Below are 54,410 nucleotides of genomic sequence, written 5' to 3'. Positions count from 1 at the left end.
TAAACCTTTAGGCGATGGATTAAAAGAACTAGATGATTTTAATGGATCATTGTATATGAGTGATTTAGTTGAAGAGGCTAAAAAATGGGTTCCAGTTATGAAAAAAGAAAATCCAGATATTATATTAGCTGTTGTTCATTCTGGAGAGAAGAAAAAGGGCGATAAATTGCCTGAAAATAGAATACAAGAATTAGCACAAGAAGTTAATGGGATAGATGCCATAGTTGCAGGACACACTCATAAAGATTTTGATCAACATAATTACAAGAACAAATCTGGCGAAACAGTTATAGTAACTCAGCCTGGAAAATATGGAGAAGCCATTTCTAAAATTAATTTTCAATTAGAAAAAAATAATAATAAATGGAATATAGTTGAAAAATCCAGTAAAGTAACTAATTTTGAAAAAAGTCAAGAAGATAAAAATTTTGATATGCTTTTTAGAAAACTGGTAAATACAACTTTATACTTTGAAAAGAATCCAAAAGATAAATCTTATAAAAATCTTAATTTAAGTAAATTGACTCCGTTTAAATGGGACAAAGCCTATGTGTTTGATACGAATACTTCTCCTGAAACAATATATAAAACAATAGGTTATAAGTGGAAAGATATAAAGAAAGCTGAAAGTGAAGATATGGTTCAGATGATATTTATGAATAATAAAAAGGTTGTCTGTCAGCTATATGGTTATGAACAATTACTGTGGGCAGATTTTAATTTTGATAAATCTGAGTTTAAAAATGGGTTTGTAACTATATATCCTAATATTAATGATAAATTTGAAGTTACACTAGATAAAGTGTGGTCTTTTATGAAGTTAAAGCATATAAAATAAAACAACTTATATATTAAAAGTACATTGATATATAGGAGATACCTTATACAAGGAGGATTTTAAATGAGCCTTGAAAACAAAGATTATCGTATAGATTATGTTACTAATGGAGATTTAGATCAGTTTGTTAATATATATAATTCTAACGTAGACTTTCTTATTAATCATATTGGAGTTTCTAAAATTGATTTACAATGGATTACTAAAGAGTTTAAGGAAATGCAACGTATTAATTTTAATTGTTGTAAAGTTGTTGATAAAAATAATGACTCCGTTATCGGTCTATTAGATTTCAAACTTGGAGAAATATCTTATCTATCTATACTTATGCTCCATAAAGATTACAAGTCAAAAGGTATTGGAAAACAAGTTTATAATTTATTTGAACAATATTTACAATCATCAAATTCCAAATCTATTAGAATTGATATAGTAAATAATTATAATAAAAATATTTATGAATTTTGGACTAATCTAGGATTTGAAAAAGTTAAAGATATTGAACTAGAGTGGTCTGGGAAAAAACTGTCTGCTACATACATGTTAAAAAATATTTAATAAACTAGTGGTCTTTATTTGAGATAAATTCAATGCTCTTAGAACCCAAATAAATGGATTCTAAGAGCATTTTTACTACTAACCTTTAAATAAGTTTTTGAAGATTAGTTTTTTATTAATGACCTTTATGTTTTTCTTTTTTCTTTATTTGTTTTAATTCATACATTCTATCCCGTTCTTCTTCTTTTCTTTCTTTTCTTTTCTTAATTCGTTCAACTTTGGCTGCTTCATGTTGAATTTTGATAGCATTTTGAGCTTTTGTTCCTATACCTTTTTCATTTTGTATTTTTTTTACTTCTCTTTGTAATCTCTTGTAATTGACTTTCTTTTGAGTTGATACTATTTCAGCCTCAGTTTTTTTAAATGAAATCTCATTATAATTCTTTAATATAAGTTCATATAATTGAGATTCTGTAGGTTCTGCTCCTAAGACTATTTTTGCAACATTATATTCTTTTTCACATTCCTCTTCAAAAATACCAATCCAAAATGGATTTTGAAATAATACTGTTAATTTGCAACTACTTTGTTTCATAAATAATTCCTCCTGTAATTTTATTACAAAAGAATGGACAACCCAGGAGGGCAGGTTACTGCTATTTTACAAATAGGTTCGGACTACCAACCGAAACTGTGTTTTTATCTCTCTAGTCTATTATATCATTTTATTATATTGTAGATATAAATTGCATGTGTAAAAGTTATATCACTTAAATTTTACTCCCAAATAAACCTATCTCAATCCAATTTCAATATTTTTTATTAGAACTTTTATATAATTTTAACTAGTCTTTAAAAATTTAATAAGGATAATACAAAATATATTTTAATCTGGAATTATACAATAAGGTTTCATACTTTGAGATTTCAGTTTGAATGGAGGAAATTTAGAAATGAGTAAACATACATGGAATATAATAGATTGGATTATAGGAGGATTTGGACTTATATTTATAATATCCGAACCTTCAAATTTTTTTGAACCCAATCTATATGAACCAAGTCTATATAGTAGCCCCTATAATATTCCTCAAAGGATAGTAGGTATATTTTTGATATATTGCTTTTTATCAATAATATACTGGGTAATAAAGAAAAAAATAAATATGGTAGTTCATTACAGTTTAATAATAGCCATATATGTAGCAATTACTGTACTATATGTTATTGCAGTTCAATCAGGTGTATAAAAAATATAATAATAATTTTAATGTTATTATGTTTAATCTTTTTCAATTTACTTTCAATAAAATCGAAAAAGGGGGTAGATTTTATATGGTTCCTAATAAATTAAATTTAAACTTAAGTGCTTCAAAATATATGAAAGATGCAGGTATATACTTTGCTATATTATAGTAATTTATCATATGCTTTATATGGTGTTATAATATTTATATTTAAGAATAATATATTAAAACTTGTAAAAGATCCTAAAAAAAATGATAGAAAAATCATTAATACTCTTAGTGTTAATTATATATTAATAGGGTTAATTTCAAGCATAATTTATATTGATGGAATATATTTATTAATTATTGTATTAGCCTTTCCTTGGGTTTTGATTAAATATTATAAGTCATAGGCATCTTAATTTATTAAGATGTCTTTTTTACATAAATCTAATGCCTTTAGAATATAAATTAATGGATTCTAAAGGCATTTTTACTCTTTAAACAAGTTTTTAAAGATTAGTTGATTATAATCAAAATCGTTAACAGTAATGTAAGACATATAGTTGCTAAAGATGCGCATATATTAATAACTTTATTCAGTTTTAAATCTGATTTAAATATTTTAATAAGTATAAAGTAAATTAAAATTCCTATAGCTCCACCTAGCGTATTATTAATTAAATCTGTTATATCAGATGCTCCTAATCCAAATATAAATTGTGTTATTTCAAATAACAAACTTACTCCAAATATAGTAAGTATTTTTTTTATAAAACTCCAATCCCACTTTAACATACTTATATAACAACCTAAAGGTATAAATGCAATTACGTTCTCTATTAACTCTCTGGTATCAAGCTTGCTATTTACTATTACAGAACTTCCATAAGGTACTAAGTTAATACTTCTTTCCCCCGAAACTGCTAAACCCATTTTAAATACTATTGCAAAGGTCAGTATAAACAAATATATTATCAATAAAATACTCGTTACCTTATAGCTGTTATTTTTTTTACTTATTTCCATTTATCTCCCCCCTAAATGCTTTATCTAAATTTAATGTTAGGTTATATAAAATAAAAAAACTAGTAAAAACTCTCATAATATTAAATTTATCATATTAATTCATGAAATATTAGTTATAACCTCCAATAAAATTATAGCCAAAAACAATAAATTATTATTGATTTTCAATATTATTTCAACTAATATAAATATATATTCTTACGACAGGAGGTATATATATTTATATTTTAATATGATTATTATAGTAGATTTGAATTTAGAAATTTGGCTTATATTTATTCTTAGTATAATGTTTTTGAGTGTAAGTATGATTTTATTAGCATCAAAGTTTTTTATATAAAATAAATTTGAAGAGGTATTTTTAATGAAAAATAAAACATATTCAACTAATTTTTTAAAGTTAATTATATTTTTAAGTGGAGTTTTTGTAGTTAGTTTATATATTTTGATAATGTCAATATTTATTAAGGAGATTTCAAAAAATTACGAATTTACAGCTTTATATCCCACTTCTTTATGTTTTACTGTAAGTTTAATTCCATTTTATTTTGCTCTTTACAGAACACTAAATATTTTAAGTTATATAGATAAAAATAACGCATTTTCTAATTTATCAGTTAAAGCATTAAAAAGTATAAAAAATTGTGCTATATCAATTAGTATTATACATACAGCCAATTTACCGTTTTTATATTTTTGGGCAGATAAAGCTGATGCCCCAGGAATAATAATAATTGGCTTAGTCCTAGTATTTGTACCAATTATTATCGCAACATTTTCAGAAATTCTTAAAAGGCTTTTAAAACAAGCCATAGATATAAAAGACGATAACGACCTTACAATTTAGGGAGAGGTGACTAATGTCAATTATAATAAATTTAGATGTAATGATGGCAAAGAGAAAGATGTCACTCAAAGATTTAGCAGAGAAAGTTGAGATAACTAATGCTAATTTATCTATACTTAAAACAGGTAAGGCAAAAGCAATAAGATTTTCTACATTAAATGAAATTTGTAAAGTCTTAAGTTGTCAACCTGGTGACATCCTTGAGTATAGAGATGATGAGAGCTAATTAGAGTAACTAGTAGCTAAATTTTCGTTTAGGGACTAAGTTACATATTTGGAATAAAGTTAAAGCCCTTAGAATCCAAATAAGTGAATTCTAAGGGCTTTTTTACTAGCTATCTTTAAATATGCTTTTAAAGATTAGTTTAAACTCCTCTTTTAAAAACAGCTAAACCTTCCAACCAATGTATGTGGACTAATTCCCAACCTTCTTTACCCAAGGGATTGAAAAGTTCTTCTAGTGCTTCTATTCTATTTTTACTTGCTGATTTTTTAGTAATACCATCTTTACCATATATCTGTATAAATTTATATTCGAATTGTTTCATTTTCTATCTCCTTTTTAATCAATATTATAGCAAAATCAAGACGGCTAAATACTAATTATTACTATTAGTCTTAATTTTTCACTTTAAAGACTAGTTATCTATTTGAGATAAAGTTAATACCCTGAGAATCCAAATAAATGGATTCTAATAGCATTTTTACTAGACATCCTTAAATATGTTTTTAAGATCTAGATATATATTAACTTTATTTTTTATTATATAGATCATATTCTTAGTGTTTAATTTCGACAATTACTCGACATGGAAGACCTGTCATCTTATCATCTTCTAACCACATTGTATAAACATCAAATTCAGATGATGTTATACTTGATAAGTTACATAAGTTCTCGATAACATAAATTCCATTATGTTCACATAAAATGTCTGCCGGTTCGTGCTCTTTACCACGTCTAATCCCAGAGCAATCAATTCCAATAAAATGAATTTTTTGTTTTGCTAAATACTCTATAAGTTTATCGGAAAGTTGTGGATGATTTTTAAAATATTCAGAGCTTCCGTATTCATAATTGTCAGTTCTTCCAGTATGGAATATTACAAACGCTTCTTTTGGTATAATATATTTTTCAATATCTTCAATCTCAATTTCTCTTTTTTCCGCAATGTCTCTTACATCAATGTATACACCTTTACTTCTGAAATAGTTCATTGGGATTTCAGTCTTTTCATAGGTGTCTAAATGGGTTCCAATATGTCCACTTAATACAAATGGTTGTGTACTTTCACTTAGCCATTTTTCTTTTTTTTCATTACTTACTCTTGTTGTTATATCTATTATCATTTTTAACACTCCTTAATTAGTTGATCAAGGTACTCATTAAAAGAATCTAAAAATGTGCTGATTATTTTTTTATCGCTCTCTTTTATTGTCATTAAAAATGTGTTGTCACGTTCTTCCCACTTTTTATGTGCGATTTCATGTTCTTTGTAAATGAGAACTCCTTCTTGATTTAATACTAAATATTTTTCTTTTTTATTATTTTCTTTTTGGATAACTTCAATTAGTTTTTTTTGCTGAAGTTTTTTTACTATCTTGCTAATTGCACCTAATGTCATATTCATGTGATTACTTAGTTCCGTTAAATTTGGTTCATTTAAATCATGTATAGTAACTAAACAATGCAGTTCGGAATAACCTATCTTTGAATAGAGATCATCATTTATTAGTTTACTAAGTACATCTTGCTTTTCATATATTTGTTGAAACTTTTTTAAGATTTTTGAATCCATACTTAACTTCCTTTCCATGGAAATAATATTGTTTCTATGGAAACAATAACAGTGAATCTGTTTTTTGTCAATAAATTTTAAGAAAGAAATAAAGATTTAATTTTGTTTAACGTTGTAAATACTAAAATAGAATTCTTAACTATAAACTAATCTCTAAATTTCCGTTTATGTATTAGTTCCATATTTCAGATAGAGTTAATGCCCTTAGAATACAAACAAATGGATTTTAAGGGCCTTTTTACCACTAACCTTTAAACAAGTTTTAAGGAATAATATTTTTCAAGAACGCTTACAAAAATATCTGTTTTAATGGTCACATATGGACATATTATTAAAAATGGGGGACTTTATGAAGAAAAGCCCAGTTGTAATTGCAATTTCAGCTGTATCAGGTGGTGGTAAAACTACAACTATAAATGAATTAAGCAAGAAATTGACTTCACAGTTTTTATAGATACACCCTTAGATATTACAATGGCTAGGCATATATTAAGATATATGCCTAGCCATCCGACTTACTAAAAAATGATATGAATTGCTATCTATCAGAGGCTAGAGTTTCTTATTCAGAGCATATAAAAATAATAAAGCCTAACTCAGATTTAGTTGTAGATGGTAGTTTGAGCACCGATAAAATTATAGCTCAAATTTTAGAAGGAATATCAAAAATTTAGTATTTAAAAAGCATATGATTTGATGAAAATATTTAAATCACGAGCCAAACTGTACAATAAATAAAAAACACCGATTCAGGTACAGTTTTTTATATTAAAACAACAAATCTTAAAATTTCTTATGTACTTGATATAAAGTTAATGACCTTAGAGTCCAAATAAATGGATTCTAAGGTCATTTTTACTAGTACTCTTTAAACAAGTTTTTTAAGGATTAGTTGCTTATAATCAAAATCGTTAACAGTAATACAAGACATATAGTTGCTAAAGATGCTAATATATTAATAACTTTATTCAGTTTCAAATCTGATTTAAATATTTTAATAAGTATAAAGTAAATTAAAATCCCTATAGCTCCACCTAGCGTGTTATTAATTAAATCTGTTATATCAGATGCTCCTAAGCCAAATATAAATTGTGTTATTTCAAATAACAAACTTACTCCAAATATAGGAAGTATCTTTTTTGTAAAACTCCAATCCCACTTTAACATACCTATATAACAACCTAAAGGTATAAATGCAATTACGTTCTCTATTAACTCTCTGGTATAAAGCTTGCCATTTACTATTACAGAACTTCCATAAGGTACTAAGTTAATACTTCTTTCCCCCGAAACTGCTACACCCATTTTAAATACTATTAAAAAGGTTAGTATAAACAAATATATTATCAATAAAATACTCGTTACCTTATAGCTATTGTTTTTTCTACTTATTTCCATTTAACTGACCCCTAAATACTTTATATAAATTTAATAGTAAGTTATATAAAATAAAAAAACTAGTAAAACTCTCATACTATTAAAAAATTTATTTAAATTAGCTGTACTAATATAAATAGATAGTCTTAAAATTTCTTAGCAATGATCACAAAAGTATCTATTATTGTGATCACACTTAAATTAAAAGTTCTGATATGATTTAATTAGAAAATGTTTCAAGATGAATTGTAAAAATGCTAGGGGGATAATTATGTTTAAGATTATAGAAATACATGATATTGAGGTTAAGTCTAATGTTGCTGATTGCATATTAAGAAAACTTCCTGAGTGGTTTGATATTGAAGAGTCTATAGTTGAATATGTAGAAGGTGTAAAAGATACTAAATTTTATGTAGCTTATGACGTAGAAAAACCTATTGGATTTATAAGTATAAAGCATAATAATGAGTACACATCAGAAATATATGTTATAGGAGTATTAAAAGAATATCAAGGTAAGCATGTAGGAAAATCATTAGTTGATGTTGCAAATAATACATTAGCCAACATAGGTACTAAATTTCTTCAAGTTAAAACACTAGGACCATCAAATCCAAATAAGTACTATGCAGATACAAGAAAGTTCTATAAAAATGTTGGTTTTTACCCATTGGAAGAAATAAAAGAACTTTGGGATGAAATAAATATATGTTTAATAATGATAAAAAATATTTAATTAAAAAGTAGTGATAAATAAAAAAACTGTTCAATAAAACATATGATTTTATGTGCAGTTTTTTATATTAAAATAACAAGTCTTAAAATTTCACTTATAGTTATCTTAAGATAAGGTCAATGCCCTTAGAATCTAAATTAATGGATTCTAAGGGCATTTTTACTACAAATCTTTAACCAATTTTAGAAATTGTTATAAACTAATTTATTTTACATTTTAGGTATCAATTCAAAATCAAATGTGATATATTTGTACTATAAAGATATAAATATATCACATTTAGAGGGGATTTATTATGAAAAAAACAATACACAAACATTCATATTTCCTAGGATTTCTAGGTTTTTTAGGATTTTCAGGGTTAAATAATGACCCTATATTCTTTTTAAATTTTGCTTTCTTTGGTTGTTTTGCTTATTTTTGGTGGTTTAAACTAGGATCAACTGAAGATGAACGATTAATTGCAGATAGATATAAAGCAGGTTCAATTTCTTTTAGGATATGTTTTTCAATAGCATTTTTATTAAGTCTTTTTATTGGTCAATTTTCTTTAGACTTTGAATTACTTTATAAAATTCAATTAATTATACTATCACTTACTTTTGCAATATCTGTAAATTTATGGGCATATTTAACTTACAAATTTGATTTAGAGGACTAAAAAATATTATGACAAATTATATAAGTAATTTAAAAAAATATCGACAATTAAAAGAACTAACACAGGAAGAGTTAGCTATTAAAGTTAATGTTAGAAGAGAAACCATAGCCCGTTTAGAAAATGCTAAATATAATCCTTCACTTGAACTAGCTGTGAGAATATCTAGGGAATTAGATACCCCAATTGAGAGTCTATTCATTTTTGAACTTTAATAAATCTTAAAATTTCACTTTAAGGACTAGTTATGTATTTAGAACAACGTTAATGTCCTTAAAATCTAAATAAATGGATTTTAAGGGCATTATTACTAGATACCTTTAAATGTGTTTTTAGTTTTTTTATAAAAATTATTTTCTATTTCTCAAAACATCAACAATACTGTTTATTCCAATTATTAATATTAGAGATATTAAAAATATTAATATATTCGCCAAAAACATATTTCTAACTATATTTTCAACTAAATTTTTAACTATTATAACTATAGCTAAATAAATTAAAGTTGTTTTAATTTTACCTATTTTCATAAATACCCATCCTTACATTTAATTAAATAATAGCCCAAATTACTCCTTGTGCCGCATATCCAGCACTATCAGCCATCCACTTAGGCATATAATTATCTAAATAATTACTAACTGAATCTTTTACACCATCTAAAGGACCCATTAATATATATGTATTGAAGAAAGTTACAAATTGCCCCTCTGAAACCTTAGAAGCAACTTTAGGAACAGCTCTTACCATAGCTTTATATATTTGCCTTGGTAACTTAGTTGTTATATATTTTTTACCCATTTTTTTACCTAGCTTTTTAGCTATAGATATAGCAAATCCAACGGTTCTCTTTTCTCTTACAGATCCATCTATTTGATGTGCTTCATCCATTATTTGTTGTGCAGTTTCAATTATTATATTATCCATAGTTTCACTATCTATAGCTACATATTCAGAATCAATTGCTACTGTGTCATTACTTTTTTCCACAGCTAAAACAGTGTTTAATATTGGTGTAGCTACTGAAACTCCTATTAATGTTAATGCTAGTACTTTGCTTGCTCTTTTTTTAAAACTCATTTTTAATTTCGCCCTTATTTATCACATAATTACTCATCTCATCATACATTTTTTTCCATATATTTCAATGTATATTGACTGAATAGTCATTTCTTCGGTCTAAACGGTAACTTAAGTAATAAATCTAACTAATTTTAATGCCTAACAAGTCGTTTAGGTAATAGTTATAAGTTAATGCCCTTAGAATCCAACTCTTTAAACAAGTTTTTAAGGATTAGTTATTTACTTTAAATTTTAGTCATACTATAAAAACCAATGTGATATATATGTAATATATAGATATAAATAAGTCACATTAATTAAGGGAGATTTTTGTATGTATGAGTATAAATTTATAGAAGTGCCATTAAAGAAAGGTTTTAAAGTTAAATCTGGAGATACTTTTGAAGCATGTAAGTCTATTATTCATGATGAATCTAAAAATGGATGGAGATTAAAGCAAATTGTCATTCCTGCAAATGAAAATACAGGATTTTCAGCTCCAGGTGTAGCAGCTCCATATTGCTATCAAATTATTTTTGAAAAAAAGAAATAAATTAGATACTTCATTTACGTTTTGTAATTCAATTATAAATACAACTTTATTTTTACATAAAATAAGGATTATAAAATCTTTCTCAAATTTTATAATCCTTTTAAATTATGATATTTTAAAATAATATAATGGCCATAATAAAAGCTACAATTGCAGTAATTAATCCAACACCTAATGCCATTGCCCATTGCTGATACGGTCTTTTACCATACTCAATATATTTCTCATTACCCTCTAGCGTTCTTCCCTCTAAAAATGCGTTTAACTCTTTGTAGGTTTTTACATCATTATTCTTTTTATGTCTCTCAACTTTACTCGCATAATACATTGATACTAACCATATTAAAATAAATATTAAAAATCCCATATTTTTCCCCAAAATCTTCATAAGTGGAACACCTAATATAATATCTGCTATAAGAAGTATAGTAAAAATCTTACCATCCTTTTCAAATTTAGAAATCTCTTCTTTTTTTATTTCCTTTTTCATTTCTTCAAGGTCTCCTTTAACTAATATATCAAGAGATACATTAAAAAGAGAACTTAATAACAATAAGCTTTTCATATCTGGATAATTTTTATCATTCTCCCAATTTGAAATAGTTTGGCGAGATACAAATATCCTCTCAGCTAATGCCTCTTGTGAAAGCTTTCTATCTGTTCTATATTTCTTTATTTGTTTTCCAATCTCCATCTAATTACCTCCTGTACCATTATCCTATAACCTTAAATTAATTTTAGCTATCAAACGTCTTTGATATTACCTATTTTTAGTATGTAAAAAGCTTTTGACACCTCTCAAAGTGTGTAATTATAAGATTCTAATAGCATTAACTTTGTTATTCTTAAAATAGTTTTTTAGAAAACAATAAGTACTATTTTCTATCTATACTTTTCATAAAGAGCATGCATTTCTACTAAACCTATTAAAAATAAAAGTATGTTTCTAAAAACTTTAGATATATACAAAACCTCCTAAGTTTAACTCTAATAATTTTGTTAAAAAAATTATTAATATCATAACATAGATTATACCCTTTAATTTTAAAATGAGATAAAATCGATAAATTAGGAACTGAGATCTAAATTCGTTTAACAAGCCTTAAAATCTATTTATTTGGATTCTAATGACTTTTTTTACTACTGATCTTTAAACAAGTTTTTAGAAACTAGTTGAAATTTTCAAAATTAAAAACCATTATTAAATTAAATAAATATTTTTAAAAGAGGTGAATATATGTTTGAAAATATAGAATTAAAATCACCGAGCATTATCTATAAAGAAAGTTTTTTAGAAAATATAAATGACTATAAAACGAGTGGTGATCTAGAGTATTTTAATATATATATAAAAGCATTAGATAACTTCGACCAATACGTAGAAAAATTAAATAATAATGCACAAGGAATTGATTTACCAGAAGGTTATGTTCCATGCTCTACTTTTTGGTTAGTAGCTGAAAATAATACATTATTAGGAGTAATCAGAATTAGACATAAAGAAATACCTTTTGATGGGCATATTGGATACGATATTTCTCAAAAGTATCGAGGTAATGGGTATGGTACTAAAATATTAGAGTTAGCTTTACCTTTTGCAAAACAAATTGGTATTGAGAAAGCTATATTAAATTGTGAATCTAGTAATATACGTTCTGAGAAAGTTATAAGAGCTAACAATGGAATTCTCTTTAGGTCTACAGAAAGAAACGGTAAATTTTATAATCAATTTGTAATTAAATTATAAGTATCCTTAAAATTTCCGTTTAGGGACTAAGTTATTATTTCATATAAAGTTAATGCCATTAAAATCCATTTATTTGGATTTTAATGGCATTTTTACTAGTACTCTTTAAACAAGTTTTTAAAGTATTGTTTGAACTTACACATTTTGTTGTATGTAAAATTATTCCAATTTTATGTTAAAATAGTTTTTGAGTTTATTAAATAATATATGAGAGGTGAAGTTATGGATATTTTATATACTCTAGGAAGTTTTATAAGTTTTTTAGGTGTAATTTTTCTATTTATAGGTTTTAAAAATAATTTTGCTCGTTTGAATTCAACTCAAAAAACAGGAATTATCCTAACTGTCATAGGAGTTGCCATTCCTTTTTTCATTGGCTTTATTAATGGATTTTTAGCAAATGCATAATTCTATTTATTAAAAAATTACTGTATCATAAATTTAATAAGTCTTTAAATTTTAGTTTAGAGACTAGTTATGTATTTTGAATAAAGTTAATGCCCTTAAAATCGAAATAGATGGATTCTAAGGGCATTTTTACTAGTACTCTTTAAACAAGTTTTTAGAGTATTGTTATGTCTCAATCTTATTGAATAAATTTGTACCTTTTTTTGTTAGTTCCAATTACCTCTACAAAAATAAATATAAGTAATATACTCCCTACTGATATTGCTATCTCGAATGGTAACTTAAAAATAAATTTATCTAATGTCATAATTAGCCCCGAAATAATTAAACTTATACCGATTAAAAAATATGCTTTAGAAAATAACTTTATATACCCATCCTTATCTTTCACTCTTTCAGGGCTATCAAATGCATACTTTTTTATATTTTTAGTTTTAATCAATCGATTTCCTCTATCTATAAGCCAAAGACCTGCTAATATATTTAGCATTTATTTCCCTCCATTTTTATAATAGTATTGGTACTATTATATCAAATTGTTTAAATAAAGATTTTAACAATGCCTAAAATTTCGGTTTAGGGAATAATTATATCAAAAATGAGTGTACTTGTTTAAATTACTTAATTATAGCAATTACACTCATTTCTACGTTCTTAAAACTTTATTTTTTAAAGTTAGCCTTAAATTAATATTTTTAGATTCTGAAAGTTCATTAACTTTATTTATTTAATAATTTATAAGAATTTTTCTAGTTTCTTTTAAACTATTAAGTTTGTTACCTAGCTAACTAACATACTTACTCATCTTTACTTTTTAATAAATAGTTTTTCTTAAAAGCAAAGTGCTTTGTCATTGAAACTGTCCCATGAAATGAAATTAAAAACACTAGTAAAAAGGTAGCCTCCCAATCAAGAAGAGTCCCTAAAATAATTATAATAAATAATAAAACACAAGATTTTATACAACTCTTGTATTGAAAATCATAGTAACTACTATCTATTACTTTTAATGAATCCTCCCACAACATACCTTGTGTTATCCAGTAAGATACTTGATTTCTTTTATAGCATCTATAATTATAAATCAAGTATATAGGAACAAAAACTGAGCTTACTATAATATACGTACTCATAAATTCCCCCTTCAAATTTAATCCATTATTAAAAATCTATAGATTTTATAGTGTATCTTATATCTCCGTATTTATTTAATCCAGGACTTACCCATTTAGAGAACTCTTTTCTAAGCTCATTTGATTGATAATCTATCCTATCAACTTCAACTATTAAATCATACTTTCCTGCAGTAAAAAGTCTATTCCCTTTAGAGTATTGTCCAAACACAGCTTTCCCATCTTTTATATCGCTAGTATAAGCAGATGAATAACCTAATTCATCATTTTTTATACGAACAGTTACTTCTACTCCATCTGGTAAGTTAGATTCCAAATATACTGATAATCCAGTATTTTCTTTAACTACATCAACACTTATATCAACTTTGTACTCCTTGGAACCTTTAAATGCATCTCCTGTTAACTCTGGATCTAATTTATACTCTCCAAATAAAAATTGTAAAACAGAATCATACCCTACATCTCTTGAGTAAGGTTTCTCATTATACATCAAATTATATTTAGCATTACTAGTAAACATTGCATTGTCCACTGATACAGACTTATTCGTACCTTCTCTGTAATAAGTGTATGTTGTTACTTGTCCAATAGATTTTTTACCAATTGTATTTATAGCAAATATAATCACTACCTTATCATCATTTTCCTTAGATTTAACTTCAATTCTACTAAATCCGTCTGAATCTAGTTTAGATTTATCTTCTGTAAAAGAGTATTTCTTAGACTCTAGTTTTTCTTTAATACTATCAAAAGTATCATAATCAACATTGACATCAAAGAAAGTATCTTTAAATAGACTGGATTTGTTCTCCAGTTCTTGTAAATGCTTATTTTTAGACTTTAAATTTTCTATTTCTAAATTTCTTTTATTTTTACGCTCTACTGCTTCTTTTTTTAGATTATCATATTCTTTTTGATCTTTTTCTTTCATTTGCTGATTATAAGTAATCTCATCTTTTTCTTCTTTGTATTTATCAATTTTATAACTGGATATAGCAATTATAAGTGCTGTTATTCCAACGATTGTAGCAATCTTAGTTATAAAGTTTAAACTTTTGAAAAACTCTAAAAATGCTTTTATATGTTTCATATACTTTAGCCATCCCCCCATTAATGATATAGATAATCAAATTAGTTTAACCATAGGCTTATGTTCATATCTCTATCCCCTACACTTAAGTACAAAAGGATTTAACTTTTATTAGTTAAATCCTTTTAGTATTTGTAAAAATTCCTGTTTCTGATTATCACTTTTAAATGCACGATTAGGTATAATTAAATATAGTATATTGTTGTTCCCGAATATATAAATTGTATTATTTTTTTCTATAATCTTATTAAGATCCTTAGGATAAATTTCAATTACAGTATTTTTATCCCTACATACAAGTTTTTCGTTATTTAACGTACAAATTTTTTCTTTTATTTCAGATTTAATAATCTTTCTGGAAAAAGCACTAATACATAAATTTTCTATATTATCTGCAACTATAATACCTATACATATAATTACAAGCTGTATGCAATAATAGCCTATCAAGTCAGGATTTTTAATTATTTGAATGATTATCTCCAAGGCAAAAACTATTAATACGATACACAATATTTTTACCAATAAATACACATGGTGAAATAAATTTTTATCTAATTTATTTATTAATTTATACGCTAACTTATAATCTTTTACATTATTGGTATATTTAATTTCTATGTTCATTCCCCCTTATTACAAACCCGTATATTTAATTTTTAAGAATTGAACTCTTTTACTGTTTTTACAAATTCATTTTTTTGAGAAATATCTTTAAAAGCACTATTGGGAATTATTAAAAGAATTGTTTTATTTACGCTAACTATATAAACTGTATCATTTTCTTCAATAACTTTATAAATCTCTTCAGGTAATATTGTTTTTGTTATAACATCATACTTATATACAAGTTTATCTTTTTCAAGAATACATGTAATTTCTCTAATTTTAGATTTAACCCTTCTCTGAAAGTGCTTACTACTAAAAATAAGATTTTCCCTCTTAAACGCAATTAATAGAGCTACAAATATAATTATGAAATAAATATAGTAATAACGTATTAAATAAGGATATGATATTATATCTAAAGTTAGTTTTACTCCCCAAAATATAGACATAGCAAACAAAACTATGAAAAACATACAATATCCTATATAAGAACGTTTATCTATTTTTGAAACTACTTTATATGATAATTTATAATCTTCTAATGTATTAGTATATTTAATTTGTATATTAATCCCTCCTAAATAATTGTTTATTTAATTATAGCAGAACTTACAGCCAAAAATATTCACGATAACATATGTTTTAAAGACACCTAACTATTTAATTTTATAGAATAGTTTATATTATAAGATTAAAAAGTTATATATTTCTAACATTAATACTTGAAAAATCTTTTCCCAAGTGATATATTTATAACATATCAAGTTATAAATATATCACTTTTAAAGGGGGACGACTATATGTCTAATAGTCAATTTACTATCAAAGCACAACTTATTTTGGATATTTTCACAATGATTTTTATTTTACTAAGTTCAATATTTGACCTTTATTTTGACTCACAATATTCAAATTATGTGACATTAGCATGGAATGTATGGATAGTTATTATGTTAATTTCACATCTTAAAGTCAGGGGGATTAATGATGAATTATCTGAAACTATATTATCAAAAGTAAATAAAATGAGTATAGATTTTATGCTTGTATCAATAGCCTTAATTGGTATGGCTGCTACAACTCCTAATACTTCTTATATATTTAAATCTGTTAATATTCTTGGATTAGTAATTATAACAACTTTGCTATTACTTACAATTTTTAGGTTATTATCATATATATACTATGATAGAAAGGGACTTTATAATTAAATGCCTATTTTAAAAACAAATATTAAAGAGTATAGAGAAAAAGCTCTTATTAAACAAAATGAATTAGCTAAATTGGTTGGAGTAAGACGTGAGACTATAGTTCATTTAGAGAATGGTCGATATAATCCATCTCTTAAGTTAGCTATGGATATCGCAAAAGTCTTTAATACTTCAGTTGAGAGTTTATTTGAATTTGTTGATGAAGAAGAATAACTAAACTTAAATAAAAAAGGAATTGTATAACAATTTGTTATACAATTCCTTTTTAAATTTGTAATACAGTTTATATATAGTTTGTTTAACAATTTATGTTTAAATAATTGAAATCACTGTATTTATCTTTTATTTTCTAGTTCCTTCTTTTTCTATCTTTTCTAAAGCTTTTGCAGGTACATCCTCTTTATTAACTGTAGTTTCTCCAAGAGAAATTGTTTTACTAGCACTTATCTTAATGTAAGCTCCTGGTGCATAATAATCCTTTGCAGTACCTTGTTTAGCAAAACTAAAATCTCTTTTATTTCCTTCTTTATCATATCCAACTAGTTTATACATTTTTCCTTTTACTTCTTTTTTACCTTCACTATTTACTAACCAAGAATCTTTGTTTACTTCATCTGTTGGTACTTGTGTATAATAAGTTTCTGATGCCACATATCTATTATTATAATATCCTTTTGCCCAAAGTGCTCCACCTACAATTATTGATACGGCTATTAAAATTCCTAATGTTTTTTTCATATTCTGCCTCCTAAAATTCAAGTTCTTTTTTTCTAAATATAATCATTGAAACTATTACTGGAATTACCATGTATAGTATAATTTCTATTATTGAAGTTATGTTAAAACTTCCTTTTGTCATATAGTTTAGCTTTTCCATAGCTAATAATGTTGTAAACATATGCTCAGTTAAATTCCCTACTAAATCTACTACAAACTGTTGAGAAAGTATAAGATTCAATATCATCCCTACTGTTCCTGATCCTAGCAATACAAATGATATTGTTCCATACATTGCATTTTGATAATGATAAACTAATATTGTAGATATACCTACATATACAATAATCTTTAGTATTCCTGTTAATGCTCCAAGAGTCAGTTCTAAAAACTGTTCGTGCGTAAGAGTAAGTCCTAAAATCTTTGGTACAACTGTTACAATCACCCCTAACAATACACCTGAAATTACTGATAATATTACCGTCTCTATTGCTTTTGTTAATATAATTTTATTTCTATCAATACCATATCCTATAGCTATTTGCATTGCTTTACTTTTAAAATCATCTGAGTATATTGATAAAAATATTGGTATTCCTACTACTAAAGGATAGAATCCTAAAAATAAATCTGTTTTTGAAAGATATCCTCCTCCATCTAAATTTGGAGTATATATTATAAATACCATCGTAAGGAATAATCCTAAAAAAGTTGCTAATGTGTATATCAAAGATTTCTTACGACTCATTCTATTTAAATCTGCTATTAAATAATTTAACATTTCTTCGCCCCCTCTACTAATTCAAAGTAGTAATCTTCTAACGTCTTTGTAGATGATTTTTCTTGTAAAATTTCTATTTTGTTTTCCTTTAAAATTTTCTTTGTTCTCTCAATATCACTTACTTTAATCTCTATAGTATCTGCTTCACTTTCCAAATTGTTTTTATCTATTTCTTTAAGTATTTTTCCTTCATGAACAATACCAAATCGATTTGCAGTATGTTCTAATTCTCCAAGAATATGAGAAGATACTATTATTGTCATTTTGTACTCTTCATTTAACTTCTTTATTAAGTTTCTAATATCAGCTATCCCCTGTGGATCTAATCCATTTGTAGGCTCGTCTAATATTAGTATTTCTGGGTTACCAAGTATCGCATTTGCTATTCCTAATCTTTGCTTCATTCCCATAGAAAAGTTTTTATATTTTGCTTTTGTTTCATGTAAGTTTACTATTTTTAATACTCTATCAATTTCTCCTTTATCCTTGATTCCTTTTAATTGTCTATAATAGTTTAGGTTTTCTCTAGCATCTAAATAATCAAAGAAGTTTTTCCCTATGAAAAACCCTATTTTTTTCCTATTTGCAAGCAATTCATTTTTATCTTTACTACCTTTTATTGATAATTCTCCACTACTAAATTCTGATAATCCTAATATAACTTTAAAAATTGTTGTCTTACCTGCTCCATTTTTTCCTACAAGCCCATAGATTTCACCACTATTTACACTTAAACTCAAGTTTTTAGTTACATGAAATTTGCCATAATATTTATTAATATTTTTTAACTTTATCATATTCTCTCCTTTTCTTTATCCGTTCTTTATTTAACTCTATTTTATACATCCATTCTTAACTAGAAATAAATCCAACCTTAAATAAACCTTACTTTTTTTATTTATATAAAAATCAGTAAAGATCCCGAGACAACCTATAAGAAACTTCTTTTATAGCTCATATAAATAAAAATAAGGCAAGTTATATCAGATATAACTTGCCTTATTTTTATCTATATAGTTTTAATTAGCATTCCTAACTTTTTCTAATCAAATCTTTCAACACTACCCTTATATGTAAATTCTGTATGCTTACATTGAGGACATACGTGTATATTAAATATTAAATGCTCTTCAACATCAAACAAAGTTTTAAATAATCCCCTATCATTTTCCCTAGACTCAAATCTATACTCCTTTAAAAACTTCATTTCACTATTACACCTTAAACAATTCATAAATTCCCCTCCAAATATAATTCTTCTTATAATAATTATATTATTTTCCCTTAACTTATTCTATCTATTTAACATGTCTACTATTTCTTTAGCACAATCTAAAGCTCCATCTTCTAATGCAATATTCTTTGATAACATTTCAGCTCTTTCAATTATATCCTTGTTTAAAACATAATTAATTCCTTCCGCCAGTTTATCTGCTGTAAGGTCTTTTTTGTAAATAGGCTTAGCCCCAACCCCCAAATCAAAAGCCCTATGTGCCCAAGCAAATTGGTCATTTGAAAATGGTATAATCACACTCGGTACTCCTGCTCTAAATCCCGCAGCTGTAGTTCCTGCTCCTCCATGATGACAAACCACCGATACTTTTTCAAATAGCCATGTATGAGGTATTCCATCTACAGAAATAATATTGTCGGGTAAATTATCTACTTTACCCATACCAGAGATAATCCCCCTTTTGCCACATTTTTTTAGTGCATCTATTATGATTCTAACTATTTTATCTTTTTCATCACTATCAAATACACTTCCAAAGCCTATATATACTGGTTTTTCTCCATTATTGATAAATGCTTCAAGCTCTTTAGATGGTTTATACTCTTTATTTTCTTCTACAAACCAATACCCACTTTGATAAATATTTTTATCCCAATCTTTTGGTCTAGGAAATACAAAATTACTACATGAAATCATAGCTATATGATCTTTTGATATTTTTTCATAAGGACTTTTAAAGTTTTTAGGTACTCTCCCAAAACGCTCTTTCCAATGCTGCTTAACAGTGTTACTTGAAGCAAGCCAAAGCATTCCTTGAATCATTTTATAACTTATTTTTTTATTAATCTTTGTGGGCCTAGCTTTTCCATAGGTTACTACAGAAAGATACTCCTCTGTTTTATTCATAGGAAATGGCGTAGCAAGTACTGATGGTATATTCATCTCCTGTGCTGCAAAATAACCTATAACACACCCTGGATGATAAACTATTAATTCACTTCCTTCTAAAGAATCGTATGTTTGTTTTGCTATTTGTGCGCCATACTTTTTCATTTTATTAAATGTTAAAATCATTTTTAATGGATTATCTGCTGATCCTGCTTGTTTTAGCATTTTTGGATCTACACCTAACTCCTCATAGTCTACTTCTATTGGTACATAATCTATTCCATATCCTCTAACAAAGTTTTCAAATTGTGAAAACCCCGATATCTTTACTTCTTCACCTAAAATTTTTAATCTTTGTGCCAATGCTACATATGGTTGAAAGTCACCTCTTGAACCTGCACATATTATTGTAATCATATTTTTAATCACTCCTATTGTTCAATCCAACACCATGTTGTATATTTAAATTATAAAAAAACATAAGTTAACCATCAACCGACAATCTTCAGATTAATGTCGGATTTACAGAGGTGCAAAATGAAAAATAATATAGAGCGTATATCTAAAACTAAACAAGATTTAATAGATGCTTTTTGGTGTTTATATTGTGAAAAAAGAATAGAAAAAATAACTATAAAAGAAATAACTGTTAAGGCAGGCTACAACCGTAGCACATTCTATGAATATTTTTCTGACATCTATGATGTTCTTGATCAAATAGAAAACTCAATTATTCCTAATATACATGAGCTACCACCTACATCTATTCTTAGTGAAAACAGTGAAATCCCATTAGATACTTTTTTAAATTTGTATGAACAAAATGAAAAATATTACTCTGTTTTACTTGGAGATAATGGAGATCCTTCTTTTGCAAGTAAATTAAAAAATGCTATCAAACCCCTACTAAAAAAAGCTTTAACTCCGCAGGTAAAGCTCAATGATGTAGAATTTGATTTTATATTAGAATATATACTATCATCTATGATTTCTCTTATGAGTTATTGGTTTAAAAATGATAAAATTTTACCTGTAGAAAAGTTAATTTTTCTTATGAATGAAATTATGGAAAATGGAGTTATTTCTGCACTGAAAAAATAATTATATCTCTGTCATTAATTAAAATAACAACTTTCAGAGTTTAATGTTAACTTCATATTTTTAAATGTTAGAAATATGAAGTTAACACATTAAATTAGAGGTTTAATATATTTTTACAAATACAAAAAGGAATTGAATAACAATTTGTTATTCAATTCCTTTTTGTATTTGTATTTAAATGTGTTAAATAATTTGTTTTATCATTTGTATCTTAACACTTGAAATATCTATATTTTAGTAATTTTTTTACCAAAACATATCCATTTCCCTTTTATGATTTATATCTTCTTTTTCTTCTAATTTATATTCAACAATCTTATTGTCTAAAGTTCCTTTAAAAAACTTATATGAAGTTGCTTTAATAGTTTCAACATCATCTTTATCAAGTGTTATCATAACTGCATCTTCAAATGCCTTTTCCATATATTTATTCTTAAAATCAATATCTTTAAAGTCCATTTTAACTCTTCTCAAAGTCCCTTTAGTAAATATACTTTCATCTGGAATAAAAATCTCCATCTTATTCTCTTTTGTATCAGATATAATTTCTGGCTCAATAATTACCTTGTCATTTAAGATGATTTCTTCTTTATTTTCACAACTATTTTCATCATAAGTAATCGCAACTTCTTCTAGCTCTATACCAGGAATTTCTTTTATAATTTCATCCTTTGTAAAGTACTTACGCTTGTCTAAATCTTTAATGTAAAAATCAATAGAATCAACTTTTCGTCCTACTTTATTTTCTTTTATCTCTATTTCAAAATATCCAGTCTCATTAAGCTCTTTTATCGCTGGAAGTATTACTCTTCTCTTAAAATCATTGTATTTACTATATTTATCCTCTAGCATTAATAGTTCTTTAATTTCATCCAATTTATAGTTTATAGTATCTTTTGTCCCACTCCAAAGTCTTAATAAATCATAAAATCGTTGAGCATAAGAATTATTTAGAGATAGCCAAATCTGCACATTAACAGGTGTATATCCCATTTTTAAGTATTCTTTTAATAAGTTATGTATTTTCTCTGAGGCTTCAATATTGAATATCCCTAATTCGTCGTCATACTCATACCCATTTATAAATCCATATGCTCCCCATAAATTACCTTTTTTATTTTTCTTTTCTTCCTTGAAGTATATAGGTTTCTTTCTTAGATCTTCTAATACTTCTAAAACCCCTTTAACTGTGTTTTTTTGCTTGAATTTAATTATGTCTTTAAATTCAGAGTGACTAATTGAGCAAGTTAACACTCCATCTGATTTTTTTTGAAGTTTATACAACATAGATAAAAATACTCTATTTTCAATTAAACTTAAGCTATACCTAGCTTTCACCAGCATATTGTTTTTCATCAATATACGATTGCTTTCTAATTCTTCTATCAGATTCACGTTTACTCTCCCCCCTTTTTAAACTAATTCTAGTTATAGAGTAACAAATGGTTTTAACTGCGTCAATATTTTTAATTTTGTCGTTTTTATACTCCCTAATAAGTCGTAGTTAAGCCCTGATTTGTCGTCTTTACTCCCTAATAAGTCGTAGTTATGTCCCTGATTTGTCGCTTTAAATCCCTAATACGTCGTAATAAATCCCTAATTTGTCGCTTTTTAACTTCTTATCACTAGTGTTTTCAATGGGTTGAGCTATGCCTAAATACTATTAAATACTATAAATACTTTTTTAAATACTAAGTAAAGACTAGTAAAGGTCATTTTTCTGTTCTAATCTATCCTATTAAAAATAAATCCCTGATTTGTCGCTTTTAAAAATACAGATGGAATGTATTAATTTTTTCCTACTACTAAAGTTATTTGATAATAAAACATAATAACTTTACAAAATAACCAAATTGTTATTGCATTTTCATTTTTAAACTTCCCACTTGTCTTATTAATAAATAAATCCCTAATTTGTCGCTTTTAAAAAATATAAATATATCTTTATTTAATTAAAATTTAGGAATTTTTGTTGCGTTACTTAACCTCAGTTCAAGTTATATTTCATATTTGTCCTATTTCAATAAAACAAATCCCTAATTTGTCGCTTTTAAAATTCAATTCATATATGTCGTAAACATACACTCATAAACGTGGGGCATTACACAAAAAAGACAGATTTCTCTGCCTTTTCATATTTATATAATCATTTAACTACAATTGTCTATTAGATTTAATTCATCTACCAAAATGTATCCATTTCTCTCTTATGATCTAGATCCTCTTTTTCTTCTAGCTTATATTCAACAATCTTATTATCCAAAGTTCCTTTGAAAAATTTGTATGAGGTTGCTTTAATAGTCTCAACATCATCTCTATCAAGTGTTATCATAACTGCATCATCGAAAGCTCTTTCCATATATTCATTCTTAAAATCAATATCTTTAAAATCTTTCTTAAAACTTCTTAAAGTCCCCTTAGTAAATATAGTTTCATCAGGAACAAAGTGATCAAGTTTTTTAGGTTTTTCTTTCAAAAGACTATCTTCTGTAGTGTCACACGCATCATCACTAGAAGTAAGTGTAACGTCTTCAAGTACGATACTAGGAATTTCTTTTATAATTTCATCTTTATTGAAATATTTTCTCTTATCCAAATCTTTAACGTAAAAATCAATAGATTCAACTTTTCTACCTACTTTGTTTTCTTTTATCTCTATTTCAAAATATCCAGTCTCATTAAGCTCTTTTATTGCAGGAAGTATAACCCTTCTCTTAAAATCTCCATATAAATTATATTTCTCATCTATTTGCAGAAGGTCTTTTAACTCCGATACTTCATAGTTTATAACTTGTTTAGTTCCACTCCAAACCCTTAGTAAATCATACAACCTTTGAGCATAGTAATTATTCATTCCAAGTTTAACAATTAAATTAATCGGTGTGTGGCCTTCCCTTTTGTCATAATAATTTTGGATTAAAGTATATATTTCTTCTGTAGCCTTTACTATAAAAGTATCTCTATCTTCATCATAAGTTGAACCATTTATAAGCCCGAATCTATGCCATTTATATTTATCCTTATCTTTTATCTTTTCAGCAATTAAGATTTCCTTTAATCTAAGTGATTCCAATAAATCACTTACTCCTTTTATAGTTTTATCTTTCTCTTTGCCTATTAAATTTCTAAGTTCATTCCTATGAATTTCACAACTTAAAATACCGTCTTTTTCCTTTTGAAATTTATATAATAAAAGTTCAAACACTCTATTTTGAACCAATGTTAAGTTGTACTTAGCTTTAACCAAAGAATTGTGTTTCATTAACACTTTTATATCTTCATCCGTTCCAAAATGACTCCTTAGCTCTTCTCTATCCATTTTCCACCTCTTATGTTTTGATTATATTATAAATAATACTATAATCACTTAACTATGACAATTATTTTAAAATTGTCATAGTTAGACTTCCTAAATGTCATAATTAACTTCCCATTTGTCATACTAAGTTTCCCAAATGTCATAGTTGAACTTCCTATTTGTCATATTAAACTTCCCAAATGTCATAGTTCGCTTCCCATTTGTCATATTTAGAGTCCTCAACTTAAGCAATTCCAATACTTACGTATATGTCTAAATACTATAAATACTATTAAATACTTTCTTAAATACTAGTAAAGACTAGTAAAGGTCACTTTTCTATTCTGTTCTGTTTTTGCATAGAGTAAAATAAGCATTAAACAAAAGGGTCCATTATTAACAAATCTGTATTATATCTCAAATGCTGAAGATCGAGCCAAAATGAAAACTAAAAAAGAATATCATCTTGTTGCTAAGACATACTTATTGCTATCAATAGCTCTTTTACTTGTAGCACTTGGAGAAATATTTAAAATACAATGGACTTTTACAGCTGCAATTATAGTGATAATTCTTACTGTTATTTATACGTTTGTTGTTTCAGCAAAAAATACGATTAAAAAGTAGATATATACAAAATAATTAAAAATTACGTTTAAAAGGCGATTATTTTGTATAAGCTAACTAGATTATGTATTTTAGATAAAATGCCCTTAGAATCCAAATAAATGGATTTTAAGGGCATTCCTGCATAAGTATTCCATCTTATTTTTTTATATACTCCATAATGAAAAATTCACCTGTACCCAGATAAGTTTCTTGATGTTTTCTATCAATCACTTTAAAACCTTGAGATTCATAGCATTTAATAGCCCTTTTATTCCAACTTCGAACTTCTAATACAATTGGTTTACTAGGATATCTTCTTTTACATTCATCTAAAGCCATACTAACTATTTGTTTGCCTATTCCAATCCCACAATATTCTGGCTTAACACCTATACCAAAGAATACAGATTCTCCCTCATCTAGTAAATTTACAAATCCAACAAGATTATTCTTACTGTCTGCATATCCAATGAAATTTTCTCTTTTCTCTTTTTTACATAATGATATTTGTTTTTTAATAATCTCATCCCATGAAGGCAAATTGTATATACTATAATCCCCTTCGTATTTCCATGTAGTTATTTCTTTAGCTAATTCTTCAGTAAACTTAACTGGATTTAAATTCATAGAAATCCCCCTAATGTAATTTTCAATAAATTGTATACTACCAATTAGCAAAAATCCATATTGGATATGAATTTTAAAACTTAATAGCATCTCTCAAAAATGTAAGAAATGTTTAAGCTTAGTGTCAGGCTATTTTAAGATGAACCAGGTATAATGAGTTTATCAAATAAAACAGATCAAGAGGAGGAGTTACACATGACAATATTATTAGGAAGTTTAATCATAGCTCCATTTATATTAGCTGTAGGGGCTGCATTAGTAAGTAGTGAGTTAGAAGTTGCAAATCAACAATAAATTTTGTATTGAAAGAACTATAGAAAAACATATTTAATTAGAGTTTTAAAATAATTAATTTTTATATAGATAAATATTTTGTTAACTAGCTATGTAACAATGTTTAAAGTTAAATTAGTACGTGAAAATCAATAAAAATTCAATTTTAATAAAGAGTTTGTTAACTAGCTAATTAACATAGTGTATATAAAAAGAGCTCCATAATCTAAAAATAGATTAAAGAGCTCTTTTTATTACTATTTTGTTAAAAATCTAAAATTTTATTTAGGTTATAATAATACATTTAAATTAAAAAAAAATCAAATTGATTATTTTTTTAGTAAGAGTAATTTTCATAAGCATAAAAAAAGACACATATTTTTATGTGTCTAATATCAAATCCTAAATAATTGTTTTTTAAAACTTTCAAATTCTGTTTTGATTTTATTTAAATCTATATTCTCTCCGACATCTTCTATAAAATTTAAATCTAAAAGTAAATTTATATTATTATCTAAAACCTCTCTTGTCCATCCTTTAGGCTCCATAAGCTCATATATGTATTTTGTATCAATACCATCTTCAAAATTTGAAATAAGGGCATATAAAATCCTGCTATCGACATCCAGTATGTTTACCAAACTATCATGCACCATCACAATATTGTTAATGTTTTTATAGATTAAATCTATTCTTATATTTTTAACTACCATATAATCACCCTTTTTTTAATATTAATACCTAAAAAATTAACTTTAATTCATAAACTTTCTTATAATCTCAATTTATTTAATTTAAAATTCTCTAAGATCTTTTCTAGTTTTATTAAATAATTGACTTAAATTTCTTTTCCTAAACATGTTTAACTGAATAATTATTATATCAAAATTATATATCTATATATAGAATTTAACTTATCTAGTATGTGCGTTTTTGCTCGTTCTCATAAAGAATAGTAGATCTATTAGACTTTTGTGATAAGGTATGAAAATTTCTTCATCAATCATAGATAATATTTCTTCTTTTGAGACCCATTTGACTGATTGAACTTCCTCATACTGTAGTTTTAATTTTGAGATATCTATATCTTTTTGAATTAAATATATATCATCAAATCCTTTATCAAAGTTTATTGTAAGAGATGGCCTTATTCCATCTAAAGATAACTTGTACCCAATCTCCTCATAAACTTCACGTTCTGCTGCCAATTGGCTTGTATCTCCTGATATAGCACTACCGCCAACAGTAATGTCCCACATGTTTGGCCATCCATCTTTAAATGGTTGCCTTTGTTGAATTAGCATTTTGCCTTCTAAATTAAAAATACATACATGAACTACTAGATGATAAGTGTTTTCTTTAAATTGGTTACCCCTTACCATTGTTTCACCAGTTTTAATTCTGTCTTTATCATATAAATCACAGATTTCCATATGTTCACCTCTCAGAATAGATACACTTGTACCTAAATATGTTTTAAAGAATGTCCAAAAAATCTTTTATGGGCATTTATATTTAAATTATATATGCATTTTGAAACTCCTTTTCTTTGGTTAATTTAACTTAAGTTAAATTAATTAAGTTAAATTAAAAAACTGCACATGTAATTTTAATTTCATGTACAGTCGTTTATTTCAATTCAGAATTATAATTTCTTAGATAAATACAGGTTTAGATCATCATCATTTTTACAATCACAATATTGTTCTAAAACTTTATCATTGTACCAAACACCACTTCCATCGGGAATATACCCTCTCTTTACGTACAATCTTTGAGCAGAACCATATCCATAATGGAGTCCAACACCTAAGCATATTTCATTAGAATATTCTTTAACTTGATTTTCCATATACTCAAGTATAGCTGTTCCAACTCCTCTACGTTGATATTTTTCAAGTACATTGAAATCATAAATGATTGGAATATTTTTATTTGCGAAGGGACCATTTTCAGCATTTTGAAGAAGGGTTGCATACCCTAATACTTGATTATCACAAGCAGCAACAAAAACTTTACGTTTTCCAGATTGTTGTTCACTATAGTGCTGATCAAATAATGAAACAGGCTTGTTCCATCCCTGAGATTTAAAAGCTTTATAAAACTCTAACGAATCTGAGTCAATCATATTTCTAATTAATATATCCAAAACAAATCCCCCTAACTATGTAGACTTATGTAATTAAAAATTAACTACGATAATTATTAATTACATAAGCACTTTCAAATCCCTTTTCTTTGATACCTCTATTACATCGCATCTTGAATATATGATAATGAAATTGTCATTGCATCAATTATTTTTTTAAGACGAGTATATGTTCCTGATCCTTCTTTGGCATTAAGCATAGCTTTTTTGCTTTTATTGATAATAGATGTTATTTGAGTTACTGCTTTTAAAAGTTCATCTTGTGTATAATCATTATTTTGATTTGTAATTAAACACTGCGAAATAGATAAAGCTTTTATACGATTTCTAGAAAGAGATAGTTGTGGCGAACCTTCTTTGAATTTAGGTTGTATTTTTTCACAGTTACTAATAGTAGATTTTATAATTTTTAAAGTATCTTCTATTTGTTGGTCAGTATATTTATTCATTAGATTTCTCCTTGTTTATGTTTTATTTATGATAATAAATTATAAAGCATAAATGCACTTAAAAACTTTTTTCAGGAAAATTTTTTTGCCTATATAATTCTCAAATATCTTTTGGGACTTAATCATTTGTCTAAATTACACTTAAGTTAAATTAACTTTTAAAAGGAGGAATGAAAATGCCAGATATGAAATTAGCTCCAAACGCTTCAGAAGTTGCTCAAATGTCAGCTTTAAGAATCAAATATGATTGTGGTTTAGGTGAAAATGGAAGAACAATAGTTAAAACTAGAAGTTTTTCAAACATTAAACACGATGCAAAAGTTGTTGATGTTTACAATGTAGCTGAGATATTAAACGGTCTACAAAAGCATGACGTACTATCTGTAGTAAAAATAGACAACACAGAATTAACACTAGCAAATTAAAATTCGATCGCTTGAGCGACTACGTCTGAGAAGCACTTCATGTCGCCAACGACGTTGTCCGTTGCTCAAATAAAATAAGAAAGGGGATTAAAAAATGAGAAATATAGAAACTAGATTATTAATGGTTTTCTCTACAACTCTTGGAAGAAAAGTAAGCTTATTTGTATCAGATCCTAAAGAAGATATAACTGAAGCAGAAATAAAAGAGGCTATGGAACAAATAGTTGCTAAAAATGTATTTGCGCCTAGATTCGGAGAAGAACTTGAAACAGCTTTAGAAGCAAAAGTAGTTCAAACTGCAACTACTGGATATGACTTAGTTATATAGTAAACACATGGAACGTCTCTTTGAACTTATGAGGGGCGTTCTAATCAATTTTAAAGTTTAATTGGAGGAATAACTCGATGGAACTGGATTTAATGACTCTAGTGTCAAATTTAGGGTTCCCTGCTATCGTTACAATGTACTTGTTAATTAGGATAGAAGGTAAGCTTGAAAATTTGAGTACTAGTATAAATTCATTAAGTAGTAATATATATGAATTGAATAATAAGAAATAAAAAGAGTATCAATTGAATTGACTTCAAAAGATACTCTTTTTTTCTATAAATTTTTAATAAGTTTTTTAAAACTAGTTGAAATTTTATAAAAAAGTATACATCCTTAAACTAAGGGGGTGAATTGATTTGGGAAATGCAGCACTAGCTATGTCTTTTGCACTATTTTTTTTATCTAGTATATTTTTTATTTTTAAGGATAGGGCATCAATTTTGATACAAGGGTATTATTTTATTTCTAAAGATCAAAGAGATTCATATGATGAATTTAAATTAAGCAAAGATTACGGAATTATACTTTTTAAATATGGATTAATACTTCTGATTGGGGCAATAGGATATATATTTATTGCTAAACCAATATTATGGATAGCATTTACTATTTGGGTTATATATGTTGCAAAAACTGTTGTTACTTTCAATTTTGATAATTATAAATGTAACAAGGCTTAAAATCTGTATCAATGAGTTATATTACATTAGAATAAAGGTAAAGACCGTATAATCTATTTTGGAATATACGGTCTTTATGTATGTTTAAGTACATTTTCAAAGGGTCGTTTTATTAAAGTACTTACACTCATATCTAGTATTATTTAAATACTTTTCTCCTAAATTAACTATTTCAAATTTATTCTTTTTATAAAATCCAACTGCATCATCGTCTGTTTCAGCAATTAAAATCTTAGGTTCAAGTTCAAAAAGTACATAATTCAATAGAGCTTTGCCTATTCCACGCTTTTGATGATCTTTTTTTATAGTTATATCAAGTATTACAATTTCATCTTTATTTGTAGTATCTAAAACTATTAAGCCTAAAATAACATCGTCATAAGCATATCCATATGAAACTATTCCGTTGGTGTCTTCATAGTAATTTGCTCTTTTTATCAACTTTTCTTTTGTGGGTTCAAATACACTTTCTTTAAGAATTTCTAGATTTGAATCATTACTTAAGCTACCACTTATATCAACTATTTTATACATAGTTATCATCCCCTTTAATAGAGCCTTTTAGATATATTAATTTCCCAAATTATAAAAAATATCTTTTGATTTATCTTCGTTCCATATATATTCAATAAACTCGGAAATCTCATATGCTTTATCTTTTCCAAATTGATCCGATACAAAGCCTAAAGCCATATCCATTCCAGCGGATACCCCTGAAGAGGTATAAAATTTACCATCCACTACCCATCTAGCTTTATCTATCCAAATTACATTTTCATTTGTTTGTTTAACCCATTCAAGGGCTTTTTTATTAGATGTTGCTTTTATGTTATTAAGAACTCCACATTTTGCTAGCAGCGCAGAACCTGTACATATAGATAGGCAAAACTGAGAATCTTCAGCTAAATGTTTTAACATATTTAAAAAATCTGTATCATTAACTAAATCTCTTACACCAATTCCTCCAGGAATAATGAGTATTCCATTTTTATCTATAGATTTAACGTCTTCTGTAATAACTTTAAACCCTTGGTAACTATGTACAACTGCACCATCTTTTGAGATATAATTTATCTTGAAATCTTTTATTTGGGATAGTACTTCTACTGGTCCAAAAGCATCTAGAGTTTCGAACTTATCAAATAGTAAAACATTTACTTCCATACCGATTACCTCCTATATTTTTTAACATGCATATTTTAATATTAATATTTTGAGCTAGAATATTCTACTAAAAGTAAATAACATTAAAATTAAAATATCTGGATCTCAATTTAAAAATTAAAATTTTATATTGATTAATCATAAATAGTCCTATATAGTACTATTGTGATTATAATTTACACATGGAGGTTTTAAATTGAATAATAAAGGCGGTTTTTTAATAAATAAAGTAAACTTCTTATCTGGAAGAATTTTTAATAAATTAATGAAAGATCATAAAAACTTAGATATTAACCATGCTCAAGGTAAAATTTTATTTGTAATTAGTAGATATAACGAACTTTCTATAAATGATTTATGTAAAGAACTTTCGCTTAGCAAATCAACTTTAACAAGTATGCTAGATCGTTTAGAAGATAAAGGTTATATATTAAAGAGATCATCTGAAAAAGATAAGCGAATTACTTTAATTTCTAATACTAAAAAAGCAGATGAAAGTATCCATATATTCAATGATGTAATAACTAAAATGAATGCCAAGTTTTATGATGGATTTGAGGAAGAAGATATAAAAAGGTTTGAAAATTATTTAGAAAAAATATATTTTAATCTAGAAAAATAAGTTAAATAGGAGAAGATAAAATGACAAAGGTAGTAGTATTTATGGGGAGTCCAAGAAAAAAAGGTAATGTAGATACAATACTTGATGAGATAATAAGAGGCGTGAATGATAATGGAGCTGAGGTAAAAAAGTATTACCTAAATGATATGAATATCAAAGGATGTCAAGGGTGCTTATATTGCAGAAAAACTCCTAATTGTGCTCTAAAAGATGATATGGTAGAAGTATATGAGGATATAAAAAGTGCTGAATATGTTATCATTGGTTCTCCGGTATATATATGTCAAGTGTCAGCTCAAACTAAGTTACTTTTAGATAGACTTTACTCTCTAACAGAAATAAATAAGGCTAAGCACACGCCGAGATTTGGTGAAAAAAAGTTAATAATGGTTTATACTCAAGCAGCTCCAATTCCATTTTTATTTAAAAAGTATTTTAGATATACTGCAAAACATTTAAAGGGAATGGGGTTAAATCACTACAAGACTATAATAGCTACAAAAGCATTTGAAAAAGATTCAACTAAACATAATTCTAAAATTCTAAAGAAAGCTTACAATCTTGGGGTTAAAATTTCTTTATAGTTTTTTTGCTATAACGTATTTTAGTTACTTTAAAAATATATCTGTGGAGTTAATAATTATAGTAGGATTAGTTACATATTTATTGACACCTAAATTGATTTTAAATATAAAAGATAGACTGAAATTGTAATGTTAGTAGTTTATTTTTTATTGAAATTCCAATGATATTTAGGATATGTTTTCATCTGAATTACACATAGACAAACAAATGGTTAAACGAATTATATAACAAATACTAATTTGATTTGTTATATAATTTGTTTAACCATTTTAGGTTTAGTATATATTTTAAATATAGAGATTTTATTTAACATTTACTTATAATTAAAACTCAAATATGAACAACGCATCTATAGGAGTATTTAACTCTTTTGAAATCCTAACAGCTAATTCAAGTGAAGGATTATACTTAGAATTTTCTAAACGAGCTATAGTTTCTCTTCTTACATTAACTCTCTTAGCCAACTCTTCTTGAGTTAACTCATTAAATTGACGATATTTTTTCAAATTACTAATGAAGATTGCCATAAATCTTAATTTCCTGTATCAAATTTATAAGTTAAAAATCCCCATAAATTTACTGATATTGCAAAAGTAAGCGATAGTATTAATATTTGTAATTTATAAAGTGATAATAAATCTGATGTATATAGTCTAATTGCATAACTTGATACGATCGCTATAACAAATCCTGTGTAAAGTGCTATAGTTCCAGCTCTATGCTTATTAGCAATCAATCTTTCATCTTCACAATCTCCTAGCTTACTCCACCAAATATGAGAAAGTTGTGCAAAGAACATAAACCATAAAAGACCTAAGGGGTCACTATCTATGTGTTTTATGCCTAATAATCCGAAGAATGCAAATAAAACTGAATACTTGTTTAATTTTTTCATAAATATCCCTCCATCAACGTGATATATTTATATCTTTATATTACATATATATCACAGAGGTTTTTATATTATGACTAAAAATAAAACGGACTTATAATATTCTCAGTTGTGGGTATGTAGTTATTTTAAAATGTTTAGATAGAACTCCAAGAGAAACTTTAATATTATATATAATATAGTCAAAGCCTAAGATTGTTATAGGGTGTAACGTAACATACTAAATTTGAAAGGGGGATATTATGAAAAAAATATTGTCTATAATGTTGCCAAGTATTTTAATACTTGCAATAACTTTATGGGGGAGGGCTGATAAAAACATATTAGTTGGATTGTTTTTACTATTTCCAATTATATTTATCATACAAGGAATAATGTATTCTAATCTTAAAAATGAATTGATTATAGGATTTCTTTTATCTTCAATAGCATTTATTATTCTTATAAATTTATGGTTTAATATGGGAAGTTGTATTGAATTATTAATAACATATAATATTTTAGGTATAATAAGTTTTTTAGTTAAGAAGAAAGTATCTTCTAGAAACAGTTAATATAATTTAGACTTATTTGATGAACAACATTAACATACTGAGAATGAGGACTTGGCATTTATCATGAAATTGGCGAATAGAGATGAGAACTATAATTGGTTTAGTTGTATATATATCGATACGAAAATCAATTTAAATGTAAAAATAGGTTAGAACAATAGGGGGGATAAAATGGTAATAGTTTCTTTGCTAATGGTTTTATTTATTATAGGGTGTATATATTATTTACAAGAATTTCTATCCAAGAAAAAAAGTAAAGTACCAGGGCTTATTTTACCTGGGGTAGCTTTTTTAAATTCACTTGTATGTTTACTTCAGGCAACAACATTTAAGATAGGATTAACAGCTTTTATTTCTACTAGCATTCCAACAATTTTACTTTTAGGAATTTACTTAAGTTGTAGAAAGAAAGTAAGAGTGTAGCTAGTATATAAATATAGTAATTGCAATAAAAATATATAGATAACTAAACAAATATAATTACAAATATAATAACTAATTGTTAAACAAATTGTACTTGTAATTATTATTATAATTGTTAAACAATTTTATTTAAAAACTGTATAACAAATACAAATACCCCCTCTTAGAATCTAGAGAATAGTATTTTAAGGGGGTTTTACTATATATTTTAATCCAGAATAAATACATATTAATCCAATTTATACTTTTTTAAAATTTAAAATGTTAATATAAGTTATTACATTTAAATTTTAAAGGAGGCTTCTTTATGAAAAAAATTTCTAAAAATCTTAAGTTAAAGTTAGGTATAATAGGATTTATATTAGTAGATTTATATTTAATCATTTCTTCTGAAAACAATTCAAGAATTGCATTATGTTTGATATCACTATTTATTTTTATTAGAATTGTATTTGCTTCAAAAAACAAATGTAATTAATTTATACTAGTCTTAAAATTTCAAGTTAGGGATTAGTTTTATATAAGGGGGTTAATAAATGAAAAAACACATAATAAGTATTTTAATTTTACTTATATATGGGACTCCATTTGTATTTATATCAATGTATTTGGATTACACACAAAGATCAATGCTAGGATATTTACTTATGATTTCAGCCTATATATTTTTATCATGTATAAATAGATTTAATAATAACAAATTTATTATTTTTTTAGGAAACATCATATCATTTGTATTATCATATTCATTAGCTAATATAATACCAAGTGATGGATGGGATGGGTATTTTAAACCATTTTGGCATAATGATTTTGTAATTTTTATAACTATATTAAGTATATTACTACAACTATTTTTAAAAATCTTAGTAAAGAAAAAAACTAAATCTAAAGAAACTTCAAAATAAATTTAAGTAATAGTTAGAATTTAAAGTCCATATAATCTAAATAAGTGGATGTAAAGGGCTTTTTTACTGCATAAAATAAAAAACTATGGACAACATACTTAAATAGGCATATTATATTAATAAATAAACATATAAGAGGTGATTAGGTATAATGAACAGATAATTTTATTCAATTATTTAAAAAGTTTATAAATCTTAAAAAGTATTTTTAGATACTTTTATTTTTGAGCTTATAAACTGTCTTAAATTAAGAATAAGATTAATTCATTGAAACCTTAAATCAAACTTCTTTATGAAATTGTTTTATGAGAGTATTAAAATAAAAATTTATATTATAGTTCTTATTTTTTAACTTTCAGCTATATAACTTATATTTATATAGTTTCAATAAAATGATTTGTGTTTCATATTTAAAATCAATCTTTCTTAATTTAAGTGTAATTTACTTTAAATTTAAGGAAGTTTTTTTATGCAAAAAACTTTCGCAAGGAGGAATATATATGGCACAAATAAACGTAGTCAATTTGACTTTTAGTTACGATACACACGTAGATGATATTTTCAAGAATGCATCTTTTTCTATAGATACAAATTGGAAAATAGGACTTATAGGAAGGAATGGAAGGGGTAAAACCACGCTTTTAAATCTATTTATGAAGAAATTTAAATACTCAGGGACTATATCTTCTCCCGTAGACTTTGAGTACTTTCCATTTCATATAGAAAATAAAGATAGAACTTCTCTTGAAGTAATTAGAAACACAATAGCTCCATTTACAACTTGGGAGGAATTAATGAATGAGTATGTAAATGACGAAGAAAAGTTAGATCAGTATGGAGATATTTTAGAAAAATACATTGAAAATGATGGATATATAATAAATGAGTTAATAGAAAAAGAAATAAGAAAGATGAAATTAGAAGTTGAAATACTTCAAAGAAACTTCTCTACTTTAAGCTTTGGAGAACAAACAAAGTTACTTCTTGTTGGCTTGTTTTTAAGGAAAAACCACTTTTTATTAATTGATGAACCAACAAATCATTTAGACATAGAAGGCAGAGAGGTCATATCAAATTATCTAGCATCAAAATCTGGGTTTATATTAATTTCTCACGATAGATCCTTTTTAGATAAGATAGTTGATCACGTGTTGTCTATAAACAAGGCAAATATAGAAGTTCAAAGAGGTAACTTCTCAACTTGGCAACTTAACAAGGATAGACAAGATGAGTTTGAAAAGCTTGAAAATGAAAAACTTAAAAAAGATATTAAAAGACTTCAAGAGGCAGCAAAGCAAAAAGCTAGTTGGTCAGATAAAACAGAAGCATCAAAGATTGGAAATGGACCCACTGACAGAGGATTTATTGGGCATAAGGCTGCTAAGATAATGAAAAGGGCTAAATCTATTGAGAAAAGACAAAATAATGCTATTGAAGAAAAATCTAAGCTACTTAAAAACTTAGAGAATTATGATGATCTCATATTAAAAACTAGTGAAGATATGGAAGAGAAAATATTGACACTAAACAATTTAAGTATTAGATATGATGATAAAGTATTGTTTAAAGATGTTAATCTAAAAATAAAGCCAGGAGATAGAGTTTGGTTAAAAGGTAGTAATGGATCTGGCAAATCAAGTCTTATAAAACTAATTCTTGGTGAAGATATTTCTTATGATGGTGATATTTATAAGTGCAAAAACATTTCATATGTTTCTCAAGATACATCTTATCTTGAAGGAAATGTTGATGAACTAGCAAGAAAGTATAGTGTAGATTTAAATCATTTAAAATCAAATCTTTATAAAATGGGATTTGAAAGTATTCAGTTTGAAAAAGATGTAAGCACTTGGAGCGAAGGCCAAAAGAAAAAGCTTTTGATTGCTAAGAGTCTTTGTGATCGTGCTAGTTTTTACATTTGGGATGAACCTTTAAACTTTATTGATGTTATAAGTCGTATGCAAATAGAGGATTTGATTTTATCAGTTCAGCCTACTATGTTATTTGTAGAACATGATGAGTTCTTTGGGGAAAGAATTTCAACTAAAGTACTTGAACTTGAATAATAAAAAAAATTAAACAAATGGTGTAACAAATTCAATTTTAAATTGTTTTATAATTTGTTACACCATTTTATTTTAAAATTTTTACATAAATAAAAATAAACTTATCGCCATAACTAGCATTCCAAAAACTAAACCATAGATAGAATAATGTCCGTCATCATATTCTTTGGCTAAAGGTAATAATTCATCAATAGAAATAAATACCATTATGCCTGCAACAGATGCAAATAATATACCGAATACGGTGTTATTCATAATTGGCATTAAAACAATATAACCAACTAATGCTCCTACAGGTTCTGCTAATCCAGAAATAAATGAATATAAAAAGGCTTTTTTTCTACTATCCGTTGCATAATAAATTGGAACAGATACAGAAATTCCTTCGGGAATATTATGGATAGCTATTGCAACAACTATGGGTATAGCTATAGTTGAATCTTGAAGTGCAGCAATAAAAGTTGCTAGACCTTCAGGGAAATTATGAATAGCTATTGCTAATGCTGTAAAAATTCCAGTTCTCATTAATTTCATTTTAGCTTTTGGTGTATTTAAACTATTTGAAGAGATTTGATCTAATTCTTCAACATCTCTTACTTCATGAGGGTTAGTATCCTTTGGTATAAATTTATCTATTAAGGCTATAACTAAAATCCCTCCAAAGAAACCTAGTATGGTAGCGCCAGTTCCCATTTTATCTCCAAATGATAATGATAAAGAGTCTTTAGCCTTAACAAATATTTCAATCATTGAAACATATATCATAACCCCTGCTGAAAAACCTAGGCTACAAGACAAGAATTTTTTATTAGTATTCTTAGAAAAAAAGGCAATGAAACTTCCGATTCCAGTTGATAATCCTGCAATTAATGTAAGTAAAAAAGCAAATCCAACGTTATCCATAAGCCCTCCTTAGATTGAAAATGATTTATAAATGATAATTATTATCATTTATAAAATTATAGCATGATAATACTATAAAGTATATTAAAAATTTCAGTATGTAAAATAAAACTCTATTTGATTAACAATCTGTTTTACCATCTAAGAAACTATTTATTATTTTTATGTTTTAGGTAAATTAGCTAAAGAGTTAAGTGAACAGTCTGAGATCATTGATGATAAAATATCTATGTATAAAAAAATGTATGGTAATGATATGTTCAAGATGGCGGAGAAAGAGGTAATTTTAAAAAAGGTATATGATAATCGAAATAATCCACTAATCAATGAGATAAAGAGTACTTTTAATGAAATTATAGAACTTGAATCCAAATTAAAAGATAAATTAAATAAAGATTAAGAACCAAAAAATAGTATTATTAATAAAAAGCTATCTATTATTATTAATCTGTGCTATAATAATATTTGTAGCAATACACAAATAAATTAAAGAGACCTAGAAATAGGTTCATAGGAGTTTTTTAATGATGAATGGAACAGTAAAATGGTTTAACAATGAAAAAGGATTTGGTTTTATATCAGTAGAAGGTGGAGAAGACGTATTCGTACATTTCTCAGCTATACAAACTGATGGATTCAAATCATTAGAAGAAGGTCAAAAAGTAAACTTTAATGTAGTTGAAGGTGCTAGAGGTCCTCAAGCAGAGAATGTAACTATATTATAATATATATATGTTCGGAAAAAAGACACATCGTGTGTCTTTTTTTTATGCAAAATTACAATAAGATATAATCTAGCTAGTATAAATATTATTAAAGTCTATAAACTTCATATAAATGGATTTTATAGGCTTTTGGTATTACGGTTTAGACAAGCTACTCTTACGAAATGGAGCATTATATAATAAAGTCTATCTTTGCATTTATATTACTTTTATATTATTGATAAAAAATTAATGTAGGACCTAAGTAGCGCTTCGTATTACTTTTTAGACGGATCAGAAAAATTTCTAGGGTTAAACCATAAAAAATATAAACCAATTGCTAAAATTAGAATACCTGACATTTCTCCTGCACTAAATAAAAGTATTAGCCCAAATAAAAGAAAAACTACACCAAGACATTTTAATAATATATTAATTATCTTTAATTTTTTAGAACTCATAGTTTCCCAAGCAGTATCACTAAAATAATTTACTTTTTTAGTTTTTGCATATTCTTCTCTTTCTCTATCTTTCTTTTCTTTTACTTTTCTTTTGCTTTCTTGAACATTCATTTTATAATCTTTATTTACTTGTTCAATCCCCTCTTTTAATTGAATTTTTGCATCGTTAAGTTCTTCTCTTATTTCAGCTTTATTTTTACTCATTTACAAAATCTCCCTATTTATATATTCAATATAAATAATACCAATAATATATAAAAAGTACAAATATAGTTAATTTCAATTAAGTAATATATAATTGAATTAATAAGTATATTATTTAATAGATTTGTAAATAGAGATTTTTGGAAGAAATGAATTAAAGAATAGAGATGAATAGGGGGAAAAAATGAATATTATATCTGTTAAAAAGCAGCCAGAATATGCTTCGGCTGTAATAAAATACTTTCAAGAAAAGTGGGCAAGTGAAGACAGTCTAAAAGTATATGAAGACTGTATAAATAACTGTATAACAGCAAAGGGGCCACTTCCGCAGTGGTATCTTCTTTATAACGATGATGAAATTGTTGGGTGTGCAGGTTTAATTACCAATGATTTTATCAGTAGGATGGACTTATATCCTTGGGTTTGTGCATTATATATTGAAGAAAAATACCGTGGGAACTCTTACGGTAAGCTACTACTTGAGAAGGCAAAGAAGGATTCAAAAGAGGGTGGTTTTGATAAATTATATTTATGTACTGATCATATAGGATATTATGAACGTTATGACTTCAACTACATAGGTATTGGGTATCATCCATGGGGTGAGGAATCACGTATATATGAAGCAACACTTAATAAATTAAAATAAGTTTAACTATTAAAAAAATGGACTTCAAGGTTGTTTAAACGCCTATCTTTAAATGCTTTTTAGGAATTAGCTAGATTTTAAATACATCTATAAACTATTGAACTTTTTAATCATGCTATGATAGTATTAATAAACAAAATTATATAGAGGTGATAAATAATGATACAATCTATAGTACATATTTCTTTAGTTGTTAATGATTATGATGAGGCTATTGACTTTTACACTAAGAAACTTAAGTTTAATTTAATAGAGGATACATACCAACCAGAACAAGATAAGCGCTGGGTTGTAGTTTCGCCACCTGGTTCAAACGGAACTGCAATATTGCTTGCAAAAGCATCGAAAGAGGAACAAATGTCTTTTATAGGAAATCAAACAGGTGGAAGAGTATTCTTATTCCTTGGTACAGATGACCTTTGGAGAGACTATAATGACATGGTAGCAAAAGGTATAGAGTTTGTTAGAGAGCCACAAGAGCAAGACTATGGAACTGTAGCAGTATTTAAAGATTTATACGGAAACTTATGGGATTTACTTCAATTTAGAGAAAATCATCCTATGTTTAAAAGAGTAAAGTAGAATAAGCATGTTTTTGTACGGATAAATATACAGCATATATGAAACTAGTAATTAAATTTAAATTTAAGAATTAGGTTATGTATAATACATAAAGATAATGACCTTAGAACCCATTTATTTGGGTTTTAAGGTCATTTTATTATTGATATTTATAATAAGTTTTTAATGAATATTTTTTTGTTTTTAGTATGAAGAACTACAAACTGCAGCATTTACTAAGTCACAAACTTCTTTTGGATCACTAAAGCTCATTTTTGCATCTGAACAAGAAACTCCTGAGTTATTCCAAGCTACCAACCCTGATATAACACCTGCATTATTTGCACATTGAATATCAGTTGTCATATCACCAATATAAATACATGAATCTTTATCTGCTCCTGTTAATTCCATATATTTAAACAGTGGATCTGGGTATGGCTTATGATTTTCTGTATCATCTTCTAAAATAATAGTTGTAAAAAATTCTTCTAAATTAAACTTTCTAAAGTACTTATCATACTCATTTTTACTTCTTGATGATACAGCTCCTAAAGAACAATTATTTTCTTTTAAAAATTCAAGCATTTCCTTTGCACCATCAAAAAAGTCTGCATCAGAACAATACTTTTCGTAATTTACTTGCCATTTACATATATAATTTTCATCAACGGTAGCATTCAATTTTTTAAGACCTATATCTGTTGTAACCCCTAAAACTACTCGTATTTCCTCTAATGTGTGCTCATAACCATATTCTTTTAATGTATCTTTCCATGTTTTTAATATAGCATTTTCTGTATCAATTAATGTTCCATCTAAATCAAATATATAATGTTTTAAATTCATATTGATTATCCCCCTGGAAATTGTTATTTTTTAAACTACTTTATTAAGATAACTATACCATAACCTTATATATTGATATAGAAATATAATTTAGAACATGAAAAATGTAGATTTTAAATGGTAATCAAAAATTTATTTATTAGATTAATGGTAGAGAATAGATTTGATATAATTAAGAGTATACGAAATCTAGAAATTTACTGGAGGAACTTATGAATAATTTAGTTTTAAAGAAGGTTGCAAAGTCTTTAAATGATTTTAATTGTATGTGGGCAATTGGTGGGTCTACGCTATTGAATCATTATGGACTAGTAGAGGAGCCTAAAGATATAGATATATTGGTTAATCCTAAAGATACAGAAAATGTGAAATTAGCAATGAATGAAATAGGTAAGCCGCTTGAGGTCATAAATAATAGTGATAAATTTAAGTCTGATGATTTTTTTAGATATGATGTAGATGGTACAGAAGTTGAGTTTATGGTTGGGTTTAGAATAAAATGTGAAGATAGTTTATATGAAGTTATATTTGATGAAGACTCAATAGTTTCAACAGTTTTAAAGGATGAAGTTAAAATTAATCTAATGTCACTTGAAGATTGGTTTGTAATTTATAATGTTCTAGGTGACCCTAAAAATAGAACTCATTTAATAAGTAAATATTTCGAGAAGAACGGAGTAAGTTATAAAAATATATTAATCCGTAACCAGAATTTACAAATGCCTGAATATATTAAAAATGAAATTTTAAATTTAATGAGTTACTAAATTTTATTTGAAGTCTAAATTGTATATTTTAGGTAAAGCCCTTAAAATTCATTTTTGAATTTTAAGGGCTTTTTTAAGACTACTTTTGAAGTGATTTTTAGAGTATTTCTTTAAATTTTACCATTTTAGGCTAAATAAAAGCTATGTTAGTCCACTTTTAAAGTTTGTTTAATTTTATATGTTAAAATAATTTTGTATTTATTAAATATATAAATATCACTAACTATACTAGCGATTTTTATTCGAGGAGTAGACGAAATTTTAAAATTTTAACATAGATATTACAGTGCATATATGGTTTTAACAAAAGGAGAATATAGTATGGATATGAAAAATGAAAGTTTAATGAATGAGGCCCGTAGGGCAAAAAAATTACCAAGTATAGGTTGGGCAATTGTATTAACATTTCTTATTATGGATTTTGGTGTTTTTTTCGGTCAAATTCCATTTAAAATTATATCATTTTTTAGTTTTGCGAATACAAGTCTTCAAAACGAAAATCTTATAACTTTATTATTTGAATTACTTAGTTTCTTTGGTATATCAGTACTTGTGTATATAAGAGTAGTTAAAATTGAAGAGAGGCCTTTTTCTTCTATTGGATTTTGTAAAGAAGGATGGATAAAGAAATACTTAACTGGATTTATGGTAGGTGCTATATTGACTGCTTCAGAAGTAGTTTTATTATATTCTTTTGGACTGATAAGTGTAGAGCATAATCCTAGCCAACCAGTAGGATTATCTGCTATAAAGTACATAATTATAATATTAATTGGATGGATAGTTCAGAGTTCGGCTGAAGAAATTGTAACTCGAGGATGGCTTATGAATGTTTTAAGCGCTAAGTATAATGGATGGGTAGGTTTAATTGTGTCATCCACTTACTTTGGGTTTATGCATGTATTCAATCCTAATATTAGCTATATAGCGGTTATAAATTTAGTTTTAGCAGGATTTTTATTTGGACTTTATGTTTTAAAAACTAATGACCTTTGGGGAGCTTGTGGTCTTCATTGTGCTTGGAATTTCTTTATGGGAAACATATTTGGGTTTGAAGTTAGTGGGACTAGTGCATCTGTAGGTACTTTATTTGATTTAAATCTAATTGGAAACCCATCAATTTCTGGTGGAAAGTTTGGACCTGAAGGCGGCATTTGTGAAACTATTATAATAATCGTAGCTATAATAGTTATTATTTATTTAGATAAGAAAAACTTCTTTAAACAATATGAATAAGACTTTATTTAATATAGTTAAGGCACACTAAGAAGTGTGCCTTTTTAATTTCTCAGGTTATAAAAGAGTTAAACTCTAAGTTTTATCCATTTAGCGAATTTTTTCCACTCGTCTCCTGAAAATATAGATATTATAAAGTCTGAAATAATTACTCCTATTTCTAAAACTAATTCCACAATTAAAACCTCCTTTTAAACATACTATACTTAAAGTATATCCAATAAAACCTATCTATAGTGAGTTCATATAAAAACCTTAATATATAAATTCAAGATAAGGGGAGATCTATTAAAATACAAATCAATTAGATTGAACGTATTTTTATGAGGTTAATTGAAATTCTGCTATGATTTAATTAAAAAGGTTGATAGTTTTAATTTAGTTAATATAAAATATAGGGGGGATTTTTTGGTTATTATTTTTATAGGATTGACTATGTATATAGTAGGACTTGTTTGTAAGTACCTACGTGATGATTATAAGCAATTTCCTAATTTGTTTGTGGGATATAAAACTAAATATGCAATGAAGGACAAAGAGACATGGGATGAAGCCAATTTATATATTTATAAACCGTGTACTTTTTCTTTTATAGTTTCCGTAGCTGTCATTTTAGGAAATAAATTTTTAAATATAAAACTACAAGATACAGTTTATTATATTTTGATATTTGCAATAATCTTTGTGCCAATAATCTTAACAGAAATTCATTTAAGAAGGTTTAATAAAAATAAAAAATTAAACTCTATATTATAGAGTATAGTTTTTTTTGCATGTATATATTTTATTTCAATATACACTGTATAAATAATAAATTATGATACAATTAATTTATTATTATATAGAATTGACTTAATTAATATACAAATAAAAATTTGAAATGGAGATAAAAATGGAAATACGACCTAATTTTTTTGATATAAAATCTTATAGTGAGTTTATCAAATATTATTGGTATCGTGATGAACTATCAAAAATTTGTAAGAAATTAGGAATAGATCATACTGGTACTAAACAAGAATTAATTCATAATTTAGAAGAATATTTTAATGGAAAGATCATTAAGCGTAAAAAAAGAGATTTTTCTAAAAAATGCTTAAAAGAAATCGGATTAAACTGTCCTTTGATTGAATGTGGATTTTCATTTAACTCAAATTTCAGAGAATATTTTTCAGCCCAAACAGGTGTCGAAAACTTTAAGTTTACAGCAGATATGGCAACTGCATGGCGTAAAGTAAAAAAAGAGCATGATACTGATTTTACGATTCAAAATATGCTTGATATATATTATCAAAAATCTGATTATGCAAAATATGATAATTCTTCATGTCAATGGAATCAATTTTTAAAAGATTTTTGTGCAGATAAGGAAAATATAATTTTTGATAATAAGTTGAAAGTAGCTTCTATACTTTGGGCAGTTGTAAAAAATTCATCAAATCCTAAAATATATTACCATACATTAGTAGAAAATAATTTTGACCTAATCAAGATATATTGTAAGAAATAACAAAAATTAATACATTGAAATTTTCGTTTAGACAATAGTTTAGTTTCGAATAAAGTTAATACTCTTAGAGTCCAAATAAATAGATTTCAAGGGCATTAACTTTATATACAAATTGATTTATATTGGCTATAAAGTTTCTAGTTGCGTAGTTATTAATTCCTTATTGATTTTTGATGATTCAAATTCAATAATTTCATAGTTACCTAATTTATTAATATAAAATGGATCTTCTTTTATAATTTCACTAACCTCTTCTTTATCAGCATTACATAAAATTACCCCACCTATTCTAGGGTTCTTTCTTCCTGAACATATAAATTTGTTATTTGCGTAATATTTATTTAAAAATTCTATGTGTTCCTCTAGTTTTTGTTCAATTTTATCCAATTCAACTGTATATGTTATATTTACTATTACCATATGTACATCCCCTTTTATAAAATATATTTACTTTATTCAAACTAATCCTTTTATATTTAAAAGTCAAGTACTGACTAGCCTTAAACTTTCACTATAGGTAATAGTCATTATTTTGCACAAAGTTAATGCCGTTAGAATCCAAATAAATGGATTCTAACGGCATTTTTGATACTACTTCTATTCTAATGCCAATTTATTTTTTGATTTAAAATAAATTCTAAAGCATATATCTTCAATTAATGCGTAAGCACCACTAGTTATAAAATATAAACCTAATGCAACTGGTGTTCTTGCAGTTAATATAAAACTCATAACTACTGTTATTATAGCCATATGTTTATTAAGGGCTACTTGAGAACTAGTCTTAAAATAAGGTATATAGTTTATTAAATTTGGAGCTAACATTATTAACGTATATATACAAGGTATTATAAATAAATTATCAGACATGCTTAAGTTATTTATCCAAGGAACTATAGAACTAGAAAAATCCTGTGGCATACTTGAAAATGTTCTATAAAGCGCAAATACTATTGGCATTTGAAGCAATAAAGTAGAACATCCCAACATACTTTTCATGCTCTCAGTTGCATGTAATTGCATTTGCTTTTCAAGCTCAGTAGGATTATTTTTATATTTTTCCTTTAATGTACTCATTTTATCAGCCATGTCTTGTTGTTTTCTCATAGAGAGTTTTTGTTTCATAGATAACGGCATAAGTATTAATTTAACCATTAATGTTACAACGACTATTGCAACCCCTAAATCTCCTGTAAAACTAAATAATATACTTAATAAATCTTGTAATATACTTGAAATGAAATTCATTTTATTTTCTCCTTTTAATTATAATTTAATATTTTGGATTAAAAAAATTTCATTTCAAATTAAAATAGACTACAATACCTCCAAACATCATATTTCTGAAATACAAAATACTGTTTTGGTATTAAGTTATAAAAATACTCTAGCCTATTATAAAAAACAGTCTTTATAAAAGTATCATTAATTTTAGAACATATAGATTCTTTACAGAAGTAAACTAGAGATCCTATTATGGAAATTAAAAATGCCGCATAGATTAATATATAAATTATATTATCTATATCAGGTCTCATTACTTCACCTCACAATTAATTTACTTAAAGTAAATAATACTACAATTATATGAAAATATCTATTAAATATTTTTAAAATTTTAACTCACATTAAAATGTTATTTTAGAGACTAAGTTATGTATTTGAATAAAGTCAACGCACTTAGAATTCACTTAAATGGACCTTAATAGCATTTTTACTACTACTATTTAAATAAGTTTTTAAAAAATAATTAATTTATATTGACTTTTTAGATGAAAATGATTATCATTATAATATACTAAATATTAATAATAAATCTTGCTAATTGATTTAAATTAAATACTCGGCTAATAGCTGTATATTCCTAGAAAACAAACAAATTAAAAAAGAAGAACTGACCTCCTTAAATTCAGTTCTTCTTTTTTGCGTTTTAAGAGAAGAATTAAATCTTTTCAAATCAAATAATATAATTTAGTTATGTACTCTACATAAAGTTAATGATATTAGACTCTAAATAAATGGATTTTAATGTAATTTTAACTAGGTATCTTTAACTATTTTATTAAAAATAGTTAATTAATTTTATAATCGATAGTTTTTGTATAGATAATATCGATAAATTGATAATAATTAAAATTATAATAATGTTAATAAGAGGTGATTTTATATGGATATGATTAATAATTTTAATAAAGCTATGAAATATATAGATCAAAATTTAGAAAATGAAGTAGATTTCAAAAAAGTTTCTCGAATTGCAGGTGTATCCGAGTTTCATTTTAGGAAGATATTTTCTTACCTTTCTGGAATGACACTTAGTAGCTATATTAGAAAAAGAAAGCTATCAGAAGCAAGTCTTGATTTAATTAACAATAAAATGAAAATTATAGATGTTGCAATTAAGTATGGATATGATTCTGCAGATGGATTTACAAGAGCATTTAAAGAGTGGTTTGGAGTAAATCCATCAGAATTAAAGAATCATAAAGATTTTAAAATTTATCCTAGTATGACATTTCAATTAACAATTAGAGGAGGAAGCAATATGAATTATCGTATAGAAAAGAAAAATCCATTTAAACTAGTAGGAGTTAAAAAAAGAGTTCCTATTGTATTTGAAGGACAAAATCCAGAAATAATGAAGATAGCTCAGAGTATAACACAAGAGCAAAGGGAAAGATTACAGTCGTACAGAGACACAGAGGTAAAAACTGTAGTTAATGCGTCTTTTAATCTTGATGATGGAGTATATGAAGAAAAAGGAAACCTAGATCATTTAATAGGGTCAATAACTACGTTAGATTTAGACTTTGGAGAGTTTGATGTAGTTGAAGTTCCTAGTCATACATGGGCTATATTTTCCTGTGAGGGTCAATTCCCAAATTTAATGCAGGACACATATGCTAAAATAGCCTCTGAGTGGTTACCGTCTTCAGGTTATGAACTAGTAGATGCACCGGGAATATCTTTTAATGGAGATATGTCTAATTTATCAAATGTTTACAGTGAGATATGGGTTGCTATAAAATAATATTTTGTACATTAAGCGACTTTTACTGTATTTAGAACAAAGTTAAAGCCCTTAGAATATAAATAAATTCCAAGGGCTTTTTTACCACTAATCTTTAAACAAATTGGTGACTTTTTTTATCAATTATAATTGCCTCTATAAAAGCTGCTATGAAAATTATACCAAATATTAATAGGAGTACACCTATAGGTAAATTAAAATAATATTTATTTAGCATACAAAATATTTCAAATATAATTAAATATATTCCACTCCTATAATATATTTTGGAGTAAAATTTTATGTATCCATCTCTATCTTTGATTCTTGTAGGGCATGTTAATACATACTTTTCTATATCTTTAGTTTCTTTTAACTTATAACTTTTATTAAAAACCAAATAACCATTAATATAGTTATAATTGACATTTGCGTTCACTCACCTTCAAGACTATTAATAAAGAACATATCTTTCTTATCGACCTATAGCCTCTAGTTTGCTAATTATTATTCCTTGTGTCATATTTTATTTCTCCTTTGTTTATTGTTATTTGTACTTATAATATCATTTGTATCATGGATGTTATCGTATAGTTTTGTAAGGAGTTAATGAACCTATCAAAAATGTAAGAATTATTTAAGCTTTGTGTCAGGCTCTTTTAATGTTATAGCTGTATAATAAACTTATCAAATGAAAGATAACTAAAAGGAGGAATTACAAATGACAATAATTTTAGGAAGTTTAATGATAGTTCCATTTATATTAGCAGTAGGAGCAGGGCTAGTAAGCTCAGAATTAGAAGTTGCAAACCAACAATAAACTTTATATAGATAATTAATTGATAAAATGTATTTAACGAAATTCCCAAATCCCTTTTTATATAGATAAGTCACTTACTAATTAGCTATATAAAATTCAAACTAATAAGTTAATTACAGTAATAGTTTTTTATGTAGCTAAGTAAATGCACACAAAAATAGCTCATTAATCTAATATTTTAGATTAGTGAGCTATTTTTAATTATTATAATGCTAAAACCATTTCATATTGTTTTACTACCAGTTTAAAACCTAACTTTAGTAAGAAATCATTCATAGAAACACATTGACTATCTATATTAACAACATTAAGAGTAGATGATTTTGTATTTTTAACCAAGTCTGCCAATATACTACTTCCAATACCTTTACCTCTATAATTTTTATCAACTGCTATTTGTGGGATATCTCCTGTATTTTTATCAATTATTCCATATCCAACAATTTCATCATTAATACTAACAGTAGAGCATATGAATGCATCTGATACAGCTTTTATTGAGTCAATTGAATTTTGCCATGATGGGTTAAAATCCCAAAAACTCATTAATTTAACCCAATCGATTTCTGTAATATCATCAATGTGTTTGACTTGATGTGTTGGGGTACAAGTAAATAGTTTTTTCTCTAAATTAAAACATTCAAACTCTCTTGATACCTCAAATCCTTGTTTTTTATACAAATGAACTGCAGATGTGTTAGATTGAATTACCTCAAGCAAATATTGTTTAACTTCCATTTCTTTAAGGTTTTTCAGTACATTTACAAACATAGCACTTGTTATACCCTTATTTCTATATTCCTTTACAACGCCAGTTCCAGTATCATAAGCAGTTAGATTACCATCCCATTCTCTAATTGAATTTAATAGGAAACCAACTAATACACCGTTATCAGATGCACCCATTGAGGCTTGTGTAACATAACCTGTTCGCTGAAGCCTTTGCTTAAGCTTTAAAATAGGCATATCTATTTTTACTTCATAATCTGAAAAAGCCTCCATGAATGTATTATGTAGTCTTTCAATACTTACATTTTCAAGTGTGTCGTAATTGACCATTATTGAATCCTCCTAAATAACAAATTATGTATATATTATCTTGCTAAATATAATGATTACTACCTATTTACAGTATAGTACTGGTGTTTATACAATATATTATAATTATCTACTATTGCGGATAATAGATCTAATATAACTTTCAGACATATTGTAATTACTAGCCAACTCTTTTACATTAAATCCATTAAACTTTTCTATAATCTCTCTATCACGAGCATCTTTATATATCATCTTTTCAGTAGGAAAGTACACAGATGTTCCTCCAAATTCTTTAAATAGCATCTTGGTTATATCCATTCCAACCTTCATAGCTATGCTTTCAAATTGTGGAGGTAAATCACTTATTTTTAAATCCATAAAAATAGCCTCCTGTAAAAATTCGTTTCACTTTAAGCTTTAGATTGTATAATTTGCTCAAAAGCCTATTTATATGGATATTCTACAAATATTTTAGATTTCCTACTAAATAAAATATTTTATGAAAAAATCTCTAAAAATAATAGTCATTAAACAAGAGTGATATACTTTTACTAGTTACTTAATTTCACTTATATAATACTACAATTAATAAGATATATTTGAATAAAGTTTAAACTAACAAATGGTGTAACAAATTATAAAACAAATATAAATGTATTTGTTTTATAATTTGTTACACCATTTTATTTTGAATTTGTTATTTGATTTGTAATTAAATCATTGGAATTACTATCTTCTAGCCTTTTTATTTCTGCTAGTTTTATCATAATCTTTTGCTAATTTATCTATGTTGAAATCATTTGGCAAATTGCTTTTAGTTGTTTCTAAAGGCCCTTCTAGTATACTCATTACTGTTTTGTTTACAGTTGTATTTTTAAACTTTGATATAGCTTTTAATAGCTTTAAATCATCTTCTTCGAAGTATATAGACATAGAAACCTTCTTACTTGATTTCTTGTCTTCCTCCATTTCTAATAAGTTAATTGAATTAGGCTTTACCTCTTCTTCTTCGAATTTAGTTTTTAACTTGTCATCTACTTTTGACTTATAATTTTTTTTAGGTAACTCCACTTTTTCCTCATCTACTAAAAATTTATCTATTCCCATATTTATAACACTTCCTTTTCTTTTAATTCTTCTATTAATTCCCCAAATTCTTCTCTAACCTTATGGCTTCTTTTAATTTTTTTACAATAATCTTCTATGTCTAATTTATTTAGTATCGCATTCTTAATTAAAGTTGTATCACTTAACTTGCTTTCTAATAGATCTTGTTTTATATCTTCAAATTGATCTAAGTAATCATTAAATATATCTGCAGTAGAAAGTTTTCTTTCAGTGTATGAATTTATAATTACAGCTCTTTTAGCTGTGTTTTCCATTTCCATATCTACTAAGTCTTGATTAAACTTCTTATAAAATAATTCGCACCCTCTTATCGATGCAATATCTTGATATTCTAAAGGAGTTATAATTGAATCTGATACTATCATAAAGTTTCTAGCAATTAGATCATAAGATGGAGATAAATCTATAAATACATAATCGTAATTTTTTAAAGTTTCTATATTAGATTTGAACCATCTCCAAACTGACTTCTCTCTATTAGTCTTAGTTGTAAGAAACTCAGAAAGAACACTTAAACTTAAATCAGATGGTATTAAATCTATATTTGAATACTTTGGAAGTGGAGATTTAATTATAACCTCATCTGCACTTGAGTTATCTGTTAATGCTTCAAACATCGTTTTATCGCTATGTGATACTTTATATAAAAACTGAGTTAAGTTTGCTTGAGTATCTGCATCAATGATTAGAACTTTATTGCCTTCTTTGCTTAATTTAATTGCTGTTAAAGCTGTTAGAGTTGTTTTTCCAACTCCACCCTTTACATTAAAAAATGAACATATTTTCAAAATACTTCCTCCTCTATGGTTGAACAAATACAATAACAATCTGTTTAATAATTAATTTAACAAATTGTTATTGTATTTGTAATTTTATTTGTTTCAAGATTTCATTTAGAAATTGTTGTATAACTAGTCTATCAAGTTGAGTTATGGTTTGTCAATAAAATAATCGAATGTATTCGGAATAGTTCTATTAATAGTAATTACGATATAATACTTTAAAATCCTTTAATTAAATTTAAGTTTAGATGATTTTTTACTATTTATAACTTACTCAAATAAAAATATGATTGCAGTTATACAAAAACTAATATTTTTACATATAATTATAATAAAGTACTTTTTATAAAGAAAATGGAAGTGTATAATGCTTTAAGCATTATACACTTCCATTTTCTTTATAAAATCATTTTTTTCTTCACTAGTTTTAAATACACTAGTAGGTATTATTAAAAGAATCAAGTATTCCTTTCCAAATATATAAATAGCATTATTATCTTCAATAACCTTATAAATTTGACTAAATAAAACTTCAATTCTATTGTTTCCTTGCTCATACATGAACCTATTATTTTCCACTGTACAAGTTAATTCTTTGAATATTACAGATTTAACACCAAGTTTTTTTTCTATAGATTTAATAAATACTTTTTCAACTCTAGAGAACCTATATAATAAATAACTCATTAGTAAAATCCATAAATAAGGTTGGATTGAAAAAGGATATATTAGAATTTCATTAATTTGTAATATAATATATACTATACACAAAATAATAAGCATCCTAGGTAGTAACTTATATCTTATAAAGTAATTTTTACTTAATTTTAATAAAAGTTTATATCCATTTAAATATTCATCCATTGTATTGGTATATTTAAATTCTATAATGATCCCCTCCCCTTAAAATTAAAATCTTTTAAATTAATCATATCATATCCATTGAATTTATATACAATAATTTATAATTATGGTTTTATTAGGAAAATTGCAATATAAATTTATGCATGTAAACCTATATTAAAAATTAAATCTGTATTATTCTAATAAAATTTTGATATTTCTTTAAGTATTGGTCTAAGTTTATCATCTACTATTTTTACACCATTATTTCTAAGTTTTTTTAAAATTATATATCGTTCTATTAAATTATTACATTTTTTAAATGATTGAATATATAAATTCTCTGCATCATCTCTAAAAACTTGTAGTTGTATGTTCTCACCTTTATTAAATTCATCAATTCTTTCAATAAATTTTCTTGATTCATTATAATAAAATATTAAGGTCAAATTTCCTGTATTTATCGTATATGTAATTTTAGTGTCAATTCCTTTGGTCCTAGTCTTTTCAACATTTTTATAACCACTTGTATCTACTATTTTATTAACGTCGTCAGAGGAAATTTCAGTATTTTTTTCTATCAATCTAGCTATATTAAGATATAAATCATTAAATTTATTTGATTTTGTTATCAATTTATATGCATAAACTTGATCTTTCACAGTGTCTGATTTTATTGCGAAATATGCTGGTTGTGATATTTTGTAAACTTCAAGTAGCATAATAGATAAAATTATAATACCTGTAATTAAATTAAGTGTTTTATTTTTCATAGTTAAATCTCCCGAGTATAGATGTTCATATTATATCTAAATATTAGCATATTTTAGGCTATTTTTTTAATATTAAATATACAACCATCATAAGGAATATCAATATCAGGATTAATTTATAAGTTATAAGTAAATTTTCTTTGTATCTCTTTTTCATTTTGGCACCTCACGTTAAAAGTCTTACTTAAAGTAAATACACTTTTAATCACTTTATTAGTTGATTAAGATATAAAATGATTAAAGATATAGATACTATAAGTTTTGTTATCTCTATAATTAAAACCTTCGTATCTTGTTTCATGTTCAATTCTCCTGCTTAGTATTTGAGTATATGATATCATGTAGAATGTGTAAGACTGCCGAACAAATTTGTAAGGTAGGCAAAATACAATTAAACTTAAATTATTGAAAAATTTAACGTGTTAATAGTTTATTTAATTTTCGTGTTTAATTTTCTAAATTTTATAGTATAATATAAATATAGAAATAAAAAAAAAGAAACTACAATCTAGTGGTATAGAGCGAAGTTTCTATGTAAATAAAATATCTATTTATTTAGGTCACTC

At 26.0% G+C, this 54,410-nt stretch carries 78 protein-coding genes (1 of these 78 running past the window's edge); 36 read left to right on the top strand and 42 right to left on the bottom strand.

Going from position 1 to position 54,410, the window contains the following annotated elements; translation table 11 throughout:
• A protein-coding gene (locus tag GFJ41_RS13730; RefSeq protein WP_170075624.1) for a metallophosphoesterase crosses the window boundary here: on the top strand, window positions 1–838 show its 3' portion. 575 nt of this gene lie to the left of the window's left edge; 838 of the gene's 1,413 nt are visible here — the last part of the coding sequence; its start codon lies off the left edge, out of view; it ends in the stop codon at window positions 836–838.
• Between the two features lie 63 nt (window positions 839–901).
• On the top strand, window positions 902–1,396 hold the full coding sequence (locus GFJ41_RS13725; RefSeq protein ID WP_170075623.1) for a GNAT family N-acetyltransferase: 495 nt from the start codon (window positions 902–904) through the stop codon (window positions 1,394–1,396).
• 115 nt (window positions 1,397–1,511) lie between these two features.
• On the opposite strand, the gene GFJ41_RS13720 is transcribed toward GFJ41_RS13725, so the two are convergent.
• On the bottom strand, window positions 1,512–1,931 hold the full coding sequence (locus GFJ41_RS13720) for a YjdF family protein (RefSeq protein WP_170075622.1): 420 nt from the start codon (window positions 1,929–1,931) through the stop codon (window positions 1,512–1,514).
• A gap of 358 nt (window positions 1,932–2,289) precedes the next feature.
• Between GFJ41_RS13720 and GFJ41_RS13715 the strand changes: the two genes are divergently transcribed.
• The gene (locus GFJ41_RS13715) at window positions 2,290–2,586 is read left to right on the top strand and encodes a hypothetical protein (protein ID WP_170075621.1); all 297 of its coding nucleotides are present in this window, start codon (window positions 2,290–2,292) and stop codon (window positions 2,584–2,586) included.
• A 498-nt stretch (window positions 2,587–3,084) separates the two neighbouring features.
• Here GFJ41_RS13715 and GFJ41_RS13710 read toward each other — a convergent pair whose 3' ends face one another.
• The gene (locus GFJ41_RS13710) at window positions 3,085–3,594 is read right to left on the bottom strand and encodes a VanZ family protein (protein WP_170075620.1); all 510 of its coding nucleotides are present in this window, start codon (window positions 3,592–3,594) and stop codon (window positions 3,085–3,087) included.
• A gap of 364 nt (window positions 3,595–3,958) precedes the next feature.
• Here GFJ41_RS13710 and GFJ41_RS13705 point away from each other — a divergent pair, with 364 nt between their 5' ends.
• Together GFJ41_RS13705 and GFJ41_RS13700 are read left to right on the top strand one after the other, a co-directional pair.
• The gene (locus GFJ41_RS13705) at window positions 3,959–4,441 is read left to right on the top strand and encodes a DUF2975 domain-containing protein (RefSeq protein WP_170075619.1); all 483 of its coding nucleotides are present in this window, start codon (window positions 3,959–3,961) and stop codon (window positions 4,439–4,441) included.
• Between the two features lie 13 nt (window positions 4,442–4,454).
• Window positions 4,455–4,667: a helix-turn-helix domain-containing protein gene (locus GFJ41_RS13700; RefSeq protein ID WP_170075618.1), complete on the top strand. Its 213-nt coding sequence runs from the start codon at window positions 4,455–4,457 to the stop codon at window positions 4,665–4,667.
• A 139-nt stretch (window positions 4,668–4,806) separates the two neighbouring features.
• Here the strand turns inward: GFJ41_RS13700 and GFJ41_RS13695 are convergent, their stop codons facing one another.
• From GFJ41_RS13695 to GFJ41_RS13685, 3 genes are all read right to left on the bottom strand, one after another.
• Window positions 4,807–4,989, bottom strand: a complete 183-nt coding sequence (locus GFJ41_RS13695; RefSeq protein ID WP_035117337.1) for a DUF4177 domain-containing protein — start codon at window positions 4,987–4,989, stop codon at window positions 4,807–4,809.
• A 232-nt stretch (window positions 4,990–5,221) separates the two neighbouring features.
• Window positions 5,222–5,791 (bottom strand): cyclase family protein, encoded by a 570-nt coding sequence (locus GFJ41_RS13690; protein WP_170075617.1) that lies wholly within the window; start codon window positions 5,789–5,791, stop codon window positions 5,222–5,224.
• 2 nt (window positions 5,792–5,793) lie between these two features.
• Window positions 5,794–6,240 carry a MarR family transcriptional regulator gene (locus GFJ41_RS13685; protein ID WP_035117340.1) on the bottom strand — a complete coding sequence of 149 codons (447 nt, stop codon included), beginning with the start codon at window positions 6,238–6,240 and terminating at the stop codon, window positions 5,794–5,796.
• Between the two features lie 530 nt (window positions 6,241–6,770).
• Between GFJ41_RS13685 and GFJ41_RS13680 the strand changes: the two genes are divergently transcribed.
• Window positions 6,771–6,914 carry a nucleoside/nucleotide kinase family protein gene (locus tag GFJ41_RS13680; protein ID WP_170075616.1) on the top strand — a complete coding sequence of 48 codons (144 nt, stop codon included), beginning with the start codon at window positions 6,771–6,773 and terminating at the stop codon, window positions 6,912–6,914.
• A gap of 214 nt (window positions 6,915–7,128) precedes the next feature.
• Here GFJ41_RS13680 and GFJ41_RS13675 read toward each other — a convergent pair whose 3' ends face one another.
• Window positions 7,129–7,638 carry a VanZ family protein gene (locus GFJ41_RS13675; RefSeq protein ID WP_170075615.1) on the bottom strand — a complete coding sequence of 170 codons (510 nt, stop codon included), beginning with the start codon at window positions 7,636–7,638 and terminating at the stop codon, window positions 7,129–7,131.
• A 250-nt stretch (window positions 7,639–7,888) separates the two neighbouring features.
• Here GFJ41_RS13675 and GFJ41_RS13670 point away from each other — a divergent pair, with 250 nt between their 5' ends.
• From GFJ41_RS13670 to GFJ41_RS13660, 3 genes are all read left to right on the top strand, one after another.
• Window positions 7,889–8,353 (top strand): GNAT family N-acetyltransferase, encoded by a 465-nt coding sequence (locus GFJ41_RS13670; protein ID WP_170075614.1) that lies wholly within the window; start codon window positions 7,889–7,891, stop codon window positions 8,351–8,353.
• A gap of 295 nt (window positions 8,354–8,648) precedes the next feature.
• Complete coding sequence (locus GFJ41_RS13665; protein ID WP_170075613.1) at window positions 8,649–9,014, top strand: DUF3796 domain-containing protein; 366 nt, start codon at window positions 8,649–8,651, stop codon at window positions 9,012–9,014.
• A gap of 8 nt (window positions 9,015–9,022) precedes the next feature.
• Window positions 9,023–9,226: a helix-turn-helix transcriptional regulator gene (locus tag GFJ41_RS13660; protein ID WP_170075612.1), complete on the top strand. Its 204-nt coding sequence runs from the start codon at window positions 9,023–9,025 to the stop codon at window positions 9,224–9,226.
• A gap of 135 nt (window positions 9,227–9,361) precedes the next feature.
• On the opposite strand, the gene GFJ41_RS13655 is transcribed toward GFJ41_RS13660, so the two are convergent.
• The gene (locus tag GFJ41_RS13655; protein ID WP_170075611.1) at window positions 9,362–9,541 is read right to left on the bottom strand and encodes a hypothetical protein; all 180 of its coding nucleotides are present in this window, start codon (window positions 9,539–9,541) and stop codon (window positions 9,362–9,364) included.
• Between the two features lie 22 nt (window positions 9,542–9,563).
• Window positions 9,564–10,091, bottom strand: a complete 528-nt coding sequence (locus tag GFJ41_RS13650; RefSeq protein WP_170075610.1) for a hypothetical protein — start codon at window positions 10,089–10,091, stop codon at window positions 9,564–9,566.
• Between the two features lie 316 nt (window positions 10,092–10,407).
• Here GFJ41_RS13650 and GFJ41_RS13645 point away from each other — a divergent pair, with 316 nt between their 5' ends.
• The gene (locus GFJ41_RS13645; protein WP_150843537.1) at window positions 10,408–10,626 is read left to right on the top strand and encodes a DUF4177 domain-containing protein; all 219 of its coding nucleotides are present in this window, start codon (window positions 10,408–10,410) and stop codon (window positions 10,624–10,626) included.
• Between the two features lie 115 nt (window positions 10,627–10,741).
• On the opposite strand, the gene GFJ41_RS13640 is transcribed toward GFJ41_RS13645, so the two are convergent.
• Complete coding sequence (locus GFJ41_RS13640; protein ID WP_170075609.1) at window positions 10,742–11,320, bottom strand: helix-turn-helix domain-containing protein; 579 nt, start codon at window positions 11,318–11,320, stop codon at window positions 10,742–10,744.
• Between the two features lie 543 nt (window positions 11,321–11,863).
• Here GFJ41_RS13640 and GFJ41_RS13635 point away from each other — a divergent pair.
• Window positions 11,864–12,373, top strand: coding sequence for a GNAT family N-acetyltransferase (locus tag GFJ41_RS13635; protein WP_170075608.1), 510 nt, complete (start codon window positions 11,864–11,866; stop codon window positions 12,371–12,373).
• A 222-nt stretch (window positions 12,374–12,595) separates the two neighbouring features.
• A complete protein-coding gene (locus tag GFJ41_RS13630) occupies window positions 12,596–12,781 on the top strand; it encodes a hypothetical protein (protein WP_170075607.1) in 186 nt (61 codons plus the stop codon).
• A gap of 178 nt (window positions 12,782–12,959) precedes the next feature.
• Here GFJ41_RS13630 and GFJ41_RS13625 read toward each other — a convergent pair whose 3' ends face one another.
• From GFJ41_RS13625 to GFJ41_RS13605, 5 genes are all read right to left on the bottom strand, one after another.
• Window positions 12,960–13,271, bottom strand: a complete 312-nt coding sequence (locus tag GFJ41_RS13625) for a hypothetical protein (RefSeq protein ID WP_170075606.1) — start codon at window positions 13,269–13,271, stop codon at window positions 12,960–12,962.
• Window positions 13,272–13,578: 307 nt separating this feature from the next.
• The gene (locus GFJ41_RS13620) at window positions 13,579–13,914 is read right to left on the bottom strand and encodes a hypothetical protein (protein WP_170075605.1); all 336 of its coding nucleotides are present in this window, start codon (window positions 13,912–13,914) and stop codon (window positions 13,579–13,581) included.
• Window positions 13,915–13,942: 28 nt separating this feature from the next.
• The gene (locus tag GFJ41_RS13615) at window positions 13,943–15,007 is read right to left on the bottom strand and encodes a hypothetical protein (RefSeq protein WP_170075604.1); all 1,065 of its coding nucleotides are present in this window, start codon (window positions 15,005–15,007) and stop codon (window positions 13,943–13,945) included.
• 111 nt (window positions 15,008–15,118) lie between these two features.
• Window positions 15,119–15,634 carry a YcxB family protein gene (locus GFJ41_RS13610; RefSeq protein ID WP_170075603.1) on the bottom strand — a complete coding sequence of 172 codons (516 nt, stop codon included), beginning with the start codon at window positions 15,632–15,634 and terminating at the stop codon, window positions 15,119–15,121.
• A 32-nt stretch (window positions 15,635–15,666) separates the two neighbouring features.
• Entirely contained in the window at window positions 15,667–16,089 is a 423-nt protein-coding gene (locus tag GFJ41_RS13605; RefSeq protein WP_170075602.1) for a YcxB family protein, read from the bottom strand.
• Between the two features lie 327 nt (window positions 16,090–16,416).
• Between GFJ41_RS13605 and GFJ41_RS13600 the strand changes: the two genes are divergently transcribed.
• Window positions 16,417–16,827: a hypothetical protein gene (locus GFJ41_RS13600; RefSeq protein WP_053832886.1), complete on the top strand. Its 411-nt coding sequence runs from the start codon at window positions 16,417–16,419 to the stop codon at window positions 16,825–16,827.
• The gene (locus GFJ41_RS13595; RefSeq protein WP_170075601.1) at window positions 16,828–17,040 is read left to right on the top strand and encodes a helix-turn-helix transcriptional regulator; all 213 of its coding nucleotides are present in this window, start codon (window positions 16,828–16,830) and stop codon (window positions 17,038–17,040) included. It begins immediately after the preceding gene.
• 129 nt (window positions 17,041–17,169) lie between these two features.
• Here GFJ41_RS13595 and GFJ41_RS13590 read toward each other — a convergent pair whose 3' ends face one another.
• The 5 genes from GFJ41_RS13590 to GFJ41_RS13570 all read right to left on the bottom strand — a co-directional run bounded on the left by GFJ41_RS13590 (window position 17,170) and on the right by GFJ41_RS13570 (window position 20,864).
• Window positions 17,170–17,565, bottom strand: coding sequence for a YxeA family protein (locus tag GFJ41_RS13590; RefSeq protein ID WP_035117353.1), 396 nt, complete (start codon window positions 17,563–17,565; stop codon window positions 17,170–17,172).
• 10 nt (window positions 17,566–17,575) lie between these two features.
• Window positions 17,576–18,325 carry a hypothetical protein gene (locus GFJ41_RS13585; protein ID WP_170075600.1) on the bottom strand — a complete coding sequence of 250 codons (750 nt, stop codon included), beginning with the start codon at window positions 18,323–18,325 and terminating at the stop codon, window positions 17,576–17,578.
• Window positions 18,319–19,122, bottom strand: coding sequence for an ABC transporter ATP-binding protein (locus tag GFJ41_RS13580; protein WP_035117357.1), 804 nt, complete (start codon window positions 19,120–19,122; stop codon window positions 18,319–18,321). Before GFJ41_RS13580 ends, GFJ41_RS13585 begins: the two co-directional genes overlap by 7 nt.
• A 245-nt stretch (window positions 19,123–19,367) precedes the next feature.
• A complete protein-coding gene (locus GFJ41_RS13575) occupies window positions 19,368–19,559 on the bottom strand; it encodes a hypothetical protein (RefSeq protein ID WP_170075599.1) in 192 nt (63 codons plus the stop codon).
• A gap of 60 nt (window positions 19,560–19,619) precedes the next feature.
• Window positions 19,620–20,864 carry a glycosyltransferase gene (locus GFJ41_RS13570; RefSeq protein WP_170075598.1) on the bottom strand — a complete coding sequence of 415 codons (1,245 nt, stop codon included), beginning with the start codon at window positions 20,862–20,864 and terminating at the stop codon, window positions 19,620–19,622.
• Between the two features lie 120 nt (window positions 20,865–20,984).
• On the opposite strand from GFJ41_RS13570, the gene GFJ41_RS13565 reads away from it, so the two are divergent.
• Complete coding sequence (locus GFJ41_RS13565; RefSeq protein WP_170075597.1) at window positions 20,985–21,548, top strand: TetR/AcrR family transcriptional regulator; 564 nt, start codon at window positions 20,985–20,987, stop codon at window positions 21,546–21,548.
• 246 nt (window positions 21,549–21,794) lie between these two features.
• On the opposite strand, the gene GFJ41_RS13560 is transcribed toward GFJ41_RS13565, so the two are convergent.
• Both GFJ41_RS13560 and GFJ41_RS13555 read right to left on the bottom strand, forming a co-directional pair.
• Window positions 21,795–22,943: a replication initiation protein gene (locus GFJ41_RS13560; protein WP_170075596.1), complete on the bottom strand. Its 1,149-nt coding sequence runs from the start codon at window positions 22,941–22,943 to the stop codon at window positions 21,795–21,797.
• 787 nt (window positions 22,944–23,730) lie between these two features.
• The gene (locus GFJ41_RS13555) at window positions 23,731–24,867 is read right to left on the bottom strand and encodes a replication initiation protein (protein ID WP_170075595.1); all 1,137 of its coding nucleotides are present in this window, start codon (window positions 24,865–24,867) and stop codon (window positions 23,731–23,733) included.
• 420 nt (window positions 24,868–25,287) lie between these two features.
• Between GFJ41_RS13555 and GFJ41_RS13550 the strand changes: the two genes are divergently transcribed.
• Window positions 25,288–25,473, top strand: coding sequence for a hypothetical protein (locus tag GFJ41_RS13550; RefSeq protein WP_500048751.1), 186 nt, complete (start codon window positions 25,288–25,290; stop codon window positions 25,471–25,473).
• A 138-nt stretch (window positions 25,474–25,611) separates the two neighbouring features.
• Here GFJ41_RS13550 and GFJ41_RS13545 read toward each other — a convergent pair whose 3' ends face one another.
• From GFJ41_RS13545 to GFJ41_RS13525, 5 genes are all read right to left on the bottom strand, one after another.
• Window positions 25,612–26,082 (bottom strand): GNAT family N-acetyltransferase, encoded by a 471-nt coding sequence (locus tag GFJ41_RS13545; RefSeq protein WP_170075594.1) that lies wholly within the window; start codon window positions 26,080–26,082, stop codon window positions 25,612–25,614.
• 668 nt (window positions 26,083–26,750) lie between these two features.
• Complete coding sequence (locus GFJ41_RS13540) at window positions 26,751–27,068, bottom strand: hypothetical protein (protein WP_170075593.1); 318 nt, start codon at window positions 27,066–27,068, stop codon at window positions 26,751–26,753.
• A gap of 201 nt (window positions 27,069–27,269) precedes the next feature.
• Entirely contained in the window at window positions 27,270–27,788 is a 519-nt protein-coding gene (locus GFJ41_RS13535; protein WP_170075592.1) for an NUDIX hydrolase, read from the bottom strand.
• A gap of 212 nt (window positions 27,789–28,000) precedes the next feature.
• Window positions 28,001–28,504, bottom strand: a complete 504-nt coding sequence (locus GFJ41_RS13530; protein WP_170075591.1) for a GNAT family N-acetyltransferase — start codon at window positions 28,502–28,504, stop codon at window positions 28,001–28,003.
• 101 nt (window positions 28,505–28,605) lie between these two features.
• On the bottom strand, window positions 28,606–28,953 hold the full coding sequence (locus GFJ41_RS13525) for a hypothetical protein (RefSeq protein ID WP_170075590.1): 348 nt from the start codon (window positions 28,951–28,953) through the stop codon (window positions 28,606–28,608).
• 176 nt (window positions 28,954–29,129) lie between these two features.
• On the opposite strand from GFJ41_RS13525, the gene GFJ41_RS13520 reads away from it, so the two are divergent.
• The 4 genes from GFJ41_RS13520 to GFJ41_RS13505 all read left to right on the top strand — a co-directional run bounded on the left by GFJ41_RS13520 (window position 29,130) and on the right by GFJ41_RS13505 (window position 30,389).
• Complete coding sequence (locus GFJ41_RS13520; RefSeq protein WP_206001558.1) at window positions 29,130–29,378, top strand: DUF1659 domain-containing protein; 249 nt, start codon at window positions 29,130–29,132, stop codon at window positions 29,376–29,378.
• A gap of 94 nt (window positions 29,379–29,472) precedes the next feature.
• Window positions 29,473–29,706: a DUF2922 domain-containing protein gene (locus GFJ41_RS13515; RefSeq protein ID WP_021430641.1), complete on the top strand. Its 234-nt coding sequence runs from the start codon at window positions 29,473–29,475 to the stop codon at window positions 29,704–29,706.
• Window positions 29,707–29,783: 77 nt separating this feature from the next.
• Window positions 29,784–29,939, top strand: coding sequence for a YvrJ family protein (locus GFJ41_RS13510; RefSeq protein ID WP_021430935.1), 156 nt, complete (start codon window positions 29,784–29,786; stop codon window positions 29,937–29,939).
• A gap of 126 nt (window positions 29,940–30,065) precedes the next feature.
• The gene (locus GFJ41_RS13505) at window positions 30,066–30,389 is read left to right on the top strand and encodes a DUF3784 domain-containing protein (RefSeq protein ID WP_170075589.1); all 324 of its coding nucleotides are present in this window, start codon (window positions 30,066–30,068) and stop codon (window positions 30,387–30,389) included.
• A 96-nt stretch (window positions 30,390–30,485) separates the two neighbouring features.
• Here the strand turns inward: GFJ41_RS13505 and GFJ41_RS13500 are convergent, their stop codons facing one another.
• Window positions 30,486–30,923 carry a GNAT family N-acetyltransferase gene (locus GFJ41_RS13500; protein ID WP_170075588.1) on the bottom strand — a complete coding sequence of 146 codons (438 nt, stop codon included), beginning with the start codon at window positions 30,921–30,923 and terminating at the stop codon, window positions 30,486–30,488.
• Between the two features lie 36 nt (window positions 30,924–30,959).
• Window positions 30,960–31,553 (bottom strand): DJ-1/PfpI family protein, encoded by a 594-nt coding sequence (locus GFJ41_RS13495; RefSeq protein WP_170075587.1) that lies wholly within the window; start codon window positions 31,551–31,553, stop codon window positions 30,960–30,962.
• Between the two features lie 196 nt (window positions 31,554–31,749).
• Here GFJ41_RS13495 and GFJ41_RS13490 point away from each other — a divergent pair, with 196 nt between their 5' ends.
• Window positions 31,750–32,175, top strand: coding sequence for a MarR family winged helix-turn-helix transcriptional regulator (locus tag GFJ41_RS13490; protein ID WP_170075586.1), 426 nt, complete (start codon window positions 31,750–31,752; stop codon window positions 32,173–32,175).
• Between the two features lie 20 nt (window positions 32,176–32,195).
• Window positions 32,196–32,759, top strand: coding sequence for a flavodoxin family protein (locus GFJ41_RS13485; RefSeq protein ID WP_170075585.1), 564 nt, complete (start codon window positions 32,196–32,198; stop codon window positions 32,757–32,759).
• A gap of 324 nt (window positions 32,760–33,083) precedes the next feature.
• Here GFJ41_RS13485 and GFJ41_RS13480 read toward each other — a convergent pair whose 3' ends face one another.
• Both GFJ41_RS13480 and GFJ41_RS13475 read right to left on the bottom strand, forming a co-directional pair.
• Window positions 33,084–33,287, bottom strand: coding sequence for a helix-turn-helix transcriptional regulator (locus GFJ41_RS13480; protein WP_170075584.1), 204 nt, complete (start codon window positions 33,285–33,287; stop codon window positions 33,084–33,086).
• Window positions 33,288–33,292: 5 nt separating this feature from the next.
• A complete protein-coding gene (locus tag GFJ41_RS13475; protein WP_170075583.1) occupies window positions 33,293–33,655 on the bottom strand; it encodes a DUF3796 domain-containing protein in 363 nt (120 codons plus the stop codon).
• Between the two features lie 239 nt (window positions 33,656–33,894).
• Between GFJ41_RS13475 and GFJ41_RS13470 the strand changes: the two genes are divergently transcribed.
• The 5 genes from GFJ41_RS13470 to abc-f all read left to right on the top strand — a co-directional run bounded on the left by GFJ41_RS13470 (window position 33,895) and on the right by abc-f (window position 37,603).
• A complete protein-coding gene (locus GFJ41_RS13470) occupies window positions 33,895–34,206 on the top strand; it encodes a hypothetical protein (protein WP_170075582.1) in 312 nt (103 codons plus the stop codon).
• Between the two features lie 171 nt (window positions 34,207–34,377).
• The gene (locus GFJ41_RS13465; RefSeq protein WP_170075581.1) at window positions 34,378–34,629 is read left to right on the top strand and encodes a hypothetical protein; all 252 of its coding nucleotides are present in this window, start codon (window positions 34,378–34,380) and stop codon (window positions 34,627–34,629) included.
• A gap of 307 nt (window positions 34,630–34,936) precedes the next feature.
• Window positions 34,937–35,107 (top strand): hypothetical protein, encoded by a 171-nt coding sequence (locus GFJ41_RS13460; protein WP_170075580.1) that lies wholly within the window; start codon window positions 34,937–34,939, stop codon window positions 35,105–35,107.
• A gap of 58 nt (window positions 35,108–35,165) precedes the next feature.
• Window positions 35,166–35,537 (top strand): hypothetical protein, encoded by a 372-nt coding sequence (locus tag GFJ41_RS13455; protein ID WP_170075579.1) that lies wholly within the window; start codon window positions 35,166–35,168, stop codon window positions 35,535–35,537.
• Between the two features lie 500 nt (window positions 35,538–36,037).
• Window positions 36,038–37,603, top strand: coding sequence for a ribosomal protection-like ABC-F family protein (gene abc-f, locus GFJ41_RS13450; protein ID WP_170075578.1), 1,566 nt, complete (start codon window positions 36,038–36,040; stop codon window positions 37,601–37,603).
• A gap of 81 nt (window positions 37,604–37,684) precedes the next feature.
• Here abc-f and zupT read toward each other — a convergent pair whose 3' ends face one another.
• Window positions 37,685–38,506, bottom strand: a complete 822-nt coding sequence (zupT, locus tag GFJ41_RS13445) for a zinc transporter ZupT (protein ID WP_170075577.1) — start codon at window positions 38,504–38,506, stop codon at window positions 37,685–37,687.
• A 229-nt stretch (window positions 38,507–38,735) separates the two neighbouring features.
• Between zupT and GFJ41_RS13440 the strand changes: the two genes are divergently transcribed.
• Both GFJ41_RS13440 and GFJ41_RS13435 read left to right on the top strand, forming a co-directional pair.
• A complete protein-coding gene (locus GFJ41_RS13440) occupies window positions 38,736–38,906 on the top strand; it encodes a hypothetical protein (RefSeq protein ID WP_170075576.1) in 171 nt (56 codons plus the stop codon).
• 124 nt (window positions 38,907–39,030) lie between these two features.
• On the top strand, window positions 39,031–39,231 hold the full coding sequence (locus GFJ41_RS13435; RefSeq protein WP_035117250.1) for a cold-shock protein: 201 nt from the start codon (window positions 39,031–39,033) through the stop codon (window positions 39,229–39,231).
• Between the two features lie 257 nt (window positions 39,232–39,488).
• On the opposite strand, the gene GFJ41_RS13430 is transcribed toward GFJ41_RS13435, so the two are convergent.
• Window positions 39,489–39,875: a hypothetical protein gene (locus GFJ41_RS13430; RefSeq protein WP_035117251.1), complete on the bottom strand. Its 387-nt coding sequence runs from the start codon at window positions 39,873–39,875 to the stop codon at window positions 39,489–39,491.
• A 184-nt stretch (window positions 39,876–40,059) separates the two neighbouring features.
• Here GFJ41_RS13430 and GFJ41_RS13425 point away from each other — a divergent pair, with 184 nt between their 5' ends.
• Entirely contained in the window at window positions 40,060–40,524 is a 465-nt protein-coding gene (locus GFJ41_RS13425; RefSeq protein WP_170075575.1) for a GNAT family N-acetyltransferase, read from the top strand.
• A gap of 159 nt (window positions 40,525–40,683) precedes the next feature.
• Window positions 40,684–41,106, top strand: a complete 423-nt coding sequence (locus GFJ41_RS13420) for a VOC family protein (RefSeq protein ID WP_170075574.1) — start codon at window positions 40,684–40,686, stop codon at window positions 41,104–41,106.
• Between the two features lie 183 nt (window positions 41,107–41,289).
• Here the strand turns inward: GFJ41_RS13420 and GFJ41_RS13415 are convergent, their stop codons facing one another.
• Window positions 41,290–41,934: an HAD family hydrolase gene (locus GFJ41_RS13415; RefSeq protein WP_170075573.1), complete on the bottom strand. Its 645-nt coding sequence runs from the start codon at window positions 41,932–41,934 to the stop codon at window positions 41,290–41,292.
• Window positions 41,935–42,146: 212 nt separating this feature from the next.
• Here GFJ41_RS13415 and GFJ41_RS13410 point away from each other — a divergent pair, with 212 nt between their 5' ends.
• The 4 genes from GFJ41_RS13410 (at window position 42,147) to GFJ41_RS13395 (ending at window position 45,447) form a co-directional block, all read left to right on the top strand.
• Window positions 42,147–42,701, top strand: a complete 555-nt coding sequence (locus GFJ41_RS13410; RefSeq protein ID WP_170075572.1) for a nucleotidyltransferase family protein — start codon at window positions 42,147–42,149, stop codon at window positions 42,699–42,701.
• Window positions 42,702–43,022: 321 nt separating this feature from the next.
• On the top strand, window positions 43,023–43,937 hold the full coding sequence (locus GFJ41_RS13405) for a CPBP family intramembrane glutamic endopeptidase (RefSeq protein ID WP_170075571.1): 915 nt from the start codon (window positions 43,023–43,025) through the stop codon (window positions 43,935–43,937).
• Between the two features lie 408 nt (window positions 43,938–44,345).
• Complete coding sequence (locus GFJ41_RS13400; protein WP_170075570.1) at window positions 44,346–44,693, top strand: SdpI family protein; 348 nt, start codon at window positions 44,346–44,348, stop codon at window positions 44,691–44,693.
• A gap of 136 nt (window positions 44,694–44,829) precedes the next feature.
• Window positions 44,830–45,447 carry an SAP domain-containing protein gene (locus GFJ41_RS13395; RefSeq protein WP_170075569.1) on the top strand — a complete coding sequence of 206 codons (618 nt, stop codon included), beginning with the start codon at window positions 44,830–44,832 and terminating at the stop codon, window positions 45,445–45,447.
• Between the two features lie 126 nt (window positions 45,448–45,573).
• Here GFJ41_RS13395 and GFJ41_RS13390 read toward each other — a convergent pair whose 3' ends face one another.
• Both GFJ41_RS13390 and GFJ41_RS13385 read right to left on the bottom strand, forming a co-directional pair.
• Entirely contained in the window at window positions 45,574–45,867 is a 294-nt protein-coding gene (locus tag GFJ41_RS13390) for a YciI family protein (RefSeq protein ID WP_170075568.1), read from the bottom strand.
• A 177-nt stretch (window positions 45,868–46,044) separates the two neighbouring features.
• Window positions 46,045–46,695, bottom strand: a complete 651-nt coding sequence (locus GFJ41_RS13385) for a YidC/Oxa1 family membrane protein insertase (protein WP_168932674.1) — start codon at window positions 46,693–46,695, stop codon at window positions 46,045–46,047.
• A gap of 919 nt (window positions 46,696–47,614) precedes the next feature.
• Between GFJ41_RS13385 and GFJ41_RS13380 the strand changes: the two genes are divergently transcribed.
• Complete coding sequence (locus GFJ41_RS13380) at window positions 47,615–48,478, top strand: AraC family transcriptional regulator (protein ID WP_170075567.1); 864 nt, start codon at window positions 47,615–47,617, stop codon at window positions 48,476–48,478.
• A gap of 94 nt (window positions 48,479–48,572) precedes the next feature.
• Here the strand turns inward: GFJ41_RS13380 and GFJ41_RS13375 are convergent, their stop codons facing one another.
• From GFJ41_RS13375 to GFJ41_RS13345, 7 genes are all read right to left on the bottom strand, one after another.
• Window positions 48,573–48,857, bottom strand: a complete 285-nt coding sequence (locus tag GFJ41_RS13375; RefSeq protein WP_170075566.1) for a hypothetical protein — start codon at window positions 48,855–48,857, stop codon at window positions 48,573–48,575.
• Window positions 48,858–49,481: 624 nt separating this feature from the next.
• On the bottom strand, window positions 49,482–50,336 hold the full coding sequence (locus tag GFJ41_RS13370) for a GNAT family N-acetyltransferase (protein WP_170075565.1): 855 nt from the start codon (window positions 50,334–50,336) through the stop codon (window positions 49,482–49,484).
• Between the two features lie 105 nt (window positions 50,337–50,441).
• On the bottom strand, window positions 50,442–50,696 hold the full coding sequence (locus GFJ41_RS13365) for a Mor transcription activator family protein (protein WP_021431471.1): 255 nt from the start codon (window positions 50,694–50,696) through the stop codon (window positions 50,442–50,444).
• 351 nt (window positions 50,697–51,047) lie between these two features.
• Entirely contained in the window at window positions 51,048–51,425 is a 378-nt protein-coding gene (locus tag GFJ41_RS13360; RefSeq protein ID WP_053832843.1) for a hypothetical protein, read from the bottom strand.
• Between the two features lie 2 nt (window positions 51,426–51,427).
• Window positions 51,428–52,234 carry a ParA family protein gene (locus tag GFJ41_RS13355; protein ID WP_025163103.1) on the bottom strand — a complete coding sequence of 269 codons (807 nt, stop codon included), beginning with the start codon at window positions 52,232–52,234 and terminating at the stop codon, window positions 51,428–51,430.
• 366 nt (window positions 52,235–52,600) lie between these two features.
• The gene (locus GFJ41_RS13350; RefSeq protein WP_170075564.1) at window positions 52,601–53,092 is read right to left on the bottom strand and encodes a YcxB family protein; all 492 of its coding nucleotides are present in this window, start codon (window positions 53,090–53,092) and stop codon (window positions 52,601–52,603) included.
• A gap of 179 nt (window positions 53,093–53,271) precedes the next feature.
• Window positions 53,272–53,844, bottom strand: coding sequence for a hypothetical protein (locus GFJ41_RS13345; protein ID WP_170075563.1), 573 nt, complete (start codon window positions 53,842–53,844; stop codon window positions 53,272–53,274).
• Between the last annotated feature and the right edge of the window lie 566 nt (window positions 53,845–54,410).

The sequence above is a fragment of the Paraclostridium dentum genome (genome assembly GCF_012922555.1).
Taxonomy (GTDB): Bacteria; Bacillota; Clostridia; order Peptostreptococcales; family Peptostreptococcaceae; genus Paraclostridium; species Paraclostridium dentum.
Note: the sequence above shows the minus strand (reverse complement) of the source record. Positions and strands in the feature narration are given on the sequence as shown.

Coding starts and splice junctions, on each gene's coding strand:
- GFJ41_RS13725 (WP_170075623.1), top strand. CDS start 902: ATGAGCCTTGAAAACAAAGATTATCGTATAGATTATGTTACTAATGGA.
- GFJ41_RS13720 (WP_170075622.1), bottom strand. CDS start 1,931: ATGAAACAAAGTAGTTGCAAATTAACAGTATTATTTCAAAATCCATTT.
- GFJ41_RS13715 (WP_170075621.1), top strand. CDS start 2,290: ATGAGTAAACATACATGGAATATAATAGATTGGATTATAGGAGGATTT.
- GFJ41_RS13710 (WP_170075620.1), bottom strand. CDS start 3,594: ATGGAAATAAGTAAAAAAAATAACAGCTATAAGGTAACGAGTATTTTA.
- GFJ41_RS13705 (WP_170075619.1), top strand. CDS start 3,959: ATGAAAAATAAAACATATTCAACTAATTTTTTAAAGTTAATTATATTT.
- GFJ41_RS13700 (WP_170075618.1), top strand. CDS start 4,455: ATGTCAATTATAATAAATTTAGATGTAATGATGGCAAAGAGAAAGATG.
- GFJ41_RS13695 (WP_035117337.1), bottom strand. CDS start 4,989: ATGAAACAATTCGAATATAAATTTATACAGATATATGGTAAAGATGGT.
- GFJ41_RS13690 (WP_170075617.1), bottom strand. CDS start 5,791: ATGATAATAGATATAACAACAAGAGTAAGTAATGAAAAAAAAGAAAAA.
- GFJ41_RS13685 (WP_035117340.1), bottom strand. CDS start 6,240: ATGGATTCAAAAATCTTAAAAAAGTTTCAACAAATATATGAAAAGCAA.
- GFJ41_RS13680 (WP_170075616.1), top strand. CDS start 6,771: ATGAATTGCTATCTATCAGAGGCTAGAGTTTCTTATTCAGAGCATATA.
- GFJ41_RS13675 (WP_170075615.1), bottom strand. CDS start 7,638: ATGGAAATAAGTAGAAAAAACAATAGCTATAAGGTAACGAGTATTTTA.
- GFJ41_RS13670 (WP_170075614.1), top strand. CDS start 7,889: ATGTTTAAGATTATAGAAATACATGATATTGAGGTTAAGTCTAATGTT.
- GFJ41_RS13665 (WP_170075613.1), top strand. CDS start 8,649: ATGAAAAAAACAATACACAAACATTCATATTTCCTAGGATTTCTAGGT.
- GFJ41_RS13660 (WP_170075612.1), top strand. CDS start 9,023: ATGACAAATTATATAAGTAATTTAAAAAAATATCGACAATTAAAAGAA.
- GFJ41_RS13655 (WP_170075611.1), bottom strand. CDS start 9,541: ATGAAAATAGGTAAAATTAAAACAACTTTAATTTATTTAGCTATAGTT.
- GFJ41_RS13650 (WP_170075610.1), bottom strand. CDS start 10,091: ATGAGTTTTAAAAAAAGAGCAAGCAAAGTACTAGCATTAACATTAATA.
- GFJ41_RS13645 (WP_150843537.1), top strand. CDS start 10,408: ATGTATGAGTATAAATTTATAGAAGTGCCATTAAAGAAAGGTTTTAAA.
- GFJ41_RS13640 (WP_170075609.1), bottom strand. CDS start 11,320: ATGGAGATTGGAAAACAAATAAAGAAATATAGAACAGATAGAAAGCTT.
- GFJ41_RS13635 (WP_170075608.1), top strand. CDS start 11,864: ATGTTTGAAAATATAGAATTAAAATCACCGAGCATTATCTATAAAGAA.
- GFJ41_RS13630 (WP_170075607.1), top strand. CDS start 12,596: ATGGATATTTTATATACTCTAGGAAGTTTTATAAGTTTTTTAGGTGTA.
- GFJ41_RS13625 (WP_170075606.1), bottom strand. CDS start 13,271: ATGCTAAATATATTAGCAGGTCTTTGGCTTATAGATAGAGGAAATCGA.
- GFJ41_RS13620 (WP_170075605.1), bottom strand. CDS start 13,914: ATGAGTACGTATATTATAGTAAGCTCAGTTTTTGTTCCTATATACTTG.
- GFJ41_RS13615 (WP_170075604.1), bottom strand. CDS start 15,007: ATGAAACATATAAAAGCATTTTTAGAGTTTTTCAAAAGTTTAAACTTT.
- GFJ41_RS13610 (WP_170075603.1), bottom strand. CDS start 15,634: ATGAACATAGAAATTAAATATACCAATAATGTAAAAGATTATAAGTTA.
- GFJ41_RS13605 (WP_170075602.1), bottom strand. CDS start 16,089: ATGTTTTTCATAGTTTTGTTTGCTATGTCTATATTTTGGGGAGTAAAA.
- GFJ41_RS13600 (WP_053832886.1), top strand. CDS start 16,417: ATGTCTAATAGTCAATTTACTATCAAAGCACAACTTATTTTGGATATT.
- GFJ41_RS13595 (WP_170075601.1), top strand. CDS start 16,828: ATGCCTATTTTAAAAACAAATATTAAAGAGTATAGAGAAAAAGCTCTT.
- GFJ41_RS13590 (WP_035117353.1), bottom strand. CDS start 17,565: ATGAAAAAAACATTAGGAATTTTAATAGCCGTATCAATAATTGTAGGT.
- GFJ41_RS13585 (WP_170075600.1), bottom strand. CDS start 18,325: ATGTTAAATTATTTAATAGCAGATTTAAATAGAATGAGTCGTAAGAAA.
- GFJ41_RS13580 (WP_035117357.1), bottom strand. CDS start 19,122: ATGATAAAGTTAAAAAATATTAATAAATATTATGGCAAATTTCATGTA.
- GFJ41_RS13575 (WP_170075599.1), bottom strand. CDS start 19,559: ATGAATTGTTTAAGGTGTAATAGTGAAATGAAGTTTTTAAAGGAGTAT.
- GFJ41_RS13570 (WP_170075598.1), bottom strand. CDS start 20,864: ATGATTACAATAATATGTGCAGGTTCAAGAGGTGACTTTCAACCATAT.
- GFJ41_RS13565 (WP_170075597.1), top strand. CDS start 20,985: ATGAAAAATAATATAGAGCGTATATCTAAAACTAAACAAGATTTAATA.
- GFJ41_RS13555 (WP_170075595.1), bottom strand. CDS start 24,867: ATGGATAGAGAAGAGCTAAGGAGTCATTTTGGAACGGATGAAGATATA.
- GFJ41_RS13550 (WP_500048751.1), top strand. CDS start 25,288: ATGAAAACTAAAAAAGAATATCATCTTGTTGCTAAGACATACTTATTG.
- GFJ41_RS13545 (WP_170075594.1), bottom strand. CDS start 26,082: ATGAATTTAAATCCAGTTAAGTTTACTGAAGAATTAGCTAAAGAAATA.
- GFJ41_RS13540 (WP_170075593.1), bottom strand. CDS start 27,068: ATGGTAGTTAAAAATATAAGAATAGATTTAATCTATAAAAACATTAAC.
- GFJ41_RS13535 (WP_170075592.1), bottom strand. CDS start 27,788: ATGGAAATCTGTGATTTATATGATAAAGACAGAATTAAAACTGGTGAA.
- GFJ41_RS13525 (WP_170075590.1), bottom strand. CDS start 28,953: ATGAATAAATATACTGACCAACAAATAGAAGATACTTTAAAAATTATA.
- GFJ41_RS13520 (WP_206001558.1), top strand. CDS start 29,130: ATGCCAGATATGAAATTAGCTCCAAACGCTTCAGAAGTTGCTCAAATG.
- GFJ41_RS13515 (WP_021430641.1), top strand. CDS start 29,473: ATGAGAAATATAGAAACTAGATTATTAATGGTTTTCTCTACAACTCTT.
- GFJ41_RS13510 (WP_021430935.1), top strand. CDS start 29,784: ATGGAACTGGATTTAATGACTCTAGTGTCAAATTTAGGGTTCCCTGCT.
- GFJ41_RS13500 (WP_170075588.1), bottom strand. CDS start 30,923: ATGTATAAAATAGTTGATATAAGTGGTAGCTTAAGTAATGATTCAAAT.
- GFJ41_RS13495 (WP_170075587.1), bottom strand. CDS start 31,553: ATGGAAGTAAATGTTTTACTATTTGATAAGTTCGAAACTCTAGATGCT.
- GFJ41_RS13485 (WP_170075585.1), top strand. CDS start 32,196: ATGACAAAGGTAGTAGTATTTATGGGGAGTCCAAGAAAAAAAGGTAAT.
- GFJ41_RS13480 (WP_170075584.1), bottom strand. CDS start 33,287: ATGGCAATCTTCATTAGTAATTTGAAAAAATATCGTCAATTTAATGAG.
- GFJ41_RS13475 (WP_170075583.1), bottom strand. CDS start 33,655: ATGAAAAAATTAAACAAGTATTCAGTTTTATTTGCATTCTTCGGATTA.
- GFJ41_RS13470 (WP_170075582.1), top strand. CDS start 33,895: ATGAAAAAAATATTGTCTATAATGTTGCCAAGTATTTTAATACTTGCA.
- GFJ41_RS13465 (WP_170075581.1), top strand. CDS start 34,378: ATGGTAATAGTTTCTTTGCTAATGGTTTTATTTATTATAGGGTGTATA.
- GFJ41_RS13460 (WP_170075580.1), top strand. CDS start 34,937: ATGAAAAAAATTTCTAAAAATCTTAAGTTAAAGTTAGGTATAATAGGA.
- GFJ41_RS13455 (WP_170075579.1), top strand. CDS start 35,166: ATGAAAAAACACATAATAAGTATTTTAATTTTACTTATATATGGGACT.
- abc-f (WP_170075578.1), top strand. CDS start 36,038: ATGGCACAAATAAACGTAGTCAATTTGACTTTTAGTTACGATACACAC.
- zupT (WP_170075577.1), bottom strand. CDS start 38,506: ATGGATAACGTTGGATTTGCTTTTTTACTTACATTAATTGCAGGATTA.
- GFJ41_RS13440 (WP_170075576.1), top strand. CDS start 38,736: ATGTATAAAAAAATGTATGGTAATGATATGTTCAAGATGGCGGAGAAA.
- GFJ41_RS13435 (WP_035117250.1), top strand. CDS start 39,031: ATGATGAATGGAACAGTAAAATGGTTTAACAATGAAAAAGGATTTGGT.
- GFJ41_RS13430 (WP_035117251.1), bottom strand. CDS start 39,875: ATGAGTAAAAATAAAGCTGAAATAAGAGAAGAACTTAACGATGCAAAA.
- GFJ41_RS13425 (WP_170075575.1), top strand. CDS start 40,060: ATGAATATTATATCTGTTAAAAAGCAGCCAGAATATGCTTCGGCTGTA.
- GFJ41_RS13420 (WP_170075574.1), top strand. CDS start 40,684: ATGATACAATCTATAGTACATATTTCTTTAGTTGTTAATGATTATGAT.
- GFJ41_RS13415 (WP_170075573.1), bottom strand. CDS start 41,934: ATGAATTTAAAACATTATATATTTGATTTAGATGGAACATTAATTGAT.
- GFJ41_RS13410 (WP_170075572.1), top strand. CDS start 42,147: ATGAATAATTTAGTTTTAAAGAAGGTTGCAAAGTCTTTAAATGATTTT.
- GFJ41_RS13405 (WP_170075571.1), top strand. CDS start 43,023: ATGGATATGAAAAATGAAAGTTTAATGAATGAGGCCCGTAGGGCAAAA.
- GFJ41_RS13395 (WP_170075569.1), top strand. CDS start 44,830: ATGGAAATACGACCTAATTTTTTTGATATAAAATCTTATAGTGAGTTT.
- GFJ41_RS13390 (WP_170075568.1), bottom strand. CDS start 45,867: ATGGTAATAGTAAATATAACATATACAGTTGAATTGGATAAAATTGAA.
- GFJ41_RS13385 (WP_168932674.1), bottom strand. CDS start 46,695: ATGAATTTCATTTCAAGTATATTACAAGATTTATTAAGTATATTATTT.
- GFJ41_RS13380 (WP_170075567.1), top strand. CDS start 47,615: ATGGATATGATTAATAATTTTAATAAAGCTATGAAATATATAGATCAA.
- GFJ41_RS13370 (WP_170075565.1), bottom strand. CDS start 50,336: ATGGTCAATTACGACACACTTGAAAATGTAAGTATTGAAAGACTACAT.
- GFJ41_RS13365 (WP_021431471.1), bottom strand. CDS start 50,696: ATGGATTTAAAAATAAGTGATTTACCTCCACAATTTGAAAGCATAGCT.
- GFJ41_RS13360 (WP_053832843.1), bottom strand. CDS start 51,425: ATGGGAATAGATAAATTTTTAGTAGATGAGGAAAAAGTGGAGTTACCT.
- GFJ41_RS13350 (WP_170075564.1), bottom strand. CDS start 53,092: ATGGATGAATATTTAAATGGATATAAACTTTTATTAAAATTAAGTAAA.
- GFJ41_RS13345 (WP_170075563.1), bottom strand. CDS start 53,844: ATGAAAAATAAAACACTTAATTTAATTACAGGTATTATAATTTTATCT.